Source organism: Desulfitobacterium sp. LBE (genome assembly GCF_007830365.1).
GTDB classification, from domain to species: domain Bacteria; phylum Bacillota; class Desulfitobacteriia; order Desulfitobacteriales; family Desulfitobacteriaceae; genus Desulfitobacterium; species Desulfitobacterium hafniense.
On record NZ_VLKD01000001.1, the window covers coordinates 3,800,116 to 3,857,786 of the forward strand.

Below are 57,671 nucleotides of genomic sequence, written 5' to 3' on the forward strand. Positions count from 1 at the left end.
GAAAGAGACCGTGTCTTAAGATTCAACGATAACGAATAAAGAACACCCAGTTGAAGGTAGGGCCCGAAGGCAAACGTGAAAATCCGTAAAGGAGAACCCACGATTCGCACATGTGCTAAGATGTCATTGACGTTTGAATGCACGACACAAGTTCGTGGCTTAGCTCCCCCGACGGAGAGATTTAATGTGGATAGCCAAACCCACGAATATCAGACTGCTCACCGTCGATGTTTTGTTTGCCTTCGTGCCGTGTCTTTAAAAGGAGAGTGTAATAGGTTGGGGCTTTGCCCCAAGAGTTTAACGCTTTAGATTCTCCTACAACGTTTCAAATTCAAGAGGGAACCGGGGGTAATCCAGTTCCCCGTTGTAGCAGAACCCAATCATGGCGCTCGGGTTGCTCTCCAGCATTGCCCTATCCTCCATGATTGGAAAGAGCCATAGTTAGTCTTTCCAAGATAAAACCAAAAGATTTTAAAGAGGCACACTTGACAGCCTCGTTCATATCAGTGCGAAAGCAGTGCTTTCGGGGTTTTCTTTGTGAGAAAGTTAAAGAAACTATGCACATAACGAGAAGAGAAGACAAAGTTGTGGTAAACTTATATAAGAATATTGAGAAAATTCAAAACATGATAGTGTAGATTTGCGGCAGATCAACTTGATCGAGAAAGGATGTTTAGTGATGATTGAACAAGTATACCCGGATATTTTTAAAATCCCCATCGTTCTTCCCAACAACCCTTTGAAAGCCACCAATGCCTATTATATTAAAGGGAAAGAACGAAATCTGCTCATTGACACAGGCTTTAACCGGAGCGAATGCAAGGAGTCCATGGATCAAGCACTGGCCGATCTGGGTATTGCTATGGAGAATACGGATATCTTCATAACTCATCTGCATGGGGATCATTCGGGTTTAGCCGGTTATCTGTCCCGTCCGGATAACACAATCTATACCGGCAAGTATTGCGCCGATACGCTGCTGGGCCAGGCAGGGGCAGGGCTCCATGGCTTCTTAAATGAGCTGATCGCTCAAAGCGGACTGACCAATATCACGATGTCCGACCATCCTGGGTATACCTATGCCAGCGACATCATCGAAGAGGCAACAAACGTACAGGATGGGGATACTCTTCAAGTTGGCGAATTCAGTTTCCAATGTCTTGAGACCTCAGGTCATGCGCCGGACCATTTTTGCCTTTATGATCAGGAACGAAAAATCCTTTTCTCCGGCGATCACATCCTGGGGAAAATTACTCCCAATAATACCATCTGGGCACCGCCGGCGACAATCACCAGGGATTATCTCGGCGACTATCTGGAAAGCCTGAATAAAATTGCCGCACTGGATATCAAGGTGATTTTTCCCGGGCATCGATTCGTGCTTGAGGATGGATATAAACGGATCGAAGAACTGAGAGATCATCACCAAAGGCGGCTGGAAGACGTTATGAAGATTCTTGGCCAAAAGAGCATGACGGGAGCCCAGATGGCCGGCCAAATGCAATGGGATCTGACTATTAGGTCGTGGGAGGATTTTCCGCCGGCCCAAAAATTATTTGCCACTGGAGAAGCCCTGGCGCACCTGACCCATCTGGTCTTGCAAAACATGGTGGTCAGGGAATTAAAAGACGGGGTGGTTTATTATACAAGGGCATAGGATTCACCGTCCAGTTAATCGCCAATGTGGGGCGAGCGGAAAAAGTGCTGATCTTTCAAGGCTGCTCTACTGATAAATCTACCCAAAAGCGAGTTCGCGTTTAGGCAAACGGACTCGCTTTTTGTGGTTTGCCCACGGACAGGTTGTCGAAGGTCAGCATAGCATAACTTAGGTTCCAGGGGATTAGGCCCTGATGTAGCGGGTATTCTTTCCTGCACCGACAGGCCGAATCAATCCTCTTATGACCAGTCTCTTTAATAAATTAACGGCAGCGGCCTGGGAGAGCGCCAGCTTCCCTTCGACCTCTTTTCTGGTGATGGATTCATTGGTCTTAAGCATCTCCACAACCATTAATTCGTTGCCGTACAATGGTGCCGCTTCTTTAACAACACCGTAATTGGAGTTTAGATTGGGAAGGGTGATTTTAAAGGCGTTACCGGTAATTTCAATCAAGGGGGCCGCTGGATAGCTTTTATAGCTTTCCATGATTTTCGGCATCCCGGTACCGTAGGCCTCAATTAAGGTTAAACGGTAAAAGATGTGTGCTAAATTCTCATTGCGTGTCACAGAAATGCCCAGCATGATATCATCATAAGAAATGCCTTTAAGCAGACCGCCAATGGATACAAATTCAATGCGATCCTCAAAGATGCTGATCAGTGTGCTGGCGCTGAAGGAGTAATCTCTATGAACGAGGGCGTTGAGAAGCGCCTCTCTGATCGCTTCTACGGGATAGTCCCGGCGGTCAATACGGTACAAGCCGTCAAATTCAGCCCGGGTCCGGTTGTAGTGGCTGATCGTTTCATAAACTTCGTTGAGTTGCTTAAGCAATGACCCGGAAAATTCGCGTCTGTCCTTGAAGACAGATTTGGTCGTTCCTTCAAATACAGCAAGTCGGATGGTATGGCGGCATTGATCAGACAGCAGCAATCCCAGATTGGTGTAGATACCATCAGCGTTCGTTATTTTCAATGTTTTCTGCTGACTGGTGCCAAAGGGGATTTTTCTAGAGTTGAAGGCGTTCTCCGCTTCCCTAAAGGTTAATTCTTGTTGCAGAGAACGTACATCCTCATAGTTTTCCCCATCTGTGTTTTTGATCATGTTTAGAATGGTTGCTTCAGTGGCGGGAACGGAAGAGGGGCCCTGACGAATGTAAACCCCTTCGGGACGAATACCCTTGTTGGCAAGATAATAAGGACTGGCGGTACCTTTTTGCACCGTGATTTTTATGATGTGCCGGTTATCTACCATTTGAACTTCATAATTTACAAATAGTGTTACATCGGGCTTAATTGTGTCCCGAATCGCGTTGGATACCCTGAGCAGCGTATTATCTACATCCCCTATTCCTACAGCCTGACCACTGTCATCGATACCTATATAGAGGGTTCCGCCACTGGTATTGGCAAAAGCTATCACAGTTTTCTTGATATCGTCAACATAGTCACGTTTGAACTCGGTAGTAGCGTCTTCGCTCCGTTTCATAGGATAACCTCCCATTACAGCATGCATTTTAATGTGTTATAATATATTTTAACACATTCTTATCAATTATAATACATTCTGAGCGAAAGATTCTGGGGAGATTAGAGAAAGCATCATAGAGGCCCAGTGCAGGCCGAAGATTAAAGAAAAGGCGCTTTTCCGCCGGCTGGGCGGGAAGTGCCTTTTTTTGAACGATTAATTTGCAAGTATGATCGGTATGATATATCATATCGATCATAGGGAGGTTGGATAGATGCATCATGGTAAGTTTTACGGCTCCACAGTGATGGGGGAACGGGGACAGGTGGTTATTCCTGCGGAAGCCAGAGAAGAGCTGGGGATTGAAGCGGGAGAGAAGCTGGTCGTCTTTGGCAATAAGCGCAAAGGGGTCGTCATTATTTTTAAATCGGAAGTCATGACCCGCTTCGCAGATATGATCTTCAGAAAGAGCAGGTTCTTTGAGGAGATGTTCACTGCCGATTCCCCGCAAGAAAGGGCGGGGCAGGCCGGGACGCCGCGGGAGAAGAAAGGTGATCCGGAGGAATAGGACCGGCCAAAGTGTAGTTATAGAAGTAAATGATCGGGGAGGTATCCATGCCGATAATTATTAGGTTTTTTAAAGATAAACGGTTCCGGGTCATCATTACCATGTTCCTGCGGTTTGTCTTCCAATTATGGTGGCTGAGCAAAAAAAGACGTTTTTATGGAGAAGAAGCTTATCAGAAGCAGCTTAAGGCCGTCTACCAAAAACAAGCCAGGATCTTTGCTGAGACAGCCATGGGGATGGGCGGCTTGCTCATTAAGCTGGGACAATTCTTCAGTTCCCGGGTGGATATCCTGCCTGAGGAATATACCCGGGAGCTTGCCCTGCTCCAGGATGCGGTGAAGCCGGTGCCGACGGCGGATATTATCAGGAGGATCGAGGCGGAATATGGCCGCCCGCTGGGGGAGATTTACCTGAATTTTTCTCCGGAGCCCATCGCTTCAGCCTCTTTAGGACAGGTTCATACGGCTGAGATCAAAGGCCATGACCAGGTGGCGGTTAAGATTTTACGCCCCGGTATTGAAGAGATCATCATCAGCGATTTTGATGCCCTGCGCTTTGTGGTCACCTTTGCCAAGCGCTATCCCCGCATCCGGGCTGCGGTGGACTTAGAGCAGATCTATGCTGAATTCACAGAAACCACCCTGGATGAATTGGATTATCTTAAAGAAGGCCGTCATGCCGATCAGTTTCGGGAGAACTTTGCCGGAGAACCGGGAATTGCCGTGCCAAAAGTGTATTGGGAGTATACCACCCGGCGTGTCCTGACCATGGAGTATATCACAGGCTATAAGATCAACGATTTTGCCGCTTTGGACAAGGCGGGGCTGGACCGGGTCAAGCTGGCCGACACCCTGATCATGGCCTATGTGCAGCAATTTCTCAGCGACGCCTTTTTCCATGCCGATCCCCATCCGGGGAATCTCCTGGTCAAGGAAGACGGCGCCCTGGTATTCCTGGACTTTGGCATGGTGGGACGGATCGATGAAGGGATGCGGGAAGAGCTGATCTCCTTTGTCATGGCCCTGTTTAAAAAAGATACGGAACAGATGGTGGAGGTGTTTGCTAACCTGGGTTTCCTGCGCCCCCATGCGGAGAAGGGCACCTTGGCCAAGGGATTGAAGCTTATACTAGCCAATATCTTTGCGGAGAAAGACCTGAAAAGGGTGAATTCTGAAGAATTTCTATGGGAGTTGAGGGAATTCATGTACTCCCAGCCCTTTCAGATTCCGGCCCGGACCTTGTTCCTGGGCAAGGCGCTGCTGTCGATTGTGGGAATCTGCGGGGGATTGAATCCCCGGTTGGATCTGATTAAGACCCTGCGCCCTTATGCGGAGGAGCTGCTGGCCGGAAAAGAGCAAGCAGACGGAGCACAAGGCTTTGCCCAAAAGTTTATCCTTGACCAGGCCAAGAAAACCTTCACTGATGTGGTTGGTCTGCCGGAAAGAATCAACCACTTGATCACAGGCCTGGAAGGCGGCAGCATCAGACTCCATCCCTCGCGGAGCTTTGAGCAGAATCTGCTGCAGAGCCAGAGGGAGCAAGGCAATCGTATTGTGCAAGCCATAGTGAGCAGTGGTTTCTTAATCGCCGGCACCATTTTACTTGAAGGACCTTATCTTAAGATTGGCATAGGGTTGATTGCTTTCTCAGCGCTTTCCTTCCTCTCCCTCCTCAAAAGCAATGCAGGGAGGGCGGGAGCCGAAAGAGGGGGCAGGGGAAACCGGGCCATGCGCAATGCGTCAGCCACGGGATTTAAGAAACCCCGTTTTCATCCCTAAGCATCCTTAAGATGTCCCTCATCGTTTTGGACTGGGAAAAATGACTGGGCCTGATCATAATTAGAGTAAAATCTATCGAGGGTAAGGCTGCCCCTATATTTCTCAAAGCCTGTTTTACGGCATATTCAGGAATTTATCGTGGCTGCCACAGCTAAAGGATATCGTGGTAAGGTAGTAGACATCGCCGAGTGGAGCTCGGTTCACCGAACATCCATTGGATATTTCCTCGCTGATGGGGTTTAGGATGAATCCTATATCCAGAAAGTTGTTCAACAAGAATCTCTCCAATTTGTCGTATCTCATTCCAAAAAGACGGAGCAACCTCTATTCGTGATTCATGATGACACTGTTTGTCATAAGACTAAACCTTCGTCACAGGCACAATGTCCCATCGAGCAAGCAGATTTTCATTTTTCGCACTTATAGGGTAAGAGTGTTTGGGGCCATCAAGTCCAAGCAACCCTTGTTCAATGTGGTGACCACTCGCTCATTCATGAGATTCATCGATACGATAAAACTAAGGGCAGCAAGCGTCATCAATTTTGCGAAAGCCTTTTCGCGCCACTCTATTGTGGTGACAATGGACGTCCTAACTTTCCGGTCAATATTTTTATGGGCCTTGATTTAATCAAGGAAATCCGGGAGTACACCGATGAGGTCTTACTGGATGAATATGCGTTTAATTACCAAATTTTCTATGCATTAGGGCTATGTACCTTAGGTGAACGCTATTTCGCACCGAGAACGTTGTATGAGTTCCGTGCTAGACTTTATCAGTATTCACTTGAATATCCTGAAGAAGCCGATCTTATCTATGCTCAGTTTGAAAAGCTTACCGATCACTTTATTGCCGTTGCCGGACTCAACACCGAGGAAGCACGCATGGATTCGACTCAGATCATGTCTAATATTAAGTTGGCTGGACGGCTCTCGCTCGCCTACGATGTCTTAGTCAATGCAGTAAAGATCCTTCCAGAACAGCTTATGACCGATACCTTCAAGGTTTTTCTGAAAGTAGATTACAAGACTCATTTTCTGTATTTCAGTGATTTGCTCAAAAAGAAAAAGGTGAGAATTGGAACTCGATTGTAAAAGCATGGTTATTTGCCCTGAAGTAAACGTGTAGTCCTTGATAACCGTCACGGTCAAGATTATAAATCTTGCATTTATCTGCGCCAAAAGGACAAGCTTGAATGAAGGATTGCACGAAGTCGTTAAGGTCTATTTGGTTCATGTTTAGAATAAACCTCACCCCTAAGATATCATTAAGCTTTTTGAATAAGGGCATCGGAAGAGTATCCTTATTCCAATTCCTTTCAATTGAGAAATCCTCTTTATAGCGAAACGTGAAGTCGATTGAAGGAGCATATTGGTTGACAAGTTCATCTATATTCTGGACATATTCAATTGTTGATATTAGGAATTCATCCTTTATAAAGAAGAAAATCCTCTAGAACAAGGTCTACCTTATCCTTTGTTTTACTCATATTACAAGCCCAGTATAATTGATATAGCAAAGAATTAGAGAATCTTTATGGCTCCTAAGCATCGACCCCCTTGAGAAATATGGTATGATATTAGGAGGAAGGTTTGGGAACGTGATGGACACAAATGTGTTATTCATTTTCTAAGTTGCTATCTAAGAGGGGAGATTGCCTAATGGGTGTCCAGGTTTTTCGTAATTACGAATACAAGGTTTTTGAAAGTGGACAATTAAAGGCTTTAGCAGTGGAACTAATGCTTTTCCTAACGAAAGATATAACGAATAGTAATTTTATGGTAGTTTCTAAGGCTGGCGATATGGAATATAGGGATAACATCGATATTCATCAACTAGGCGAAGTAAATGAAATAGGCAAGAAGATCGAGGGACTTAGTTTCTTTATAGGGAAAGAGTGGATAAGGCTGTTTGAGTCCAATGGAAATTTAAGCGTAATGTATAACCTCTCCTGTGGGCCTGAAGAAGCTACTAAGATATTTTCAATAACAGAAGAGATTTTGGAATTGAAAGCGATTCAAAAGTCCGAGCCAGGGAGCCAGACTATACAAGAAAATACGGAAAGCCCCTCTACAAACTTGACCAGTGAACAGATTTTATTAGCTTGGGGAAAGGCTATTAAGGTGGTTAAAAAGAATTTGGAACCTGCATCTTTCGATACATGGATAGCCCCTGTTGTCCCCGGAGCAGAAGGTAATTTTCTAGTCTTATTTTGCCCTAATGTATTCGGCGTAGATTGGCTTAAGAGTCGTTATAAATCCTTACTTTTAGAGATAGTACAATCCATTGAGCCAGCGATCGAGGACATTATTTTCCGTGTAGCAGCTGAAGAAGGCAATGATAAGCAACGGCAAATAATTCTACGCGTTGATGAAGATTTATTTGACCTAATGAACAAGATTTATGAAAAAGACACAGAAGGAACTATTGGTTGGACTTTTGAAAAGTATTTTACTCAAATGATTCAGTCCATCTGCCAAGATCGTTTGCTAGATTCTACAGACCGTTTGGTTCAATTATAGTTATTCTTGCCGGGATACTATTTCTGTATTTAAATGCGATTTAGGGAATTCAGATTTAGATCTAAATGCTGAAGATTTTGCCGATCCTTCTGAAGAACTGACAGACAAAAGTTTTGAGTATTGAGAATTTAATCTTATTTACTTAGCAAGAGCGGTTGATTTGGGTTTGAAAATAGCGGAAGGTTTTTTCAAGGAAAAGGGATATTTTGAACTGGATTAAGGAACACATTCGAGATTAAGACTTGGCTATGCCAAGTCACATTTTGTTTACAGTAACAACAACTACAGAATTAATATTCTTATATATTCTTGTCAGAGCTGGAGGCCTTGCTCCCGTAAGGCTGGGGTGCCCTCGAGGCTACTGGGGGAGTAGCCGTCGGAGAGCGGTCAAACCGCCTGCAAACTTTTAAATGTGAGGGATAGATTCATAGGTAAGCATGGCAACAATGTAAATAGCACAGAAAACTGAAATTCTTCTTTCTGAATTGTCTCTGCGAAATGCTATAATGGAATAAAAACAGCATAAAAAAGAGTAGGAGTAGATCGATGCTAACAGGAGAAATTCGTAATAAAGTGGATAAAATCTGGACCGATATCTGGGCAGGAGGAATCACAAATCCCCTAACCGTTATCGAACAGCTTACATATTTGATGTTCATTCGATCCCTTGATGAAAAGGAATTGGAAAACGAAAACTTTGAGGCCCTAAGTGGGGAAGCGATGCCTAAAATTTTCCCACAGACAGAAGAAGGTCAAGCCATGCGGTGGAGTAAGTTCAAAACGAAGGATGCCCGCATGATCTATGATATCGTCGGCACGAAGGTCTTTCCGTTTATCAAGGGAATGAACGGAGAGAATGAGACCGCCTTTTCGCGTTATATGCAAGATGCCATGTTCCTCATCCCAACTCCCCAGGTCTTGCAAAAGATCATTACGGGATTAGATGAGTTGTATGAGCACGATATTCAAAACCTGGATATGCAAGGCGACCTGTATGAGTATATGCTGGGTAAGCTTGCTCAAGCGGGACAAAATGGACAATTCAGAACTCCGAAGCATATCCGAGACATGATGGTGCGACTCCTTGCCCCCACCCCGGAGGATAAAATCTGCGACCCGGCTTGTGGTACGGCGGGTTTTCTGGTGTCCGCTGCAGAATATATTCGCGAGAAATATGAGTCCGAGATGACCAGTGAGCAATGGGAGCATTTTGAAGGGAAGATGTTCACAGGCTTCGATACCGACAGGACTATGCTTCGTCTTTCAGCTATGAACCTCATGCTCCATTCGATTACCCAACCCCACATTGACTATGTGGATAGTGTTTCGAAGCAGAACGGTATTTCTTCAGCCTATGATATGATCCTCGCTAATCCACCGTTTACCGGTACGGTGGATGCGGAGAGTATTAATGATAACTTGAAGGCTGTCTGCGATACGAAGAAGACGGAGCTTTTGTTTGTGGCCCTCTTCTTAAGAATGCTGCGCAAGGGTGGGCGCTGCGCGTGTATCGTGCCCGATGGCGTTCTATTTGGCTCGACTAAGGCCCATAAAACCCTCCGCAAAGAGTTGGTCGAAAACCATCAACTTCAGGCGGTTATCTCTATGCCCAGTGGAGTCTTTAAACCCTACGCCGGGGTGAGTACAGCTGTACTGATTTTTACGAAGACCGGTGCGGGTGGGACGGATAGGGTCTGGTTTTATGATATGAAAACGGACGGCTTCTCTTTAGATGATAAGCGTTCACCCATTGAGGCAAATGATATCCCGGATCTAATCGCTCGATTCCATAACCTGGATGGGGAAGCGGATCGTAAGCCCACTGAGCAGAGTTTTTTTGTGGAGAAGTCGGCGATTGAGGGGAACGACTATGATTTGTCGATTAACCGGTATAAGGAAGTCGTGTATGAAAAAGAGGTTTATGATTCACCGAAGGAGATTATGGAACGCTTGGATCAGTTGAGCCTTGATATTGCCTCTAAGATGGAGGAGTTGAGGGGGCTTATCGGGTGAGTAAGTGGGATTTTTCGACGTTAAAAGATATTACAACTTGTATGTGTGATGGTAATTGGATTGAGTCGAAGGATCAATCTGTAGAAGGAATTAGATTAGTCCAGACTGGTAATATTGGGGAAGGAATTTATTTAGATAAACCCAATCACGCAAAGTTTATTAGTGATGAGACATTTTCTCGTTTAAAGTGTACTGAGGTTTTTAGAGGAGATGTTTTAGTTTCTCGTTTGCCTACCCCTGTTGGGAGAGCATGCTTGCTTCCTCATTCTAATACCAGAATGGTTACTGCTGTGGATTGTACTATAATAAGATTTAACAAGGGTAAATTTTTACCTGAATATTTTATATACTTTTCAATGTCAACTAATTATTTATCCCAGGTTAATAAGCATTTAGCTGGTTCGACAAGGGTAAGAATTAGTAGGAAAAACTTAGAATCTATTATAGTCCCCCTCCCACCCCTCGAAACCCAAAAGCTAATTGCCCAAACCTTAGATACTGCTGCTGAACTCCTTGCCATGCGCAAACAGCAGCTTGCAGAATTAGATAACCTTATCAAGTCCACCTTTTATGACATGTTCGGGGATGTTGCGACTAATGAAAAGAAGTGGGAGGTAGAAAAGTTAGGAAATATTTCAGGCGTCCAAGGTGGTTTGCAAGTCACAAGCAAACGAGTTGAAAATTCGATAGAATTACCTTACTTGCGGGTAGCAAATGTCTATAGAGACTTACTGGATCTACGAGAAATAAAAATGATTAAAGTAACGGAGGCGGAAGCAGAAAAGGTTTGCTTGGTAAAAGGGGATATACTAATCGTTGAAGGGCATGGGAATCCAACCGAAATTGGCCGTTCAGCTGTTTGGGATGCTTCGATTCAGCCATGTTTACATCAAAATCATCTTATCAGAGTAAGAGTGGATACTAACTTTGCGTTGCCCATTTTTATTAGTCACTATATTAATTCTCCAAGTGGAAAACAGCAAATGTTTAAAGTTGGGAAGACAACTTCTGGGTTAAATACAATAAGTACTAAAAACGTAAAAGAAACTTTCGTAGTACTCCCACCCCTCCCCCTCCAAACCCAATTCGCCGAAATCGTCACCCAAATCGAAGCCCAGAAAGCCCTTGTGAAAAAAGCCATCGATGAAACCCAAACCCTCTTTGACAGCTTGATGAGCGAGTATTTTGATTAAGTACTGAGGTGATTTCATGACTGCAAATTTTGATTTCCTCCGAGGACAAACGGAATATGCCTTATTTTCCACTGCCTGTATCGAAGCAGAGCGCGTCTTGGCGACCTCTCCGGCGATGGCAGCAGTCGGGAGCCGCAAGGCCTTCGAGTTGGCGGTAAAATGGGTGTACTCAGCGGATAACACGATTTTTATGCCTTATAAGGATAATTTGCAGGCTTTAATTCATGAGCCCTCTTTCAAATTCGCAGTGGATAGCCAAACCTGGAACAAGCTCCCCTATATCATCAAGTTGGGTAACCTGGCGGTCCACACGGAAAAAGCCATCGATCGTAGTGAAGCGGTCTTATCCCTTTCGGCCCTTTTTGAATTCATTCAATGGGTCGATTATTGCTACGGTCAAAATTATGAGGAACGCTCTTTTGATGAAGCCAAGATCCCGGCGGAGAAGGTCATTTTGGATGAGGCCAAGATCAAGGAAAAAGATAGCCTGATCGAGCAAAAAGAGGCTGAGATTCTGGCCCTCCGTGCTCAGGTCGAGGCGATGAGTGAACGGTTTACTGCGGAGAAAACACAGCATAAGGAAGAACGCCAATTCATCCCGGGGGATATCTCAGAATTTCTCACCCGCAAAAAATATATCGATGTGGATCTTAAGCTTTTGGGTTGGGTCTTAGGCGATGATGTACGAGAAGAAGTTCCGGTCGAGGGTATGCCGAATCCGGAAGGGAAGGGCTATGTGGATTATGTCCTCTATGGGAAAGACGGGCTGCCCCTTGCCCTGATCGAAGCGAAACGCACTTCAAAAGATCCCAAGATCGGCACCCACCAGGCGAAGCTTTATGCGGACTGTCTCGAGAGAATGACCGGCAGACGTCCAATCCTATTTACCACCAACGGCTTTGAAACCTATCTTTGGGATGATTTGACTTCTCCCCAGCGCAAAGTGAGTGGAATATTCTCCAAGGCGGACCTGCAAAAACTAATCAACCGTCGGAGTCAACGCAAAGCGTTAAACGAGATCCCCATTGATGATAAAATTACAGATCGCTACTACCAAAAAGAAGCGATTCGTGCCGTGTGTGACTCGGTAGAGACCGGGCATCGGAAATCTCTGCTCGTCATGGCGACCGGGACCGGGAAAACGAGAACCGCCTCGAGCTTAACCGATGTCCTATCTCGCGGCGGCTATATCACAAACACTTTGTTTTTAGCAGACAGAACCGCCTTGGTCAAACAGGCAAAAGACGACTTTAAAAACTATCTTCCGGATATGTCCTTGTGTAATCTCCTCAGCAACAAGGATGATAAAAATGCCCGCATCGTCTTTTCGACCTATCCCACGATGCTCAACGCGATTGACACCGCAAAAAACGCCGAGGGGCAGCGTCTCTTTTCCCCAGCCCATTTTGATCTGATTATCATTGATGACGCTGTTATACTTGGACTAAATTAGTAAACCTTTTAAACGCAAGGGTTTCACTGATTTAGTCCAATTTTTTTATGCCCAAAATTAGCGAAACAACAGTATTTATGAGGAGGTTTTGATACGAATGTGTAAAATAATCGCAGTGGCGAACCAAAAGGGTGGTGTAGCCAAAACCACAAGTGTAAGAAATATGGCTTTCTCACTTGGGGAACTTGGTAAACGTGTTTTGGCAGTTGATTTTGATCCGCAGTCGAATCTAACTGCATCTTTCTCGGAAGAGAATATGATCTTAAAAACTACGATTGCAGATGTAATGACAAAGGCAATGGATGAAGAGAGCATTCCGAATAAAGAAGAATATATCTATTCTCATGGGAAGATTGATTTCATGCCAAGTAGCATCCATTTGTCCGTAGTTGAAGCCAATCTAAGAATGGAAATGGGAAGTGAGAAGTTGCTGACAAATATCTTAGAACCGCTTAGAGATCAGTATGATTTTATTCTTATTGATACGAATCCGTCCCTAGGTCCTTTAACAATCAATGCTCTTTCTGCTGCCGATAGTGTCATCATTCCGATTAATCCAGAGTTTTATGCAACTATGGGATTAACCGATTTAACCAAAACAATTCTAAAGATCAGAAAGAGAATCAATCCTGGTATTCAGTTTGAAGGGATTTTGATGACCATGTGTGATATGCAGACAAACCTTCATAAGGAGGTCTGCTCAGAAGTTGCAGAAGCTTATGGTAATGGAATGAAAATATTCAAAGTTCAAATTCCAAGATCCATCAGAGTTGGAGAAGCAAACCGCTATGGCATGAGTGTCATTGATTTTGATAAGAAGTCTAAGGCAGGATTAGCTTACGATGAGATGGCAAAGGAGTTGATAGCTTATGGTAACTAGACCAACAGCCAAGAAAGTGAAGTCACTTGATGAACTGCTTCAAGCGGATGATATTTATTCAGCACCTGTTCAGACTGAGGAAAAGGGAATTAGGCTGATTGCTTTCGATGAAATTCGACCATTCAGAAATCATCCTTTCCACTTGTACAGAGATGAGCGGCTGGAAGACTTAGTTGAGAGTATCAGAGCTAACGGAATCTTAATTCCTATGATTATTCGGTCTGTTGAGGATGATCCAGATGGTTATAAGTATGAAATGCTTGCAGGCCACAATCGTTTAAATGGTGCAAAACTTGCGGGACTTATTGAAGGTCCGTGTATTGTGAAAGATGGATTGTCAGATGAAGAAGCACTGATGTACGTTGTTGAAACCAATGTTATTCAGAGATCTTTTACAGATATGCTGACCTCGGAAAAAGCTGCTGTACTTGCCATGAGTCATTCAAAAATGTTCTCTCAGGGCAAAAGAAATGACATCATTGAAGAACTTTTAAAACTCGAAAACCCTGAATATATCGGGCATGATGAAACTTGTGCCCCAGTGGGGCACAAGTTAAAAACCAGAGATAAAGTTGGGATTGAATATGGTTTGTCGAAGAACACTGTGGCCCGACTTTTACGAGTAGAAAAGTTGAATTGTAGTTTAAAAGAACGAGTGGATTCAAATGAAATTTCTCTTAGATGTGCAGTTGATTTGTCTTATCTCATTGAAGCCGAACAAGAAGAAGTAAGCAATGTGATATCTGAGAATGACTTCAAAGTAGACATGAAGAAAACTGAAATGTTGAGAAGCTATTCTGCTAACAGCAAGCTGAATGAAAAGGCTATTTATCAGATTCTTTCAGGAGAAATCAATAAGAAACCTAAAGCCAGTACATCACCCTCAATTAAAATAAAGCATAAGGTATATGCCAAGTTCTTCTCACCTGAAACAAAGGCAAGCGAAATTGAGAAGATAGTCGAAGAAGCACTGGAACTTTATTTTCAAACCCATCATGGTAGAGAGGAGGATAATACCGCTTGAGAAAAGATGAACGGTTAAAAACGATTTATGAGACGATTGCTCCCCATGTGACTCGTAGCGAGGGTGCATGGAGAGAATATCTTGAATTTGCCTCAAAACTCTTTAAATATAGCTTTGATAATGCACTCCTTGTTTATGCTCAGAATCCTAATGTTACGATGCTTGCACCAACAGCAGTATGGAATAAAGTTGGCAGATACGTCAATAAAGGGGCTACCGGAATTGCTGTCTGCGAATATGAAAATGCAAAATTGACCGTCAAGCATTTGTTTGATGTCACTCAAACAAATGGCAGGGATGTGGTTGCGACTAATTGGGATTTAGATGAAGATATGAAGAGTCGATTGGAGCGTAGAGTAGCTTATAATCATGGACTTGATACTTTTACTTTAGCAGATGCAATTCGTCAAATATCTCAAGAAGCTGTAACTGAGAACCTCGATAGTTATATGCAGAATCTTCAAGTGGACATTGAAGATCATTTATTTGAGAGTTTGCCTCAAGACGGTTTGGAGTTGCAAATTCAAGAGCTCATCAGTGACAGCGTTTCTTGCTTCGTGGGAAAACGATGTGGCTTACCTGATGAAGAAATGATTGTACTAAAAGGTATGGCAACTATTGCACATTTCAATACCATTCCCTTAATTGCAAAGCTCGGATACACTGTAACGGATATTTCTAAAAGCATTTTGATTGAGATTGAAAGAAACATAAAAATCATTGATAAAGAGAGGAGAACACAAAATGAGCAAGATAGACATGAACTATCAAGAGATAGACGGGTTGAAGGTTCCCTGTATCCAGATATCGAACAACAGCGAGGACGACAGACCACTGGGCAAGTACGGCAGGATGGCAATGGAATTCCTGAAAGAGCAAAATCCACAGCGATTTATGATTTTGAAAATGGATGGCACTCTGATGGAGATCATGCACAAAGTACAGGAGGAAGCAGTAGAGAAAATCGAGCACATAACACAGGAGATGTTGAAGATGGAACCTATGCCAGAGACAGAGGATATTATGGAGAAGACAAAACACCTAAACAGCCTGAAGTCAGTGGCGGAGGAAATCGTTCTGAACGAGGTAGTCTACAAGGTGAGGTAGAAAAAGATAAAACCCAAGTAATAGCAAATAATGATGAGTCATTAAATAATGGCTCATTTTTTATGCCCGAAAATGAGACTGATAAGAATGGTATCAAGGTTCTAATTGTTGAACAAGGAAAAATCCCATACGTCAAAACAATTCCAAAAGGATATGAAGAGCTTCAGCGCCAACTTGATGGGACATTCACAACATTGGAAGTTGATTATGGAATCGATGCAATTTGTGCTGACGATGTTGATTTTGAAAGTACTCCCATCAACCGAATATCAAATGGACAGCCAATCTTTGGAACCTTTCTGCTTTCAAGAGTCAATTATGAAACCGGTGAATACCAATCGCTAAAAGATGAAGATATCGAAAAATACTCCAACCAATTTAACGCACCACTGATTGATATTACGGAGTTAATCAGCGAATTAGAAGTAGCTGACACGGGAGCAATTGAAAAAGTTAATGATCTGGATTATGAGAAACTTGGCTTTTATAAGTTAAGAAGAGTCATCGAAGATCAACCTGAGAAGCATGTTGAAAAGTCTAAGGGACAGATGACGCTCTTTGATATGAAGTCAAATAGTAGAGAGGAAGAATTGATTGAACAAGTTCTTCTTCTAGGCAGTGGTGTTCAAAACGGTATAAACCGAATTTATGAATTCGCAATGACAGATCCAACGGGCTCTGCTTTTTCCTCGTTCTTAAAGGATGAATATGGTACTGGGGGGTGTAGTGTCAATAAAAGTGGTATTGGATTTGAGAATCATGATAGCAAGGGCATCGAATTTGATTGGACTGATGAAAATGGTGAGAAGCAAAAAACTCAGATTACTTGGCTCAAAGTTGCCATTGGTATCAGACTGCTTATTGACGAAGGAAGATACCACGTGCCACTGAAAGAGAAGATACCACAAAATTCTGAGTATCAGTCTCATAAAAATGAGCTTGAAGCAGTTAACAAAGAAATAGAGGACATTCAAGTAAAATGGGAATCAGGGGCTATCTTTTCAGAAGAACAAACTGAACATTGGGATGACCTTGAGGATTTAAAAAGAGAATTAGAAAGTGACATTGCTGATTTTGAGGAAAATCAAAGCCCAGATACTCTTGAAGAATCAGAGGCTAGCCAAGTACAAAAAGTAGCGAACACAAATCATGAAGAAGTGAAAGCTCTTAAAGCAAGTCCTAATAGATTAAGCTTTCGATATTCTGAGGATTATAATCTCTATCCTAATGGTGCGAAGACAAAATATAAGAACAATGTGGAAGCCATTAAACTATTGAAGAAGATAGAAAGTGAAAAGCGGTTGGCTACCAGTGAGGAGCAAATTATTCTTGCTAGATATGTTGGATGGGGTGGGCTGGCAAATGCCTTCTCAGATACAGCCTCTGGTTGGGAAAATGAATATATGGAGCTTAAAGTACTCCTTGAAGACAAGGAATATGAAGATGCAAGGAATTCAACCATTACTGCGTATTACACAGAACCAGAGTTAATCAAAGGTATTTACCTAGCTCTTGATCGCTTTGGTTTTGTTGGTGGAAGAGATCGAAAGATACTTGATCCTGCAATGGGTACAGGTAACTTCTTTTCTGTCTTTCCTAAAGTAATGGATGGAACTCAGCTTCACGGTGTAGAGCTTGACAGTGTCACAGGAAGAATCGCAAAGCAGCTCTATCAGGATGCGAATGTTTTAGTTCAGGGATTTGAAACTACAACTTATGAGGATAATTCTTTTGATGTTGTCATTGGGAATATTCCATTTAACAATGTGAAGCTTTATGACAAACGCTATGCAGAGAATGATTTTCTTATCCACGACTATTTTATAGCAAAGTCTTTGGATCTTTTAAAGCCTGGTGGACTAATGGCCTTCATAAGTAGTAAAGGAACAATGGATAAAAGAGATACCTCCGTCAGGGAGTATATTGCTGGGAGGGCTGATTTAATTGGGGCAATTCGTTTACCTAGTACTGCGTTTAAAGCACTGGCAGGAACAGAAGTAACGGCAGATATCTTGTTTTTTCAAAAGTTGAATTATCCCAGAATTGTTGATAAATACTCACTTCCAGATTGGGTTTTTACGAATACAAGAAAGTCAGACTACATTAATCTCAATCAGTATTTTATAGAAAATCCAGAGATGATGCTTGGTGAAATGCAGTGCAGTCGGAACATGTATGGGAATGAAGATGGAACAGCTTGTATAGCACCTATTGGTCAAGATTTATATAAAGAACTTAATAGTGCCATTCAAAAGCTTAATGCTAGATTTGCAGCCGAACCGGATAAAGCCATTGAAGTAGCGGAAGAAGAAACAAGTATTGAGCGAACGTCAATTGATGCTCCTCTCGGAACAAAGAATTATATCTATGTCGTTAAAGATGACAGAATTTATTATTGTGAACACAATAAGCTCTTGCTTCAGGATTACACCGGTAAGAGGGCAGAAAGAATAAAAGGGCTCTGTGAAGTTAGAACTGCTCTTCTGAAAGTTATTGATGTTCAGACTAGAGAGTATGTGCCGGAAGAACTTCAAAAGGCACAAAAGAAACTGAACTCTGTGTATGATAGATTCGTTGATCGCTGTGGCTTTATTAATGAGAAGCCTAATATTGCAGTTTTCACGGATGATGATCAGTTCCCACTTCTCAGGTCAATTGAAGATCAAAGTGTTGATAAGAAATCATGGGTCAAGGCTCCGATTTTTCATAAGGCAACGATTAAATCATACCGGATGCCAGAGCATGCAGAGACAGCGAAGGAAGCATTAGAAATCAGCCTCAATGTAAAGATGAAAATAGATCTGCCATATATGGTAAAGCTCACAGAAAAATCTGCGGATGAGCTCATCGAAGAACTGGACGACCGGATTTACTTGAATCCACAAAAGTTTTATGGCAATTACCATGAAGGCTGGGAACTGAATGAAGAGTATTTGAGTGGGCAGGTAAGGGATAAACTGCTTTATGCCAAAATAAAGGCAGAAGAGTACCCTGAATTATTTGCACGGAATGCTGATGCTCTTGAAGCAGTTCAGCCACCAAGGTTATTGCCAGGGGACATTGATTTTCGTATTGGTTCACCTTGGATTCCCGTAGAACATTTCAGGCAATTTATGCACGATACTTTTGGCACACCCTATTACCTTAGAGATGTCATTAATCTAGACTATATGGAGTTTACAACGCAATGGAGAGTTCAGAATAAGACTAGAGATTCTAGTTCTGTTAAGGTCAATAAAACCTATGGTACAAACAGAGTGAATGCTTATCAAATATTTGAGGACTGCCTGAATCTTCAAAGTACAACAGTAAGAGATCCTGTTCCTTATGTGGATGCCAATGGTAAAGACCAAGTGAAATACGTAATCAATGCAAATGAAACGATGATAGCAAGGGCAAAGCAGAATCAAATCAAAGAAACATTTGCCGGTTGGTTGTTCAGTGATAAAGAACGTGCGGAACAACTACTCAATATCTACAATGAGAGATTTAATACTATTAGACCACGTGAATATGATGGTTCCCATTTGATTTTCCCTGGAATGAGTGACGAGGTTAAGTTAAGAGCACATCAAAGAAATTTTGCTGCAAGAGTCATCTATGCAGGCTCTGGTTTAGCAGGTCATGTTGTAGGAGCAGGAAAAACAGCAGCACTGGTTGCATCAGGGATGTACCTAAAAAACATTGGAGCCGTAAAAAAGCCGATATATGTGGTGCCCAATCATTTGACAGAGCAGTGGGCTAAGGAATTCTACCGATTCTTTCCCCAATGTAATATTCTTGTTACAACGAAAAGAGACTTTGAAAAATCAAACCGAAACAAGTTTGTATCACGTATAGCAATGGGGGAATATGATGCGATCATCATAGGTCATAGCCAGTTTGAACGCATACCTATTTCAAAGGAAAGACAAGAAAAACAACTGAATGAAGAGATTAACCAATTGTCCTATATCATCAAGAAACTTCGTGAGGAAAAGGGAGATAATTGGTCAATCAAACAGATGGTCATCTTTCAAAACAACCTTAAAAGCAGGCTCACAAAGCTGGCTGCTGAGGATAAGAAGGATGACCTTTTAACATTTGAGCAGCTTGGCGTGGATTACATGTTTGTAGATGAAGCCCATGTTTATAAGAATTGTTTCAGTTATTCAAAAATGAGGAATGTCGCAGGAATTGGGAAGTCGTCAAGTCAAAGAGCAACAGATATGTTACTTAAGTGCCAATATTTGCAGGAGATGAACAACGGGAAAGGGGTTGTATTCGCAACAGGAACGCCGATTTCAAACAGCATGAGTGAAATGTATGTGATGCAAAGATTTTTACAGCCACAGATGCTTCAAAAGATGGGACTGAACTATTTTGACAGCTGGGCAGCGACTTTTGGAGAAGTGGTTTCTTCATTAGAGATTACTCCAGAAGGCTCTGGATATCGCATGAGAAACCGATTTGCAAAGTTTCATAACCTTCCTGAACTGATGAATATGTTTAAACTTGTAGCAGATATTCAGACCTCTGATATGTTGAATTTGCCTACTCCTGAAATTGAAGGCGGAAAAGCAGAGATTGTTGCAACGGAAGCTACAGAATTTCAAAAAATGCTGATGGATTCATTTGTAGAGAGAGCTGAAAAAATTAGAAATGGTGAGGTAGAAGCAACTATCGACAATATGTTGAAGCTCACCAATGAAGCAAAACTCATGTCGATTGATCCAAGACTGATTATTGAAGATGCTCCGAATGATCCAGAAAGTAAATTAAACATTGCAATCAATAATGTATTTGATATTTGGCAAAAGGGAAATGAGAAACGAACAACGCAGATTATTTTCTGTGATTCAGGAACGCCGAAGCCTGGGCAATTTAATGTCTATGATGAAATAAAGAATTGCTTGACCATGAAAGGTGTTGATGAATCTCATATAGCTTTTGTCCACGATGCCAAAACTGATGAGCAGAGAGAAGCTTTATTTGAAAAGGTGAGGATGGGTGAAGTCAGAATCCTTCTTGGTAGCACTTCAAAGCTTGGTACGGGTACAAATGTACAGGATAAACTAATTGCAGTCCATCACTTGGATTGTCCCTGGAGACCAAGCGATATTGAGCAACGAGATGGTAGAATCCTACGACAGGGTAATGACAATCCGGTAATCAATATTTATAGATATGTCACAAAAGGGACATTTGATGCGTATTTGTGGCAGATTCAGGAGCAAAAGCTTAAATATATCAGTCAAGTAATGACATGCAAAAGTATCTCTCGATCATGTGAGGATATGGATGAAACAGTCTTATCTGCAGCTGAGGTAAAAGCCATAGCGACTTCTAATCCTCTACTAGCTGAAAAGATGGAAGTGGATAATGAGGTAGCTAGGTTGAAGCTCCTTAAGTCAAACTGGAATAATGAACGACTGATTTTGAAACGCAACATTGAAACCCATTACCCAAAATTAATTGAGCACTGCAAACAGAAAATTGGAGCTTTGGAAAAAGACATACAGATGAAAAATGTAACGTCAGGACATGACTTTTCCATGAAAATTGACGGAAAGACTTTTGATGAACGTGCAAAAGCTGGCGAGAGACTTTTTATAGTTAGCAAAATCCAGGACGTATCTGTTAATGGTGATCCGTATGAGATTGGAGAATATAGAGGATTCAAGCTCCACCTCATGAGGACTGCATTTGATCAAATGGAAATTAGAATCAAAGGTTCTTCCTCATATCATATTGAGCTTGGAGATTCTGAAATCGGCTGTATTACAAGGATTGAAAACTGTGTTGAGAAAATTGACCATTTGCTCCTACAAACCAATCAAAAACTTGAGGATACAAACATTCAGATGGAAGAAGCCAAGAAAGAGGTTGTGAGACCTTTTGACTATGAAGAGAGGTTAGCTGATTTTTCAGCACGACAATCTGAAATCAATACAAAGCTTGAATTTAAAGAGCTAAGACAGCAAGAGGAAGTAATCCTTGATGAAAATTCACAATCGGGTGAATCGTCCTATGAGCAGAATGAGAGGAGAGCTGAACTTTCAATAGCTGAGCGAGACTATTAATCCATAAAATCAAAATGAGTATAAAGATTTTAAAAGAAAGGGAGTGATGCGATGTCTATGGTAGCTGTTAAACAGCCATATGTACTATTTTTAGTTAATGATGCAAGTCCGCAAAATCCTCGTACCGAACAGGATAACTTCGGAAAAATGATCTGCTTTCATAGAAGATATAATATCGGGGATGAACACAACTATGATGAGCCGGATGAATTTTTGATGGAACTCCTTGAAGAAAAAATTGGAGATACAAATGCTGCGGAAGATAAGTTTACTGAGCTGACATTAGAAGTGGATGATTCCCTTTATAAAAGCCACTATGGTCAATATAGAAAAGCCATCCATGAAAATGTTTTAGATTATCTATCAAGCAGTTATGTTATTGAACCAATCTTTATGTATGACCATAGTGGGATTACAGTCAATACAAATGGCTTCTCGTGTCCTTGGGATAGTGGACAAGTAGGGTGGATATTTGCAAGCCATGACACAATCAAAAAGGAATTCGGTCAAATTAATGATGAAACAATCGAAAAAGCCAGAGCTCTTCTCAAAAGTGAAGTCAAAGAATATGACTACTATTTAACAGACCAGTGCTATGGTTTCAGGCTCTACAAAAGCAATGAAGAAATAGCTAGTTGCTGGGGATTTGCTGGTGAGATTAGAGATGTACAAAATGAGATTAAAGAGTATCTGCCAGAAGGCTGTAAGGAGATCGTTGAGTCTTTGGAGTATCGATATGATGATGCTGAAATTGGTGACATACTCGAAGAGACCAAAGCACAGGACGAGGAAATGGAGGTATAGCTTATGGCAGTAAATAAAGCATATCGACATTTTTCCGATGAAGAAATCAAGCGAGCAAACTCAGTGAGTTTGATTGATCTTGCAAGGCAATATGGCTTTGAACTTGAAAACGGAGGCAATAAGGCACTTCATGCTAAAAAGTCTGGAGGACTCTACATATTTAAAGATAGCAATCGTTTCTATCACTGGACCGCCGATGAAAAAGGCGGTCCAATTGATTTTGTCATGAAATATGGAAACCTGACTTACCAAGAAGCAGTAGCTCAGCTAATAGGTGAACGCTATGAAGCCTATGTTAGAGAAACCGTCCATTACGAAAAAGAAGAGAAAGGTCCAATTATGCTGCCGGAAAAGGCTGAAAACTTCAAACGAGCCTATTGGTATTTGGTATCGGTTCGAGGTATTGAGCCGGAAATTGTTTCTGTACTGGTGAATGAAAAAAAGATTTATCAGGAAGCCAAGTATGGTAACTGCGTATTCGTTGGTTATGACGAAGATCAAACTCCTAAGTATTGCTCAATGCGAGGAACCTATGCAAACAAGGCATTCAAAAAGGATATGACAAATTCCGATAAGACCTTTCCATTTATCATTGATGGAAAGAGCGACCTGGTATTTGTCTGCGAAAGCCCAATTGATGCCATGAGTCATGCGACTTTTGCAAAGCTATATAGTCATGATTGGAGACAAGATCATAGGATTTCACTTGGTTGCACATGGGATGGAGCACTCGAAAAATACTTGCAGTGGCACCCTGAAATAAAACGCATCGTATTTGCTCTCGATAATGATTACTTGGCTAAAGATAAGGACAACTGCTACAGGAACTGGGGACAGATGGCTGCTGTTAAATGGTGCGACAAGTATAGCGAGAAAGGCTATGAAGTTGCCATTCACAGACCTCATTTGAATGATTTTAGTGAGGACTTGGTGGAGACCCGAAAGGGAAAGTCACCAGAGGATCTTGTACGGATGAGAGAAGAAGCATTGAAGACTGAATTTGAAAAAGATGCAGTAGAGGAATCAAACTTTGAATCAGACATAGAGGAGATCGAAGCATGAACTTTATTTTCATCAGTATAGACCTTCCCGAAGGGGAAGAACCGAACCAAAGAGAGTAGGCGTAGCCACTCTCTTTTTAGGTAAGGCAGGAATAGTGGGGTTCTCTCCCCACGTCAACACAGCTTACTGGCAGAGCCAGCAACGGGTTCTTGTCAGATTTTACTTCACCCTTTTGGGTGAATGGAGAAAGGAGGAATTTTGTGAGAGAAAATGCTAATAGGGATGGTCCTAAAACTCAGAAACGATCAGTAGTCTTTCCAATTGAAACCTTGGAGCAGATAGAAAAGCTCGCAGCTAAGAAGAACGTTTTTGCATCAGATATCATTAGGGAATTCGTTGATAAAGGACTTGCAATTAATAGCTATGAGGAAAACATCGATACCATTACAGCGATAATTCATCAAGAAATTGAATCATCAATCAAAGCTTTGGCAAACAGACTTGCAGGCATGATCAATCGAATTACGATTATTTCAGCAGCAGGTTATTATGCAAATATCGGCATCATATCAGATTTGATTGATAAAGATCGCTATTCGTCTTTTGAAAAAATTGAAAGGCTTGCAAGGAAAAGAGCACTAAACTATGCCAACATGAAAAGCTCTGATGCTCTTTCAATCTTTATGAATGATGAAGAAATGAAAAAGGCAATCGATGAGGTCAAAGGAGGAGCAACATCGAATGTCGATTCTGATGTATAAACAACGATTTCGCCCACCTAATTATAATAAAACACCAAAGTGCAACTATGCTCATATCAGGTATATCGCAACTCGACCTGGAGCATCAAAGAACGAAGGTATGAGGCATGGCTTATTTGGAAAGCTTGTGCCTGGAAATTTGGTTGAGTTTGAGTCATGGCAAGAAGTCGCAAAAGAGGTAAGAGAGCTTTCATATAAAAAAGTAAATATTTTTAGAAGTGTCATATCTTTTGCACCACAAACTGCGGAAGAACTTGGGCTTAATGATCACAAATCATGGGAAGAGTACATTGAAAGGCATATTGGAGTGCTGGCTCAAAAGAACGGTATCAGTCAAAAGAATCTTGCTTGGGCTTGTGCTCATCACAATGAAGCCAGTCATCCTCATATCCACATCGTCTTCTGGGACAAAAACCAGAAAACCATGAAGAACTTTGTAAAGCCTCAAATAGCTGATAGTATCCGAATACAGTTGATTAAGGAAACCTTCTCAGAGCGAATTGAAGCTTACCTAGCTAAGAAAGATCAGCATAAAAATGATTTGAAGGTAATCACAGACGAGTTAGTGAAAGAATTTGATGATTATATGAAGACTATATACCCAAAGGAGTACAAACGACTGAAAGAAATGGTAGGTGATATTGATGCAGATGAGTTATCAGGCATCCCGATAAATCAACTCTTGGAGGGGATTAATATCTCAACGCTCTCGATTCGATTGTTTCAACTTAAAGAAAAAATGCCAAAGAAAGGGCGACTATATTATCAGCTATTGCCCGATGAAGTAAAGCAAGAAGTTGATAGACTCATTGTTGATTTAAAAAAGGATATCCCGCATATTCAAGCTCTCGTAGATGAATATGCAGAGATAAAGGCTAATCTAGCTATGCTCTATGATACTGATCCTGAGAACATCACTAAGCACCGAGAGCAAGCTGTCAGTGAGATGGACAAACTGATTGCCAATAAGCTGCTTAGTGTCGTAAAAGGTATTCTAAACAAGGAATATGAAAGCAATCGATATGAGTTCAATGAGGGTAGGCGAGCCTTTTACACAGAGCAGATGGTATGTGAAATTCTAATGATGCTGGAGCAAAATGTTTCGGATATCGATTCAGAATACGAAGACAGGAATAAGGCAATGGGAACAGAGCTTTCTAAGAGAGCCAGAAAAGAGCTTTATCTTAGAAATAAGGATAAGGGTATGGAGAAGTAAATTCCATATCTTTTTATTTTGTAAATCATATTTTCAATATGAAATTGAATTTTGAAGGAGGTTCGTTATGTTAACGAAAAAACAGTTTTACCATGAGTTTTTCAAGAGGTTAAAGAAAATGCAATTAACTGCCAAAGAACCCGAAATTGCGGATATTACCGCTGAGATTTTCAATGAAGCAGGAGGCTTGGTAGCGCTTATTACAGCGGATGATAGATTGGTTTATCAAGGTAATGACAATGAACAATTCAAACGCATTGGAGAAATAGTGGCAGAGCTTAAAGTACAGCTAAATCTTTCAACGGATTTATCTGTAAAAACGATCGGTTATTTACCAAGTGGTTTTATGAAGTTATATGAGGTTGGAGATGTAGTAATGGGCTGTAGGTTATCTCCGCTGATTGGCTATGAATATGTAACTTGGATAAAAGGGTCTGATAATGAGTTGATGCCAGTATATTTCTACGCTCGTCAGTTCTTAAGCTTCAAGGAGGCACAACAGGACTTTGCAGAAAGATGTGGCTTTATCGAACAAAGTAATAAAGCAGACAAGGCTACATTATTCACAAATGAAGAGCTTTCAATTCTATTATCATGCTGTATTGAGCGCGTCAAGTTAGATACAGCTTTGACTACGGAAGTAGAAAAGGCAATAGGAGATGTTATCTCAAAAATTGAAAGGACTTTGCCTATGCTAACAGATGATGAGATTGAATATGAAAATGAGAATGTGAGGTGCTTTAGATGAGGACATAATAAAGCAGTTTTATTCAATTCAAGAAAATATAAATCAAAAGGAGGTACATTAAATGAAATTCAGATTCAAAAAAATGACATCACTTTTATTGATTTTGACTTTGGTAGTGACATCTTTAACAGGGGCATCATATGCATCGGGTAAAGAATTCCCCGATGCAAAAGATCATTGGGCTAAAGAAACAATTGAAAAACTAACAAACAATGGTGTCATAAATGGATATCCCGATGGGACTGTAAAGCCAAACAATATTATTAATAGAAGTGAATTTGTAAGCCTTATGATGTATGGATTAAAGTATAAGGAGCAAAAGCATACTGGCAATGATACTTTCAACGACACGAATAATCATTGGGCAGAAGGCATGATCGAAGAACTAATAAAGAATAAGGTCATAAGCAAATCATATTATGGCAATAGTTTTAAACCGAGTATGCCAATCAAACGTATTGAAATGATAAGAATGATAGTAAATGCTCAGGGATTGGCAGATCATGTCCAAAACATGACCTACAACACTATTTTTAGTGATGACACTAAGATTTTAAAGGAAGATAAAGGCTATATTAATGTTGCTGAAAAGAACGGTTTGATCTCGGGTTTTCCAGATAAGACCATACGTCCTTATGAATACTCAACGAGAGCAGAAGCGTTTGAAATGCTTTTGAGATATTTAAAAGTCATAAAAGTTATCGAGGACGAAGACGATGAAATAAAATTACCTCAGAAGCCAGATAATAATCACGGAGATGAAGAGTCTTTCCCACCATCGAAAGTTGAATATACATTACCTGTTTATTGCCATACAGATAAAGAATTTGAAATAACTACGAATATGAAGAATGTTAAGAATCTGGAATGGATAATTCAAAAGAAGGGTGCGAATCAAAATGAAAAAGTCGAGTATGAGGGTATTCTTGACAAAACCGGAGGCAAAATTAGTATAAAATCGGAGGGTGAGTACACATTTACGGCGGTAGCGAAGAATAATGGAAATGAAAAATTTACTTTCAGCAAATCCATAAAAATTTATCCTGCTATTGAAATTTATTTAGGAAAAGATGTGATAACACATCTTGATAAGCAAATTGATATTAAGGCATCTGTTACGACAGGTAATGAAATAATCTGGAGTATCTATAAAGATGGGAACAAAGTTCAATGGGGTGACTATGTCGAAGGTGAACTCAGCAATATTGGCGGAATTATTAGTTTTAAAGAAATAGGAAAATTCACAGTTGAAGCATCATTGATCGATGCAACAAATCGAGAGTTTTCTTCTAAAAAAGATATTGAAGTATTGTCGGTGCCGGAGATATCATTTGAGCTACAAAAAAGCGCACACACTGATTCAAATGTAAATGTAACGGTTGCAAGCAAGAATTTGGGTGAGATGAATATTGCTTGGGAGCTTAAAAAAGATAACAACATAGTAGAACTAATAAATTTTATTGATGGAAGTCTAAACAACGACGGTGGAAATGTTCAGTTTAAGTCGAAAGGACATTACATTCTAAGTGCTACAGTTATAGATAAAACCGGCAGATTAATTAAAGCAGAAGAGAGCGTTGATGTCTATCCAGTGGCAATTATGAGTTTCGATTTACCTGAAGCAACGCATAATGACAAAATGATTGAAATTAAAGTTAGTTCAAATGAAATAGGAAATATGAAAGCTGTTTGGACTATCACTAAGAATGGAGAGCAGGAATCGCTTTCAGATTGCATTGAAGGGCAACTTTCAAATGAAGGAGGGACAATCAGATTCAAAGATAAGGGTGTCTATAATTTAAAAGCGATGCTAGTCGATCAAACAGGGAGAGAATTTTCTGTTGAAGACAGCATAGTTGTATATCCTGTGGCAAGCACAGGTTTTTATTTGCCAGAAATAGGGCATACACAGAGTTTTGTTGAAGTAAAAACAGATTTCAAAGAAACCTATGATCTTGAAGCAAAATGGCTTATTAAAAAGGATGGGAACTATGTTGAAGTAGAAAAATATGTAGATGGTAATCTTAATGAAAATGGTGGAAATATTTGCTTCAAGGAAAAGGGTAATTACGAGCTAATTGCAGGGGTAACAGACAAGACAGGCAGAAGTTTTGAATTTTCATCACAGATTGAAGTTTACCCAATCATAGGCGTCGACTTTGAAATGAGGGAATCAACTCACACTGATGAGCCTGTTTCAATAGCAACTAAGCTCAGCGAAGCAGATGGACTCCAAATTTCATGGATTGTCATGAAAGATGGGGAGAAGGTTGACAATCTAGACTATATTGAAGGGGCAATTGGCAACACAGGCGGTAACATTAAGTTTACTCAAAAGGGTAATTATACTTTGATTGCAAAAATTACTGACGAAATTGGAATGGATTTTACATGCAGCAAAAGTATTAAAGTTTATCCAGTACCTAAATTTTCTATCGCCATAGTTGAAGGTGCACATATTGATGAAGTAGTAAACGTCAAGACTACAAATGAAGATATGGAAGGACTTACAGTTCAATGGATTGCAAATGACGGAAATGCTTATATAAACTTAGAAGATTTCGTAAGTGGAGAGCTAACGAATACAGGGGGAGATATTTATTTCAAGACAGCTGGAACTTATGATGTTAAGGCAAAAGTAACAAATGAGACAGGCAGAGAATTTGTTTTTGGAGCAGATAATAGTATTGTAATTTATCCGATTCTAAGCCTGAATCTAGATCTTCCAACTACGGCTTATCCTGATGGAAATGTTGAAGTTAAAACATCAGGTGACAATAACGTATTGCCGATTAAGTGGAGCATAATGAAGAATGGAGAAAATCTTAGATTAGAGGATACATTTAGTGGAAAACTAGATGCAGATGGTGGAACAATTAAGTTTTTACAAGCAGGAGAGTACCGCATTACTGCTACGATGACAGATACATTGGGCAGAATTTTTAGTGTAAGTTCAAATATCAATGTTTACCAACTTCTTAACTGCGATTTTTCTGTTCCATCAAGTGCCCGCACCGGTGCATCTTTTGAAATACAAGTTTTGCCTAGTGCAATCCTTGAAAATAAGGATATAGTATGGACTCTTGAAAAAGATAGTGCGTCTGTATCTTTAGAAGAAAGCATTCTAGGTAGCATTGGAAATCTTGGAGGAAGCGTTTCAATAAAATCACCAGGAAACTACAAATTAATCGCTACAGTGACGGATGAACTTGGTAGGGTGTTTACTTCAGATCACAATATTGAAATTATTAATACTGCCCCTACAAAACCAATTGCAAATGCTTCTGTAACAAGGAACTATAAGGATGGAAAATTCCTAGTGGACATAAGTGCAAATAGCACAGATGCTGATGGCGATATAATCAGCTATGAGTACATTGGCAAAACAACAGACAATTATTATACAGTTGGCAACTATACGGTGAAAGTGAGGGCAAAGGATTCCTTTGGAGGCATTTCGGATTGGACAGAGGTTACTTTCTCTGTTAAGAATTCAGCACCCACAGTGCCAAGCGTTACTGCAAATATAACCAGAACAGCAAAAGATGGTAAATTCCTTGTCAACATTACAGTAAGTAGTACAGATGCGGATAGCGATGTTATAACTTATGAATATGAAGGTAAATCAGCAGATAATTATTATCCTGTTGGAAGTAATACAGTAAGAGTGAGGGCTAAAGACAACTATGGCGGTATTTCTGCATGGTCGTCCGTGACATTTGAGGTTAAAAGCTCTGAACCAACGGCACCAGTTATTACAAGAACTCCAAATGGAAACAGTGTAGCACCTGGAACTCCTGTGACAATTACAGCAGTTTCTACAGACGCTGATGGTGATGCTATAACTTATGTTTGGGATAATCGCCCATCTCAAACTTATGTTTACCCACTTGGTAAAAATGTTGTTAAAGTAAAGGCAGTAGACAGTACGGGTGTTGAATCTCCATGGTCAGCAATTGCATTCTTTGTTTCAGATTCAACAAATGGTGGTGGAATGACGTTATCAGGCCCAGATTCAGTTATTTTGGAAAATGGAATTGTAGGAGCAACGATAACTCGCTATACGTTCACTGTTCCTCCCGTAAGTGGGCACAGTGGCAGTGACTATGGCCGTGTAAGAGGATATAACATAAAAACAAATACTTGGGATCAACTTGACTATAGTACAACAACTAACGGTATTACGTTTGCTAGAAGCTTACCTGCAAGCACATATTCAAAGCTGGAATTCTACTATTACACTAACCACAATTGTATGTACGGAAAATCAAATATCACTTATTCAGTAGATTACTACTTTGAATAAGAATAAAAATTACAATGGCCGCCTTGAGATTGCATCAAGGCGGTTATTTTTATGGAGGTATTCTAGATGATTACTAAAATGGATTTCTATAGATGTTTTTTTGAACAGCTTGCAAGGCGTGGATTTGATGTAAAAAGATCCACGTCTTCTGATTATTTGGCAGACATTTATTATAAGAATCAATTGATTGCTTTCTATACTAAGGCAGATACTGTTGAACGCAATCCATTTGTCGAAGTAAAAGATAAGGTATTCAATTTGGTTGAAGAGACAGCTAGAAAAACGGCAGTGGAATCAGGAATTTGTACTGAATGTCCTTATACTGACAAAGAGGAGAGACTGAAAAATGGTTCTGTCAAATTGGCAGAGTACAATGGTGTGATGCTGTCCTGTAAACTGCACCATTTGTTTGGCTATGTGTTTTCGACCTACCGTATGGCTCCTGAAAGCGAGCAACCTCTTCAAAGACAGTTTTTTTATAACAAAGAAGCAGCAAGCCAAGACTTTGCGATTCGTTCTGGGCTAGTTGATGAAAGGGCTCTTTTCACAGAAACTGAACTAATGGTTTTGCATTCTAACTTAGTCAAGCTTACAATGCTGGATAACAATCTTTCAAATGATGACATGCTTTCAGTCGGAAGAATGATTGAGAAAATTGAGGACATCGTTCCAGAGCTGCAAGGCAGGGACTATGACTTCGATTTTGAGGATGAGTTCAAGCAGGACATGGAGATAGGGGGGTAACGCATGCGAAATAAACGAAATCAGGTAATATCTATTGCAAGATTTTTAGCTTATAAATCAGACTTAAAGTTCAAAATGGAAAATATGACTGAAGATGAATACTTGAACAATCCAATCGGACTTGATGTAGGGCAGTATATTGATGATATGCTTAAATATTGTCCTGAGCAAACAGTAGACTCTGTATTAAAGTATCAGAACGAAATGATTTCAAGACTTGGGATGGAATACTTAGTGGTTGTTGCATTTATGACTTATGTAGGAGGAGGTGAATCAAATGCAGGATAGTAGACCAAACGCTAATATATGGGGCAACATCATCACATGTGGAGAAATTGCAATTGGAGTCTATGAAATTGTAGGAGAACACAAAAAAGGAATCATGATGCCTAAAAAAATGGCAGAAGAAATGCTTCCTGAATCCGTCATAGAAATGGCTGAGAAAGATGGCACGAATCTTTGTTTTACAGATGAGCTTAGTGCCAGTATGGTTGCAGATGAACTAATTGAGCAAGGAATTGTCACTGATCCTATATTTATCGCAAAACAAGAGGCTTTGAAGCAGCTTGATGATGCTGAAATGGATACAGGGTTTGAATCGTTTAATGAGATCGATTTTGAACTTGAGATTGAGAGGTGAAATTCTTGAAACTTGTTTATATATGTTCTCCACTAAGAGGAGCAATTGAAGAGAATATTAAAAAGGCCCATAGGTATTGTGAATATGCGGCTGGATGCGATGTTATTCCATTAGCTCCGCATACAATTTTCACAGCTTATTTGGACGATACGATCAAAGAGCAGCGAGAGCAGGGACTCAAAATGGGTTTGGAACTACTTAAACGGTGTGATGAGATTTGGGTGTGTGGTGATGAGATTTCTCAAGGAATGATAGGAGAGATAGACCTTGCAACTAAGTTAAACATTCCAACGATTTATGCACTTGATCATCATGTAGAGGAGGGCTTGAAAATTCGACAAAATAGTGTGGCTTTGGGTATTGATGATTGTTTGCCTGGAAGCGATCATCAGAATTATGAAAACAAAATATTAGTATTGAATCCAGAAGCATTAATCAGTAACTGTCGAACTGCGGAGAACAGTCTTTGGATTGCCTATAACGGATTTGGTTGTACATATGGTGCAAGAGGACAGGCAGTATATGCAAAGAATCTCTTTGACGGACATGAATCTCGCTGGGAAAGAGCTGATTTTCTAGGTATTGTTAAGCCGGAAAGTTTGAGGAAATGGCTTGAAAATACACCAATTAAAAATGAGTTGGCTGAATCCCTAATAATGGAGCAAGACAAGTGTGAGGATATGGAGCGATGAAGAAAGAGTCTAAACTAATTATCTGTTCATTGATTTTTGTATTAGGTACATTTGGGAACTTGTTTTTTTCGACAGCACTGCACCTATTGCTTTCAAGGGAAATGACAGTATTGAAATTGCTGCCAATCAGCGAGTGCGTCAATAGTCTTTTTCATAGTAGGCAACATGGACTGTTATATCTTTGTTTGCAAGGATTTGTGCTGATTATTGCCATCATGTACTACTTCACAAATCTAAGACCCTATCAATCTGATTTGGTGGAAATAACGCCAGATATTAAGACGCCCGTTTCCGTTGGTCAATTTCAGCATGGCTCAGCACGATGGCTAAAAGACGAAGAAAAGGATAAAGCATTTGACAGCTTTATCCTTGATCCGAGTCATCCATTGATAAAGCAATTGCTTATGCCAGAAGAAAAGATTAAGTCTTAGAGATTTTATGCCCAGTAATCTAATTTAATGTATTGCAATAATGAAAGGAGTTGATGCTTATGAATGAAATAACAAGGCAAGGAGGTGTTGTAATCGGAGTAAAAAAAGAAGGAAACAATGAGCGAATCTATTATATCGGTGAAGATAGTCACTTGCTTTGTATCGGAGCAACACGCTCAGGAAAGTCCCGAAACTTAGTTATCCAGTCGATTTGTACCCTTGGACTTGCTGGAGAGTCCATTGTTGTCAGCGATCCTAAAGCTGAATTGTTTCACTTCACTTCGGAGTTTCTTAAAAAACTAGGTTATGAAGTATTGGTTTTAGACTTTAAAAATCCTGGGAAAAGTCAAAGATATAATATTTTACAACCCATCATCAATGCTGTGAATCAAGGTGATACTGACAAAGCTGAGATGCTGGCATGGGACTTAACGAATAATCTAGTCGGCAAGCCCGAAGGTGAAAAAATCTGGACCAATGGAGAATGCTCTATAATTGCAGCTTCTATACTCTGCGTGGTATGCGATAATAAACTTCGTCCAGAATATCAGAATCTAACCAATGTGTATTGGTTCATAGCGGAAATGGTAAAAACAATAGGCAATAAAATGCCTCTACTTGAATACGTTAAAAAGCTTCCTCCTGCTCACCCTGCTAGAGCGTTATTGTCAATATCTGACGTAGCACCAAGCAGAACCAGAGGGAGCTTTTATACATCTGCACTAACAACCTTAAGGCTGTTCACTGGAAAATCGATTTATGCTATTACGCATAAAAGCGACTTTCAGCTTCAAGATATTGGACAGAAAAAGCAAGCATTGTTCATTATCCTGCCTGATGAAAAGACCACTTTTTATCCGGTAGCGTCGCTGATTGTCTCACAACAATATGAATTGCTTTCTAATCTTGCAGATATGAGAGGAGGTCGATTAAAACAGAGAGTCAATTTTATGCTTGATGAATTCGGTAACTTCACTACAATCAGTGATTTTACAAACAAATTAACGGTGGGTGGCGGTCGTGGAATGCGGTTTAACCTGTTTATTCAATCTTTCTCACAACTTAAAGAGAAATATGATGAGAATACTTCGGATACCATAAAAGCCAACTGCCAGACATGGGTTTATTTACAGGCCGATGATATGGATACCTTGCGTGAGATATCAGAAAAGCTCGGTACGTACACCGTTTCAAGTTATCAATTATCTGCAAACCATGCAAAGTATTCCACACCATCTAGCTCACACAGCATCAGCTTAATCGAACGAAAGCTATTGAACGTTGATGAAGTGAGGAGAATTGGTAGACCTTATCAAATTGTGACTTCACGAACACATCCGGCAATCATGTATTCTCCAGATCTTTCACAGTGGTATTTCAATAAAATGCTAGGTCTTGGAGATAAGGAGCATAATCGAAAACTGAGAGAAGAAAGGGAAAATAAGAGACCTATTATTACGAACACAAATGGAGAACTAGCACTATGGAACATCTGGATTTACTATCAGAAGGATATTGTTCGAAAAATGCAACAGCAGGCTCAAAAGGGAAATGGCGGGTTTGCCAATAATGAAATTGACTTAGATTAATAAGGAGGAGGAATCCGTGAATATCAAAGGTTTAAAAAAGATTATCAAAAGGTTTAAGAGAACGGTAAGTGCTGGAATGATGGCATTTACCGTTTTTTTTATGAGCAATGTACCGGTTTATGCGGATGATGTTCAAAACAGCAAGATCGTAAAAGGTACAGAAAAGTTAATTGGTGATGTCACTACATGGCTGATGGTGCTGGCACCTGTTGTTTCAGGACTTCTAATAATCTATTTCTTCATTCGCAGGTCGGCTGCAGATGAAATGGATCAGAAGAAATGGAACAATCGAATTGTTGTGGCCATTGTGTCCTGTATTGGTGCAGTTCTAGGTTCAGCAACTTTGAACCTCATTGTTGGCTACTATAAATAAATGTACACGTTACTCTGACTATGCGAAAGCATGGTCTTTATTGTTAAACAACCAAATTTTAAGGAGGATTTATTCATGAAAAACTTAATCAAACAAGCGGAAAGCAAAGCTATCAATGTGAGCATTATGCTCAGAAACAAGGCATTTGAGGTATGTGAAAGAACTAAAGGAGTTATGACAAACAATGAAGGTCAAGGAACGCTTGACGTTGCTATTACGGTACTTATTTCAATTGTACTTGGCGCATTGATTCTCGGTGGTTTGTATCTTATCATCAGCGGTACAGTTCTTCCAACAATCACTCAAAAGATTAAAGAAATGTTTAACTATCAGGGCTAATAAGCATAAAAACAGATCTATGGCAGCGTGTAACTCATTGCCAAATTTATAATATCAGGAGGCTTTTAAATGAACATTAAAGCAGAAATTAAGAAAACATTTGAGGACAAAGGCAAATTAAAGGCAGTGGCAAATCTGGTTTTTGAAGATGGATTTGTCGTAAAAAATGTGCGCTTGGTGGAAGGGGTCAAAGGTCAATTTGTTTCTATGCCAAGCCACAAGAAAAATGATGGCAACTATATTGAAGTATGCCATCCAATCAGCTCAAAAGTGAGAGAGCAAATTGAAAAATGTGTGATGGAAGCCTATCAGAATGTGATGATGGCATCTGTTGCGAATGCTGACAAAGCAGAGTAAAGGCAATTAAATCCTTGGGAGAGCACTTAATGCTCTCCCCGAAAGGAGTGATTAAATTTTGGAAGTCATTTTAGTAGCATTGATTATTGCCTTACTCAATGGTTCGATTGCCTATATTGATACACTACTTACCGATATTGTTCCAATGACACTTTATGCAGAACAATATATGACAGTGGTATCTGGAGTTAATCTAGCTGAAACTTTGTTTGACATCATATTTGGATTTGGAGTTTCACTCATTATCTTAAAGTTTCTCAAGAAAGGCTTTGATACCTATATTTTGTGGACAGATGGTGATGCTGATGAAGAACCACTTTATTTACTGACCAATTTTTTTAGAGCACTAGCAGTGGCAATCAGCTTTCCAACAATTTATGGTTGGCTTGGTAGTATTGTTGAGGATATGACGAATGATCTTCTTACAGCTATTGGTCTTGCAACAAGCTACGACTGGCAGGCTTGGGTAAATGGCATATCAACACTTGGAATAGTAACAGCCATATTCGGCTTGATATTTATTATCTGCTATTTCATGCTTTACTTCCAATTCTTAATGAGAGGTTTAGAAATATTGATCCTTAGAATTGGTGTGCCGTTAGCCTGTGTAGGTTTACTTGATAACGATAAGGGGGTATTCAGAAGTTATATCACCAAGTTCTTTCAATCAACACTGGCTGTGGTTATTCAGATTTCACTTGCGAAGCTAGGAGTCGGGCTCATGCTCAATATGCACATCTTTTGGGGTGTAGCATGTATGATGCTGGCAATACGTACACCAAGATTTCTGCAAGACTTTATTATTACAACGGGTGGTGGAGGCACTGGTGTAATCAACAATGTGTACCATAGTGTAAGACTTGTCGGTATGGCAAAGAACTTGGCGAAATAGAGGTGGTTTTGATTTGGTCACAATGGATGACATTTCAGTTGCTATCATCAGTTTGATTAGAATTGGTGCAGTGGCAAGATTTATTTATTGTATGGTGCGATTATCAGCTGCTGAAGAAGAGGCTACCCAATATAAGAAAAGAGCCAAGAATACGGTGATTTTCTATATTATTGCCGAGAGTATTTGGCAGATAAAGGATTTGGTGCTGTACTACTATTCTTGAGGGAGGATTTCAATGGATGAAAAATTATATATCCCAATGGGTGTAAAAACAGAAACAGAAATATTTCCTGGTTTCGGAAGGCGAGAATTTCTACAGTCTATTGTTGGGTCAGTAGGCACAGGAGTTTTAGCCTTTCTTATTTGGGCATTTTCACGTAATGTAACACCTTCTGTAATCTGTATTCTTACCGGAATTGTAGGGTCTGTCATGATGACAACAAAAGATCAAAGCAATCTATCGGTAGTGGATCAGGTTAGGAATATGGTTGGCTTCATGAGAAGCCAAAAGTATTATCCCTATGCTTATGGGGATGAATGGAGGTTGGGAAAATAGTGTGTGATGAACAAACTGATAAAAAGAAAAAGATGACCTTCATAGATTTTTTTAGTGGCATTGGAGGCTTTCGTGCAGGGCTTGAAGCCAGTGGAATGCAATGCATTGGTCATTGTGAAATTGATAAATACGCAGATTTAAGCTATCGAGCTATTTTTGATGTAAAGGAGGATGAGTGGTTTGCCAATGATATCACAAAAGTTAGACCAGAGGAAATCCCAAGAGCAAACATTTGGACTGCCGGATTCCCTTGTCAGGATATTTCAGTTGCAGGCAGTCAAAGAGGACTTAACGGAAAAAGAAGTGGACTCTTTTTTGAAATTGCTAGGCTCATCGAGGGCAAAGATGCCGAAGATCAACCCGAATGGATTATCCTTGAAAATGTTAAAAATCTGCTTTCCGTTAATCGAGGATGGGACTTTACGACAATTCTCGATACGCTGGCCTCACTCGGCTACGATTGCCAGTACGGACTTCTTAATTCACGAAATTATGGAGTGCCACAAAACAGAGAACGAGTCTACATTGTCGCTTATCGACATTCTGGAGGAAGAGGTTCTGGAAAAATATTTCCTCTCACAGGAAGCGACGGAAAAACTCTTATCCAACTTATAGGCGGGATGCAAGGTCAAAGAGTCTATAGTCTAGATGGAACAAGTGTTACACTCTCTGCACAAAGCGGAGGCTGGGGTGGAAAGACAGGTCTTTATTTTATTGACCTTAACAAAAATAGCAGAATCACAGATACAGCTCGGTGTATTAAAGCAAGATATAATGCCGGAATTACCAATCGTGGAGCGGATAATTCCGGTATTTTTTATGCTTGTGCAAGGGCGGTTTTGACTCCAAACAGACTGGAAAAAAGGCAAAATGGTCCAAGACTAAAGCCGTGTGGGGAGCCAAGTTTTACGCTAACAGCCCAAGATAGGCATGGCGTTCTTATTTGTAGCTGTGAAAATTGCAGTAAAAGCATTCGTGTGAATGAAGCGACAAAACAGGGCTTTGCAGAGGCTACATGTGGAGATAGCATCAATTTAGCTTTTCCAAATAGCAAGACTAGACGAGGAAGAGTTGGCAAAAGCATTGCTCAGACATTAGAAACAGGATGTAATCAGGGAACACCATTAATCGGTTGTGGTCGTATTAGAAGATTGACGCCGAGAGAATGCTGGCGTTTGCAAGGTTTTTCAGATGTGATGTTTGATAAGGTAAGGTTAATCAATTCGGATAACCAACTCTACAAACAAGCCGGTAATTCGGTCACGGTTTCAGTGGTACTTGCACTTGGAATTAAGATTCTAAAAGTCATAGAAGAAAATGAGGAGGAATTGGAGCAGTGATACTATGGATTATCAAAGGGTTATTGTTTTCTGTGTTCTTAATTATTGCGGCAATCTGTGACATGAGAAAACGAGAAATCCCCGATGCAATTCCTTTTTTCATTCTTGTGGCAGGCTTTTTATCAGTAAATATGGTGGAAGCTTTGATAGGTATGTTCCTTACAGGTATTCCTTATTTACTTGCTGCGGTATTGATTAAGAAAGACACTGGGTTTTCAATAGGGGGAGGCGATATTAAATTGATGGGGGCTTGTGGCTTTGTACTTGGTGCTCCCTTTGGTGCTTTACAAAGCATCTTTTCGCTCCTGCTTGCACTTGCTACAGGCATGTGTATCAAGGCTTTTAGCTCAAATAGAAAATGGAATTCCATAACCCTCCCACTAGCACCGTTTTTCTGTGTGGGAGGGATTTTATCATACTCAGCACTTGTTCTGAGTTTAATCAATTAAAAATAGGAGGATTTTGTAAATGAAAATGAATTTGAATATGGGTATTTTTAAGAATCGAACAACTGTAGGGTTGATCTGCATTGTTCTGTCTTTAGTTATTTGTTTTGGTATCACACCGCTATTTAACAGTAGTCTTCGTTCTCAAACAGAAATTGTCAGAGTTACATCAGATATAAAAAAAGGTGATGCTATAGGGGCGGATAAGGTTGAAGTGGTTAAGGTAGGAGCTTATAACCTACCAGACAATGTGATGAAAAGCAAAGATACTGCTGTAGGAAAATATGTGAATGCTGATATGCAGAAAGGAGACATGATTCTCTCGACAAAACTCTCGGATAAACCACTTACTGAATTCGAATACCTTAATGATCTTGATGGCACTAAGGTTGCTATGTCCATCACCATCAAAAGTTTTGCAGCAGGACTTTCAGGGAAATTAGAGGCAGGGGATATCGTAACACTGATTTCATCTAATTACGATAATATGGGCACAACCAATATTCCGTCAGAACTTCAATATGTCAAAGTGCTTGCTGCCACAGCAGAAACTGGAACAGATAAAGAATACACTTCACAAAAGGAAACAGATACGGATAACCCTGAAAAAAAACTGCCGGCAACTTTGACTCTGCTCGTGAATACCGAACAGGCAAAAGTACTTGCAGATCTTGAGCAGAAGGGTAATATTCATGCTACTTTGGTTTATAGAGGAACTAAAGAGAATGCAGATAAATTTCTGAATGAACAAGATAAATTTTTTGTTAAGAAAGTGATGCCCCAAACAAATTCAGAGCAGGTTATCCAAAATCCTGTGAAAGAGGGGGTGAAGGCTAATGCAGAATAATGGTAAGCAAATATTGGCTGTATGGGGAAGTCCAAACAGTTGCAAAACGGTTACAGCCATTAAGCTAGCAAAAATGCTTTCCGATAGAAAGAAGAATGTCATGCTTATTCTTTGTGATGATATTTGCCCTGTGCTTCCAACTGTTTATAAATCAAAAGATCCAATTGAAGTTTCATTGGGTGAAGTCCTATCTGCACCCAATATCACACAGGAAGTAATTTTAAGAAACTGTTTAACACTTGAGAAAAATCCTTACCTGAGTGTGCTTGGATATAAAGCCGGTGAAAATCCCTTCTCTTATGCTGAATATAATAAAGAGCGGGCAATTGATCTTCTGGTCTTGCTACGTCACATCGTAGATTATGTGGTCATTGATTGTTCAAGTATTTTAACCGAAAACATCATCTCTACAGCAGCTCTTGAAGTAGCTGATGAAGTGATTCGTATGGGAAGCTGTGATTTGAAGAGTATTTCTTATTTCATGTCTATTCTACCACTAATCAGTGATTCAAAATTTGGTGCAGATAAGCATATCAAAGTACTGTCGAATGTCAGACAATTTCAGAGCAGTGATGAATATAGGAATGCATTCAGTGGCGTTTCTTATTCAATGCCATATGTTCGGTCCTTGGAGGAACAAAGCGAGACACTAACTCTATTTGAGGAGCTAACAGACAAAGGTGCAAAAGGTTATGAAGCCATTATAAAAGAAATTATTAAGGAGGCGTTCGGGGATGAGTAAAAATATAGGTTTGTTTTACAACATTGCAAAGCATAAAAAAGAATTCTCCGAAGTCCTAAAAGAAGTACAGGAGTATCTTACGAGCAAATATGCAACCATGATTGTCAATAATGAGGTTGAGCAGAAGCAGCAGATAACGGCTTATATTGCAAAATATCTGACCGATTACAGTTTGGGCGTTGAGGGTATGAACTCAGAGGAATTAATCGAAAGGTTATATTCTGAGATGGCCGAATTCTCATTCCTTACAAGCTATTTATTTGCTACAAATATTGAGGAAATAAACATCAATAGCTGGAGGGATGTAAAAATAACCTATTCTGACGGAAGGGTTATTCCTTCCTCAGAAAAGTTCAATAGTCCTGAACATGCAGTTGATGTTGTAAGACGACTTCTTCATAAGTCTGGAATGATTCTTGACCACTCTCAGCCTGGGGTGGTCGGGCATCTTTCAAATAAAATTAGGATTACTGTTTTAGGGAATCCGATCACAGATCATGACAAAGGAGTTGCTGCATCCATTCGTATCATCAATCCTCAAAAGTTGGCAAGAGAAGATTTCATCAGAAACAATACAGCAACAGAACAAATGTTAGAGTTTCTAAGCGATTGCCTAAGATATGGATTATCCATGTGCGTGACTGGAAGTACAGGCTCAGGAAAGACCACCTTGATGAGCTGGCTTTTGTCTACTATTCCTGAAGATAAGCGTGTTTTTACTATCGAAAATGGTTGTCGTGAATTTGATTTGGTCAAAGAGGACGAACATGGGAATATCATCAATAATGTTGTTCACACTGTTACAAGGTATTCGGATGACCCAAAGCAAAACATGGATCAAGAAAAGTTGTTGGAATACGCATTGACTTGCAATCCTGATGTAATTTGTGTGGGTGAAATGAAATCAGCAGAAGCATTTGCAGCTCAGGAAGCTGCTAGAACAGGGCACGCAGTAATTACCACGACACATGCGAATAGCTGTACAGCAACTTATCATCGTATGGTGACGTTATGTACCCAGAAGTATGATATAAACGATAAAACACTATACAATTTGGTGACAGAAGCCTTTCCGATTGTGCTATTTGTAAAAAAGCTTGAGGACAACACCAGAAAGGTAATGGAAATCACGGAGTGTGAAATTTGTGAGGATGGAACTCGCAAAATTCACACTCTTTTTCGTTATCACATCACTGAAAATGCAGTTGTTAATGGCAAAATGCAGATCAAAGGTGAGTATCAAAAGGTAGAAAATATTTCTCAAAGTCTTCAAAAGAGACTTCTTGAAAATGGTATGCCAGTAAGGCTACTTGAGAAATTCTTGGAAGGAGTTGATGTGCTATGACTTTGTTGATTGTCATTGCCTTTTTAGGTTTGATTACTGGGAGTTTTGTTATTCTAAAGCTTACACCCTTCGAACTTATTGAGGATATCATGAAGCCTTTTCTGAAAAGAAAAATACCAATTGCCAAGCAAATCGAAGCTGTTAAAAACCCAAAGTCTGCAAAAGGAGTAAGAAGAACGGTAAATGAAGCGAAGGAAGTATTAAGGCTCATGGGAAAGGAAGAGAAGTTCGGAGCGATTTGCGTGTTTTCGTTCTTTCTTATGGTGATTGGACTATTTGCCTCGGTCATCATGGAGAATATATTGATGATTCCGGTAGCAACACTTGGAATGGCATTGGTTCCATTTTGGTATCTCATTTTTACGTCACATTCATACAAAAAGCAGATGGATGCTGAAATTGAAACTGCTCTATCTATTATTACAACAAGCTATTTGAGAAATGAGAGTATCATTACAGCTGTTCAAGAGAATATCAGTTATCTCAATCCACCAATTTCAAATGTATTTCTGGGTTTTCTGACTCAATCAAAAATGATTAATGTAAATGTTAAACAAGCGCTTGCTGACATGAAACTTAAGCTGAATCATTATGTTTTTCATGAATGGGTGGATGCAATGATTGCTTGTCAGGAAGATAAGACTTTAAAAACAACCATGGCACCAATTATCTCAAAGCTATCTGATATGAGGATTGTTACGGCAGAACTGGACTATTTGATGTATGAGCCGTTAAAGGAATTCATTACAATGGCTCTTTTACTGGTAGCCAACATTCCACTGATTTATTTTCTAAACAAAGAATGGTACAAGGTTTTGACTGATACAGTCTTTGGAAAAGGAATATTGGCAATCTGTGCAGCTTCAATTCTAATTTCGTTTGCTGCGGTGATTAGGCTCACAAAACCAATAGATTATAAACGATAGACCAATAAACAATTTAAGAGAGGAGAATGACTATGAATCAGAATAAGACAATTAAACAAGAGGATTATCAAAGAGCTTCTCTATTGTTAGGGAAGCTCTTTGAAGTAGAAACCGATATTACTGATCAAATCAATACTTGCATGGGACATTATGGGGTTGAAGGATTCTTCCAAAATCTCGAATCCTTTGATTTTTCAGCGGAGGTATTTGAAAAACTGGATGCAGTCAGAATGGTGCTTTTCGGACTAGGAGAAGAGGTTGTTCCAAAAGGATTTATAGAGAAGATGACTGGTGCGAAAGGAGGACAGGGGCATGAAGAAAAACTATGATGAAGCTTATGCATCTAGTTTCATAAAAGGTATTAACAAGTTAACAGGAATTTCTGAGACCAAATTGAAAAAATATGCATCCGACAATAATCTGTTCAATGTCCTTGAGCATCCCAATATCATTGAACCGAGTAAGCCTCAACTTGAAAAAATCAATATGCTCAATGAATTCATTTCTACCTACAAGCTACTAAAAATGCAGGAAAAAGAGAATAAAATTGTCCTCAATTCTTCATCGGTAGCAGGTGAATATTTTGTTTCAATGCTATGTGGGATAAAGGACAGAGAGAAATTCATGGCAGCATTTCTTGACAGCGGTAATAACATCATCGAAACGAGAATCTTTTCCGAGGGAAGCATTGGTGAGGCGGTTGTTTATCCTAGAATGATTTTGAAAGCAGCCCTTGACTGTGATTGCAAGTCGATTATCCTTGCTCACAATCATCCTGGAGGCAGCTTGAGTCCATCAATTCAAGACCGTGAGATTACAGAGCGACTGGTTTCTATCTTTGCACCACTTCAAATAAGCGTAATCGATCATATTATTGTTGCAAATATCCAGTTTCATTCAATGGCTGAGCGGGGAAATCTGCCAAGTCCTTGTGCGAAGAATGTCAGCTACGATGCAGTTCCTTTAAATGAAAACAATCGGGTTAAAGAGAATGGGGGAGGATTTCAACATCTATCTGACAAAGAGGATTCTATTGATTTGGATGATATTGAGCTGTTTGGGCAGGCAAATGAGGAGGAAGATGAATGGGAGAGATAACATACTACATGATTTTGCTAGTTGCAGGCATTATTTTGGTTTCAGGGCTTTATATCTTTTTTGCTGATACACTAAAGCTACCAAGAATGGCGGTCACAAAAGCGGTTCTCAATGTATCGAGGCAGGATAAAAAACAAATCAAAATCATAGAAGTCATAATATTTGACTTATCTTCAAAACTAGCAAATTATATACGACTGGATGGTTACAAAAAAAGAAAACTCACATCAACCCTTAAATCGGCAGGCATTAAGCTGACTCCAGAAACGTACATTGCAAAGGCGTGGGTTAAAACAGGTCTGATTGCAGCATTGTTGATTCCTATTATGCCTATTATCCCGATATTGGCTCCGGTTATAATTCTTCTCGCCATAGCAGTATTTTTTAGGGAATTGAGATTGGCAGATGAAATTCTAAGACAAAAGAGAGAAGAGATTGAATATGAGCTACCTAGATTTGTATCAACGATTTCTCAAGCACTTAAGGCTTCTCGTGATGTGACAGCAATGCTTAAATCATATCAAAAAAGTGCAGGAGATAGTTTTAAACAAGAACTTGAGATAACAATTGCTGATATGAAGTCAGGTAATGAAGAAACGGCACTGACAAGGTTGGAAGCACGTATTGGCAGTTCAATGCTTTCTGATGTGGTTAGAGGGCTAATCTCTGTGAAACGAGGGGACAACGGTGCGATGTATTTTGAAATGTTGAATCACGATTTCAAACAATTGGAACTGCAAAAGTTAAAACTCATAGCAATGAAACAGCCAGGCAAAGTTAAGAAATACTCGTTTTTAATGCTAGGATGTTTTTTACTCATGTACCTTGGCATTCTCGGCTATGCAATTATCAATGCCCTTGGAAAGATGTTTTAGTGAAACCTATTTTAAAATGAAGGGAGGAATAATGAGTGTTAATGGCATTATTGAAAGATAAAAAAGGTGCAAGCTTTGTAGATGCTTGTGTAATGGTCCTTGCTATTGCAATGGTTTTGGCTCTTGTCTTAAAGATCATGCCTGTATTCATTGCAAAACAACAATTAGATACATTTGCAACTGAAATCTGTAGAACGGCTGAAATAGCTGGTGAAGTTGGGAGTGCAACCTCAATTAAAGCTGATAAGCTTCGTACTCAGACAGGGCTTAATCCCACAATTCAATGGTCTAAAACGGGTAATATACAACTCAATGAAGAATTTACTGTAATTATAACCACAAACGTCAACATAGGTTTGTTCGGAGAGTTTGGGTCATTTCCAATCACGTTGACTTCAAAAGCCACTGGAGCATCGGAGGTGTATCATAAATGACAAATTTGAGAAAAGTATTCTCCAACAAACAAGGAAATTCAACCCTACTTATCATTGCACTGGTTTTGACCATTATAATTCTCTCGTGTGCTACTTTTGAATATATGAGATTGATGGTTGTCGCTATTGGAGTTAGAGATTCTGTTCAATCAGCAATCATTGATGTAGCAACGGAAAACTGGGATGAAGTCTATAATGGACTTCGTGAAGGTTATTCTGGTGGCTATTCACTCACGGGTACAACATGGGAACAAGACTTAACCTCAGGGGATGTATATGACAGGCTTGAGGATAATCTTGGATTAGAACAAAAGGGTGGAAGCTATGCTAAATATGCTGGTGATGTGTTGGAGTATGAGGTGTCAGGTTTATCAATTAATGTAATCAATGCGCCACTTGCACCATCAAATCCAAGGAGTATCAATCAGTTCACGGTAGAAGGAGCGGTTGATGTAGCGGTTCCACTTTCATTTGGGTGGGAGCACTTACCCTCGATGAAAATTAGGATGGGACTCAAAGCGGTATATATACCAAAATTTTAATATTACAATACATGCAACAAAGTGCGTAAAAATGACTGGACTATACGCAACAACGGTGATATAATCTAGTCAAGAAGAAACAACAAAGTGCATAAATGTTTTTAACCTTAAAGACCAGCTAATTAAAGTCAAGGTGTAATGTAAAAAAAGTTAGTTTCAAGGTCCAAGAAAAAAGGGTATAGAAAACCAAGCCATTGAAAAATCCGAACAATGACCAAATCGAGGTATGAGGGAAACGAAACGCTCGGCGCTTGCCAGGCAAACTCTCTTTAATATGGGGTATACTTTGGGGCTTAAGAGACTTTGCCGTCTTCAAGCTTCTGGGTGTTGTTCCGTGTCAATGGGATGATGGCGAGCATATCCTCGGCCTAGGGCCTGCGGTATCCCTCGCATCACCCTTGACACGGGCAAACTTACAATCATGTAACAAAAAGATGTTTAAGCCGCAGGTGCTTGTCTGAGCTTATTATTTCTCCAGGATTGATGATCCTCAGGTTGCCTGATCTCAAAGGGTTTCTGGTCACGAAGAACAGCAAAGATGTAGTGTAGAAGTTTATGCATTACGGCTACGAGAGCTACCTTTTTCTTCTTGTTAACGCATTTTGCCGCGTAGAATTCTCGCAGAACCGGATTAATCTCATCACCCTTGCGCGTTGTACGAATGGAAGCCATAGCGATGGTAAACAGAATTCTTCTCCCTATTCGTGTGCCTCGTTTAGATATTTTATTTCTGTCACCTTGGAATTTTCCCGACTGATTGACCGATGGATCGATCCCAAAGAAAGCCGTAAAGGCCTTGGCAGACTTGAAAAGACCAAAGTCTCCAATCTCCGCAATCAGTGTAGCTGCTGTTAGAAAGCCAATACCGGGTATGCCATCAAGAAGCTCAATATTACGCTTGGCATCGGCAGGAAAGAGCTCAGAGTCTATCATCGCATGAATTTGCTTTACAATCCCGTCTAAACTGGCCTGCATGCTTTCGATCCCATCGATATGGACTTTGATCTTTGCATCCAGCAAAGAGAATTCATGAGGCATGGAGGAAGCAAGCTGCGCACAGTCTTTGAGTTGGTTCACCTTCTTTGCAGCCCAAGCTGTACCCTTACGACTGGTTTTCGAGATAAGCGAAGTCAGCGACTCCGTATCAGCCGCCTGAATGGCCCGCGGTGAAGGGAACTCCTTCAGAATGGCTAAAGCTGTTTTGCCAAAGGCCCCCGAGAACACATCGAGAAACCCCGGGAACAGAAGGTAGAGATCCGTAGATAGTCTGTTCTTCATCTCTGTGAGGGTATCCGACAGAGCATAATACTCCCGGGTCATCATGCGTAGAGCCAGAATTTGGGGCTCAGGAACCAGAGAAAACTTAACATCTTGGTATTTAGCCAGCCTAGCAATCGCTTCAGCATCTTTTTTATCATTTTTCACTTTTCTTAAGTCGAAATTCTTGATAGAATGAACACTCAAGGGGTTCAGCACAAAGCCCTTAAGGTCATTCGACCTCAAGAAGAAGAAGAGTGGTAAATGAAAGATACCCGTAGATTCTACGAAGTAGATGGGCTTTCGTTCTAACCGCTCTTCTTCTTTTTTTAGGATATCGAGCAGTTTATGAAAGCCAGCAGGATTATGATCAATTCGAAAAGGTTTGCGGATCAGTTCCCCGGAGGGAGCGAGCATTGCAACGATTGAGAATTCAGAAGAAACATCGATTCCAACAACAAAGTCATGAAGAAACTGAGACAAATTAACACAACCTTTCAACAGATGAATCAGAGCATCCACTAAAAAAGAATGTCAACAACCTTGCATTTGAAACGGGTAACACGAGAACGTGACCCAACCAGCTAAACATCGAATCATTCTTGTGGAGTGACACGCTTTTTTACGGATAAGCCTCAAAGAGGGATCCAGGAGGAACGCACATCTATCTCTCTGACCAAAAATGATTATACCAGAGGTTTAGCGATATTGGTTACGTAGAGTGTCAGCTCATTCATCTGAACAATAAGGATTAGGTTTTCAAAGAACGTTCGGGAAGGTTTTATAACCTTAACCCAATATCTATCTTACAAGGAGGATTTTATATATGAGTATTAATATGCAACAAAGCAAAAAGAAACTTGTAATTGCAACGACTTCATTTATTTTCATAGCTGCTATTGTCATTATGATTTTGGTATTCGGGGGCAATGGAAATAACAATGAAATTAATAAAGCTCAAAGTAATGGTACAGATGTTACAGTAAGTGAGGTTCAGAAAGAAGTAAAAGTTGAACCGACTATTACTGAATCAAGTGAATCAGAAGTTGAATCAAGCATAGTTGTGCAAAGTATCGATGATAACAAAAATGATGAAAATGAGAAAATTGATACAAATGACATTCAGCTAACAAAGATCCCTGAAAAACCACAGCCACCTGAGAAACCAGCTACTGCGGTTGATACTGATGAGCCACATGATAAACCCACTGACCCTACATTGACCGATCCTACGAAAAAGCCTTCTGAAACCGTTGAGCCTGTCGAACCTACTAAACCAACCGAAGAAAAACCTTCTGGCGGAGAAACAAACAGCAAAGGTGAAACTTATGTACCTGGTTTTGGATGGGTTAAAGATAGTGGCCCTAACGTAGGTGGAACAAGTGATTCTGACGGCGATTGGAACAAGCAAATTGGAGATATGAATTAAATAAAATTTTGATGATACTAAGGCGAGTCTTTATGATTTGCCTTTTTTTTATTTGAAAGGAGACAAAATGAAAAGAAGAGTTTATTCTTTGATACTTATAGTGGTGCTGTTACTTTCAACATCGATATCAGTATTTGCTGATGGTGATGGGAATATCGATAACGGCGGTGGGAGTATGGGTAATGGTACAAGTCAGAATTCATGGACTCCCGGTAATGATGGTGTAAGGGTTACTGTTATCGATTCGGAAACACAAAAACCAGTTGGAAGAATTGTTGACTATACAAACCAGAATCCTGCTTCGAGTATCATACATTTTGGGAAGGTTTCAAAAATCCAATATAGGAATGGGACTTCATTAGTTCCGGTTATGGGTGGCTACTATTTTAAGAAACCAATGAACCCTTTGCCCTTAATAATTAGTAGTGGGAGCACCTCTGCAAGTATTGAAGCAATTAAAAAATATTTTTGTTCAGAAGGTGCAGCTCAAATGATAGCCGATGATGCTAGTATATCGTTTGAAAAACTGACTAATGGAAGTTACAAATTGCTTCTTGAACCGATAGCGTATTTTAAATATCAAGGAATTCAAATGGGCATGACCGCTCATGAAGCAGCCATGTATGACCAAATCCAAAACGGTGATTTGAGAAGTAAAATGGTCAGTTTAACTCATAAGAATTTGCCACTTGCTATGTTCTTAGAAAGATCTGACTTAGGCTTTCCTGCATGGAATGGTTCAAGTACAAGCAAGCAAACAAATTCGACAATTATGAAATACCTTGGCTTAGGTATTGTGAGCTACAAGGAAGCGCCTCCAGTTGATCCGGTTGATACCTCAGTAGTATACAGAATCAATACACAAGTCATTACAGCGGTTACGCTCAATGCCTCCAACGAGATAAATCCAGATAGTCCTGCAACAGTTACCTTCAATGTTGGGGGAAGTATATACTCCATGAGCAACATCGTTGTACCACAAGGTAACAGTCAGCTTGTCTGGTGCAAATGGACAACCCCTACTTCTGAACAGTATGTAACTATTACTGTAAGTACAAATAAAGGCAGCCTAAGCGAGAATGTTATAAAAGCAAAGATTGTCGATCTTGGTAAAAATCCACCACCTAATCCTACTGCAAATGATCGAAATGATGCCTTTAAAGTGCCTAACTTACCTAATAAAACTCAAACAACCTATTCTACTTGGAGTGTATGGTGGGCACAGTGGCATCCCTATTGGGTTTGGATATCAGATTGGGATTGGTGCGATCATGGTGAATGGGGACATTGGGTAGATAATGGCTGGTGGGAAGATCATGGATGGTATGACTTTTTCACAAATGTTTACAGTGCATCTTTGAGTGCTTCAAGTTCGGTAATTCCAGACAATAAAGTGCCTACCGCTTCTGGGAAAACGATGAAAAGTGGATACGGAATCAATAACAAAGTACAGACTGTGTTAAATATATCTGCACCAAGTAGCCATGTAACGGCAGCACAGACAGCAGTGAGTTATTTTCCTGAATTTGAATACAACACCTATTGGAGGTTATTAGATTTAATCAGTAACGGTTACTCATCACAATTTGAATTCAAGCCGAATCTTTATAGCACCTATAAGCAAAAAAGCCACTTTTCACCAATCTGGTATCCTGATGGTCAATACCGTGTTTACACTTATGTTCAAGATGCATGGACGCCTGCGGGAATGTTATCAGCAAACCTAAATGATGCGATTACCATTTCGGGATCGCTGTATGATGATTGGCACATTGCGCCAAAACAGTAAGGGAGGAAAACCTATGGAAAATATTAATGATACAAATGATATAAGTGATGTGATTCAAGTGCTCATAGTGGAGCCACAAAAGAGACCTTATGTGAAGGAAATAAGAAATGATTTTAGAGCCATGCAGGATATTGTAGGTGGTCCGATAGAGTATGTTTATCTGTCAGATGAGGTTCATATTTATTGCAATGAAGAGGGCAAACTTTTGGGACTGACAGGCAATCGCAAGATGGGGAATGGAGATGTCCTCGCAGGAACATTTTTTATTTGTGCTGATGATGGTTATGGCGGAGACGTTTCTTTGACAGAAGAGCAGATTGCTGAGTATACGGCAAGATTTCAGGAACCAGAAACTTTCTCTTATAGAGAGATGGATAGCAAGATTTTTGCGAGGGTAATGCCTGCTTATAGCATGGAGGATTTCTTAGAAAAAATGGGAATTGCTAATGAGGATGAAGAAGATTTGGAGAGGTAAAGTTGCGAGTATATCTAAAAAGATGTGCTCGCTATTTTTTTTGAGAGGTGGTGAGCAGATTGGGGCATCGAGGCATTTTTAAGATAATGGAGAACAATTACACTACTGGCTATTATACACATTGGGGAGCAGGAACTGTTTTTAGTGGTTTCTACAGGTTGAAAAATGCTTATGATATTCAAGTCAATCAGTTCCCTGAAAAAAGTATCTCTGAAATCTTCGGGCATTTAAGCTACGAAGGTGAGTACTTAGAATCAGAAGAAGTGACAGATTTAATTTTTGAACAACTTTCAGAAGATGAAACAAAGAATGAGGATCTAAATTTTGAGACACATAGCATGCTTGAGATGAGAGTCATTTATGACCTTGACAGTAATCATGCATCTATTGAGTTCAATCACTTTTATCATCCTAGAATGGGAAGCTTCGGTATACCCATCAATGAAGCGATTCATAATGTTGATCTGACACTGGCGATTACAAAGGAACATGGAATTGAAGATTTCATTGAAGCATCAAAAATATTTGAAAAAGGTTCGGGTATATATGAGCTTTTGTTGGAATCATCAAGGGTAAAAGAAATTGCTCGTGAAGATGTTGAAAGTTATCGAAGTAAAGAAAATGAAGAATTGGAGGTGGAAGTTGAATGATTTGTCCAATCGTTATGATTTTGATATGTGCTGCCCTTGGGGGTGGCACATTTCTTTTTATTAAGATATCAGAAAATAAGCGTAGAGCTATTCAAGCTACTGGTGCTTGTCAAACAGCAAACGAGTTTGTCAATGTCAAGGATATAAAAGGGAAATTTCTTTATACCAGAGATGCATTGGTTTTATGTTATTTAAGAATAAATCCAATCAGTATTGATCTTTTCAGTAAGACAGAAAAAAGCATTATCATCAAACAATTAACAGCAAGTATGTCTAGTATTCAATATCCATTCAAATTTATTGCAGTATCCAGACCAGTAGATATAACGCCATTAATAGCAGAATTGTCGGAAACGCTCATTACCAGTGACCCTAAACAAAAGGAGTTGTTAAAGCAAGAGATTGTTGAAATGACTACTTTCGCATTATCGGGAGAGGTAGTTGAGCGCCAGTTCTATGTTGTGATATGGGACAAAGCATATGATGGGGCAGAGAAAGAGCTGTTGATCAAAGCTAAAGAGTTTTCCTGTAACTTCACAGATAATGGAGTGTGCTGTGATTTGCTTGAACAGCAAGATATAGTCAGACTATGCAATCTGGTTAATAATCCCGCCTATATTCATCTTGAGGATACAGACTTTGAAGCAAATATTCCAATACTGAAAGGTGGTTTTAAGAATTGATAAGAGAGAAAAAAGGCAAATCAGATTTTGTCCCTGTCAATGAAGCACTTCTTAATGTTATTACGCCAATGGGATTAGAAGTGAAGAGAAATAGTTTAGTTGTAGGTGAAAACACGGGAAAGATATATGGGATAGTTAGATATCCTCAAAAAGTTGACATTGGTTGGCTTTCCAAAATAACAAATATTCCGAGCACCATTGTATCAATTGGCATTAAGCCGGTGGACAATGGTGCTTTAATTTCTGCCATTAGTAAAAGCATCATTCAAAATCGTGGAGCTGCTGAGAGTGCCAAAGATCCGTTGACTCGTCAAAGAGCTGAAAAAGCTGCCGAAGATGGTGAACGTATCATGCTGCAGATTGATCAGAATGGTGAAACTGTTGCACTTATGAGTCTAACAATCATGCCACTAGCTCATGATGAAAAGCAGTTTGAAAAAGTGAGCCGGAGAGTGGAGAGCGTGGTTAATGTTATGAAGGGCAAGGTTAGAACCCTTGCTAATCTTCAAAAGGATGGACTACAGAACATATCACCGACGTATCCAACAAGCCCAGTTATTGAAAATATCGTACAAAGAATCATCCCGATGAGCACTTTTGTTGGTGGATTCCCATTTGCAAGCTCAGGATTCAATGATGGAAGTGGCTATTACTTTGCAAAAGACAATAATGGAGGGCTTGTTATTGTGGACTCATGGAAAAGGGGTAATGATAGAACCAATTCCAACATGGTAGTCATGGGAGTAGCAGGCGTTGGTAAGTCTACCGCAGTAAAGCACATCATCCTTTCAGAATACATGAAGGGTACTAAGATTATCATCATCGATCCGGAATCAGAATATAAGGATTTGTGTTTTAACCTTAATGGAGACTGGATTAATGCGGGTGGAGGCATGAACGGCAAAATTAATCCGCTTCAAATTCGACCTGCGCCAAGAGACAGTGAAGAAGAACCGGATGAAAAGGGTGGTAAATTATATGCCGATGTAGATGGCATGAGTGACATGGCACTCCATGTTAAAAACCTTGAAATCTTCTTTCAATTATATTTACCAAGCCTTAGCGATATGCAAAAAGCTGTCCTTAAACAAAGCATTATAGAATTGTATCAACGCTTCGGAATTGATTGGGATACAGATATTTCAAGATTTACGAACAATGAATTTCCAACGTTTAGTGAACTTTATAAGTTGATTGAAGAGAAGGCTAAAGTCAATACAGGCGATAGTGCTTATCGAGATTTGGCATTACTCTTATATGACGTAGCGAATGGCAGTGACAGCTTTTTATGGAATGGATACAGTACGATTGAAACGCACACACGTTGTATTTGCCTAGATACACACAGCTTGCAAAATACAAGTGATAACATCAAAAGAACTCAATATTTTAATCTTCTTGGCTGGTGTTGGGAACAGATGAGCAAGGACAGATCAGAGCGTGTGCTTCTCATTTGTGATGAAGCATATCTCATGATCGATCCACAAGTGCCTCAAAGCCTTGTTTTTCTTCGTAACGTTGAGAAAAGGGCAAGAAAGTATGAAGCTGGTTTGATTATTATCTCTCACAGTGTTGTGGATTTTCTATCTCCTGAAATCAAAATGTATGGGCAGGCTCTACTTGATATACCTTGTATAAAACTGATTATGGGATGTGATGGTCAGAATTTGAAGGAAACGAAGGAACTCTATAATTTAACTGAAGCAGAGGAAGAACTACTTGAAAGCAAGCGTAGAGGACATGCCTTGTTTGTTATTGGATCTAAGCGGCTTCATGTAAATTTCGAAATACCGGATTACAAGTTCAATTATATGGGGAAAGCCGGTGGAAGATAAAAACAGGGTGCAGGCAGTCATTTGCTTGCACCTTGTCTGATTTTAAGGAGGTGTAATTCTTGGCGATAGATCCATTAATTGCAAAAGCTTTAATGCATTTAGCCGTAAAAGTGGCTACAGATGAAGAATCAAGAAAGAAAATTCTACTACTTATTTTAACACCTGTACTGTCGGTACTGCTGATTATGTCAATGTTCTTCTATATCCTAACTCATCCTCTGGATTTTTTAGGTCAGTTTTTTGACAGTCAAACGCTTAGTTCGGTTGAGCAGCTTCAAAGTGATTTTGGGATGTATCAAGGTATTCTTCAGACAGATCCCGATTATGTGGATAGCTATGGCATCAGTTATGAAGGTATCACTATTAATAAAGAGAGTGAGACACCTGTTGTCTACTACAACCAATTGGACAGCAGATGGGCTGACAAACCATATGGAACTGACGATATTGGGAGCTATGCTTGTGGTCCAACTTCAATGGCAATGGTGATATCCAGTCTTACAAAAGCCGATATCGATCCTGTTCAAATGTCTAAGTGGGCATATGACAAGGGATATTGGTGTAAGGGAAGTGGTTCTTATCATTCGTTAATTCCTGGCGCGGCTAAGTCATTTGGATTAGATGTAGAAGGTTGCCAGTCAACAGAAACAAATCGTATTGTAGATGCTCTAACGGCAGGGAAACTCGTTGTAGCAATTATGGCAAAAGGACATTTCACAGCAAGCGGTCATTTTATAGTACTCAGGGGTGTGACAAAGGAAGGCAAAATTTTGGTAGCTGATCCTGCAAGCAGAAAGAGGAGTGACCAAGAATGGGATTTATCCATTATCCTAGATGAAGCTAGTAGAAATGCAGGGTCGGGAGGTCCGTTTTGGATAATCGGTAAGAAATAGCGGAGGTATAGAATGAGGAAAAAATTGATAATTGAGCTGTTTATTTATATTGTCATTGTCGTGATCGGCATTATTATGTTGGTAACAAAGCCGCTTGATAATAAAAGAATTGACCATGATTTAAAGATTGGGGGTGAGCATAATGCTATTGTATCTTTCCAGTAACGGAAAAAGTGACTTGCTTGATTTTCTTGAAGAAAAAAAGGCAGAATCAGCAAATCGAGAACTCATTATCAAGAAGCTTGTTGGGCGATTCACCCTAAAACAGTTTGTTGTAAAAGATATGAGAAATTATCTTGCTTGTAAGTTTTTCGTGATAGACATGTGTTGTGCTAATGATCTCCTTGAAGACTTTATCATCGCAATGAAGTCATTTCAGATGATGTTTAATGCAAGAATCATAGTAGTGCTCTCTGGTACTAAGAACGAATCTGATTATATTGACAGGCTCATTGAAATTGGGGTGACTGAAATTGTTACTTCTATAGCCGTAGAAACTTTGGAGGAGGAGATTCTAGAATGTTTGTCCAAAGACGGTATGGAGAGATACAAGCCTAAGAAAGAATTTCCAAAGTTTGAAGTTAAGCCTGTAAACCCAATCAAAATCAGTACAAATGAAATTCAAATACCAAAATATAAATGGAATGCTAAAAATGTGAGAATTGCTGTTATAGGTGCGAGCAAGAGAAGTGGTGTTACCGTAACAGCTTTCAATTTTGCCAATTGGTTGATAGCCAGAGGTGCTACAGCCTGTTATGTGGAAATGAACATGAATAGGCATCTTCACTATCTCATTGAAAGATACACACTCGAAAAGTCAGGGGAGCATTATCCGGTTGGTGATGTTGACTGCTTTTTAACCTCTGAGATAGACAATAACTATAACTTCATTATTTATGATTTGGGTACGGTGAATGAACTGCCAAGTCTCTTTAGAGATGCGGAATTACGATTAATTTGTGGGAGCTTGCTTCCTTATGAGGAACTAGACTATTCAAAATTACTGCATCAATGTGAGGGCTTGTCAGCTTTCAAAATGGCTCTAGCGGTTCCAGAGGAATTTCAGATAGACTGCCAGTCAACATTCGGAGAAGATTTGCTTATTGCCGATGCTTCTCATGATCTTTTTAATGACAACATAAATGGACATATCTATTTACCTATGGTGAAAAATCATATCGTTCCTGAACGGAAATTATAAGCATACAAATCATAACGTGTTAGTGATGCCTTTTAATGTCCATAGATTGATGTTGTTAAGTGTCCAACTATTGACCGCTTAACTGACCGAAATCGAGTGTGGCATACGGACGGATATTTAAGCTAAAACTGCCAATGAAATCCGTCCGTCAGTCTTATCGTCCCTGCTTGCTTCTAAATACCATAATATCTGCCCTGGCCTCCGCCAATTTTTCTAGAAAGACCATTTTGAACCAAGCTGTTCTGTTTCTAGTGGGCGGGTATTGGAAAAATTTATCACTTACCTTACATATGGCTTCAATCATTTCGGTTTGGTCGTAACTGTGATCCTTAGCTATTTGCTTTGCCATAGGCAATAAATCATAGAAACCAGTTTGGATGAAGTAGTCTTTCACAGTGAGGCGATCGTTGTTGTGTCCGTTTAATTTTAGGAGTTCTTTTTGCATCTTAGCCCCCCCATCAAATCTTCGCCTTGTAGGTGTTCTGGGTTCGCAGATTGAACCGGGTATCCTGCATGATGACATACCATGTATCGTCATATTCTAAACTACAGGGGATATTATGGTTGCCGATACAAACTTCTAAGCCCTCTCCGCAGTGTAAACCATAGCAGTTCTTTCCCCTGTGAGCCACCCAACGATCAATTTCACCGTCATATTTCAGGCTGCACCATTGACGCTTCAAGATAATTCCCCCTCAATCACGCGCTTGACCATGCGGTCATCAATGATCCGATGTCCATTTTGGGAGCCATACATAAGACAATGGGTGCAGACTTTGTTAATGAGTCTGGCCGCACCGCTGGAGAATCGATAAATATCGTCAATAGCTTGGTCGGAAAAGATATCCTGGGTAGCCCCGGCATAACTTAAGTGGCGTCTCATATAGGCTTCGGTATTCGCTCGATCATAGTGGGTGAGTTTACATTGCAAATCAATACGTTGACGTATAGCCGCATAAGCCTGAAGCTGGAGGCGATCCCAGAGTTCAGTTTGACCCACGAGAATGAGAGCCATGGGACTTTCTGCATCCATGTTCATGTTCAGCAAAAACCGTACTTCCTCCAACATCTCCTTGGCTAATAAATGGGCTTCATCAACAACAACGACTGGCTGCAGATGCTGAATTCCCCGCATAAGCTCAATTTCTCGATGGAGCTGGCGTTTAGCATCTCCACGATAAAATTTTGCTTCAAAACCAAGCTGTTCTAAAAGACCTTTGTAAAAATGTCTGGGTGTCAGTTTGGAGTCCGATATATAGAGAACTTTAAACTTTGCAGGGTTTAAAGTTTGGGCATAACGGCGAATGGTTGTGGTTTTTCCTGTCCCACAGTCACCAGTGACAACAGCAAACCAACTGCGCTGGGCTGCATATTCCAGTCGACCGAGGGTCTCTTCTAGGTAGACGGATTCATAGAGTTCATGAGTAGGAATATCTCGGGAAAAGGGCACGTGATTAAATCCATAGAAGGCTTCAAACATGACTTTCTCCCTCCTTTGGCACTCCACGGAAGGAAAGGGCTGGAGCAAGACGATTTTGACGCTGGCGTTTTTTCTCCTCAGCTGCTTCGAGCAATCTTGAAGATTCGGAACTTAGAGGCTGTAGACTTTCAGGTAGTCTAGGACGTTTGCCAGCATACTGCCCGATGACAAGTTCATGAGCTTTCCAAGGAGCATACCCTTCGTATTCAATAGTT

The 57,671-nt window shown here is 40.1% G+C and carries 54 protein-coding genes and 2 pseudogenes (1 of these 56 running past the window's edge); 50 read left to right on the plus strand and 6 right to left on the minus strand.

Annotated features, from left to right (window positions below):
- The first annotated feature begins 679 nt into the window (after positions 1-679).
- A complete protein-coding gene (locus DESLBE_RS18075) occupies positions 680-1,657 on the plus strand; it encodes an MBL fold metallo-hydrolase (protein ID WP_144677781.1) in 978 nt (325 codons plus the stop codon).
- Positions 1,658-1,840: 183 nt separating this feature from the next.
- Here the strand turns inward: DESLBE_RS18075 and DESLBE_RS18080 are convergent, their stop codons facing one another.
- Positions 1,841-3,142 (minus strand): RNA-binding domain-containing protein, encoded by a 1,302-nt coding sequence (locus DESLBE_RS18080; protein WP_144677782.1) that lies wholly within the window; start codon positions 3,140-3,142, stop codon positions 1,841-1,843.
- A gap of 253 nt (positions 3,143-3,395) precedes the next feature.
- Between DESLBE_RS18080 and DESLBE_RS18090 the strand changes: the two genes are divergently transcribed.
- The 41 genes and pseudogenes from DESLBE_RS18090 (at position 3,396) to DESLBE_RS18295 (ending at position 45,764) form a co-directional block, all read left to right on the plus strand.
- Positions 3,396-3,689, plus strand: coding sequence for an AbrB/MazE/SpoVT family DNA-binding domain-containing protein (locus tag DESLBE_RS18090; RefSeq protein ID WP_005815687.1), 294 nt, complete (start codon positions 3,396-3,398; stop codon positions 3,687-3,689).
- Between the two features lie 47 nt (positions 3,690-3,736).
- Complete coding sequence (locus DESLBE_RS18095; protein ID WP_144677784.1) at positions 3,737-5,467, plus strand: AarF/ABC1/UbiB kinase family protein; 1,731 nt, start codon at positions 3,737-3,739, stop codon at positions 5,465-5,467.
- 84 nt (positions 5,468-5,551) lie between these two features.
- Positions 5,552-5,998: pseudogene (locus tag DESLBE_RS18100) on the plus strand (IS701 family transposase); the annotation flags it as partial.
- Positions 5,999-6,079: 81 nt separating this feature from the next.
- A complete protein-coding gene (locus DESLBE_RS18105) occupies positions 6,080-6,559 on the plus strand; it encodes a hypothetical protein (RefSeq protein ID WP_144678675.1) in 480 nt (159 codons plus the stop codon).
- 567 nt (positions 6,560-7,126) lie between these two features.
- On the plus strand, positions 7,127-7,987 hold the full coding sequence (locus DESLBE_RS18115; protein WP_243131340.1) for a DnaA N-terminal domain-containing protein: 861 nt from the start codon (positions 7,127-7,129) through the stop codon (positions 7,985-7,987).
- Positions 7,988-8,533: 546 nt separating this feature from the next.
- Positions 8,534-10,000, plus strand: coding sequence for a class I SAM-dependent DNA methyltransferase (locus DESLBE_RS18120; RefSeq protein WP_144677785.1), 1,467 nt, complete (start codon positions 8,534-8,536; stop codon positions 9,998-10,000).
- Positions 9,997-11,193, plus strand: a complete 1,197-nt coding sequence (locus DESLBE_RS18125) for a restriction endonuclease subunit S (RefSeq protein WP_144677786.1) — start codon at positions 9,997-9,999, stop codon at positions 11,191-11,193. Before DESLBE_RS18120 ends, DESLBE_RS18125 begins: the two co-directional genes overlap by 4 nt.
- Before the next feature lie 16 nt (positions 11,194-11,209).
- Positions 11,210-12,625, plus strand: a pseudogene (locus tag DESLBE_RS18130) (DEAD/DEAH box helicase family protein); the annotation flags it as partial.
- A gap of 118 nt (positions 12,626-12,743) precedes the next feature.
- Positions 12,744-13,526, plus strand: coding sequence for an AAA family ATPase (locus DESLBE_RS18135; protein WP_144677787.1), 783 nt, complete (start codon positions 12,744-12,746; stop codon positions 13,524-13,526).
- Positions 13,516-14,550: a ParB N-terminal domain-containing protein gene (locus DESLBE_RS18140; protein ID WP_144677788.1), complete on the plus strand. Its 1,035-nt coding sequence runs from the start codon at positions 13,516-13,518 to the stop codon at positions 14,548-14,550. The genes DESLBE_RS18135 and DESLBE_RS18140 overlap by 11 nt, the downstream gene beginning before the upstream one ends.
- A gap of 759 nt (positions 14,551-15,309) precedes the next feature.
- Positions 15,310-15,657 carry a TnpV protein gene (locus DESLBE_RS18145; RefSeq protein WP_243131402.1) on the plus strand — a complete coding sequence of 116 codons (348 nt, stop codon included), beginning with the start codon at positions 15,310-15,312 and terminating at the stop codon, positions 15,655-15,657.
- 62 nt (positions 15,658-15,719) lie between these two features.
- Complete coding sequence (locus DESLBE_RS18150) at positions 15,720-21,719, plus strand: N-6 DNA methylase (protein WP_144677790.1); 6,000 nt, start codon at positions 15,720-15,722, stop codon at positions 21,717-21,719.
- A 51-nt stretch (positions 21,720-21,770) separates the two neighbouring features.
- Positions 21,771-22,523, plus strand: a complete 753-nt coding sequence (locus DESLBE_RS18155) for a hypothetical protein (RefSeq protein WP_144677791.1) — start codon at positions 21,771-21,773, stop codon at positions 22,521-22,523.
- 3 nt (positions 22,524-22,526) lie between these two features.
- On the plus strand, positions 22,527-23,585 hold the full coding sequence (locus DESLBE_RS18160; RefSeq protein WP_144677792.1) for a DUF3991 and TOPRIM domain-containing protein: 1,059 nt from the start codon (positions 22,527-22,529) through the stop codon (positions 23,583-23,585).
- Positions 23,586-23,785: 200 nt separating this feature from the next.
- Entirely contained in the window at positions 23,786-24,286 is a 501-nt protein-coding gene (locus DESLBE_RS18165; RefSeq protein ID WP_144677793.1) for a hypothetical protein, read from the plus strand.
- Complete coding sequence (gene mobP3 / locus DESLBE_RS18170; protein ID WP_144677794.1) at positions 24,267-25,502, plus strand: MobP3 family relaxase; 1,236 nt, start codon at positions 24,267-24,269, stop codon at positions 25,500-25,502. Before DESLBE_RS18165 ends, mobP3 begins: the two co-directional genes overlap by 20 nt.
- Positions 25,503-25,569: 67 nt before the next feature.
- Positions 25,570-26,250, plus strand: coding sequence for a hypothetical protein (locus tag DESLBE_RS18175; RefSeq protein ID WP_144677795.1), 681 nt, complete (start codon positions 25,570-25,572; stop codon positions 26,248-26,250).
- A gap of 61 nt (positions 26,251-26,311) precedes the next feature.
- Complete coding sequence (locus DESLBE_RS18180; protein WP_144677796.1) at positions 26,312-30,556, plus strand: S-layer homology domain-containing protein; 4,245 nt, start codon at positions 26,312-26,314, stop codon at positions 30,554-30,556.
- 66 nt (positions 30,557-30,622) lie between these two features.
- Entirely contained in the window at positions 30,623-31,300 is a 678-nt protein-coding gene (locus DESLBE_RS18185; protein WP_144677797.1) for a hypothetical protein, read from the plus strand.
- Between the two features lie 3 nt (positions 31,301-31,303).
- Positions 31,304-31,588 (plus strand): hypothetical protein, encoded by a 285-nt coding sequence (locus DESLBE_RS18190; RefSeq protein WP_144677798.1) that lies wholly within the window; start codon positions 31,304-31,306, stop codon positions 31,586-31,588.
- Positions 31,578-31,940, plus strand: coding sequence for a hypothetical protein (locus DESLBE_RS18195; protein WP_144677799.1), 363 nt, complete (start codon positions 31,578-31,580; stop codon positions 31,938-31,940). The genes DESLBE_RS18190 and DESLBE_RS18195 overlap by 11 nt, the downstream gene beginning before the upstream one ends.
- Before the next feature lie 5 nt (positions 31,941-31,945).
- Positions 31,946-32,632: a DUF4406 domain-containing protein gene (locus DESLBE_RS18200; RefSeq protein ID WP_144677800.1), complete on the plus strand. Its 687-nt coding sequence runs from the start codon at positions 31,946-31,948 to the stop codon at positions 32,630-32,632.
- Complete coding sequence (locus tag DESLBE_RS18205) at positions 32,629-33,063, plus strand: TRAG family protein (protein ID WP_144677801.1); 435 nt, start codon at positions 32,629-32,631, stop codon at positions 33,061-33,063. The genes DESLBE_RS18200 and DESLBE_RS18205 overlap by 4 nt, the downstream gene beginning before the upstream one ends.
- Before the next feature lie 59 nt (positions 33,064-33,122).
- The gene (locus DESLBE_RS18210; RefSeq protein WP_144677802.1) at positions 33,123-34,652 is read left to right on the plus strand and encodes a VirD4-like conjugal transfer protein, CD1115 family; all 1,530 of its coding nucleotides are present in this window, start codon (positions 33,123-33,125) and stop codon (positions 34,650-34,652) included.
- A 79-nt stretch (positions 34,653-34,731) separates the two neighbouring features.
- Positions 34,732-35,025, plus strand: a complete 294-nt coding sequence (locus DESLBE_RS18215; RefSeq protein ID WP_243131403.1) for an Mbov_0395 family pilin-like conjugal transfer protein — start codon at positions 34,732-34,734, stop codon at positions 35,023-35,025.
- 75 nt (positions 35,026-35,100) lie between these two features.
- A complete protein-coding gene (locus tag DESLBE_RS18220; protein WP_172625449.1) occupies positions 35,101-35,364 on the plus strand; it encodes a DUF6133 family protein in 264 nt (87 codons plus the stop codon).
- Between the two features lie 69 nt (positions 35,365-35,433).
- Positions 35,434-35,721, plus strand: a complete 288-nt coding sequence (locus DESLBE_RS18225) for a SpoVG family protein (RefSeq protein WP_144677803.1) — start codon at positions 35,434-35,436, stop codon at positions 35,719-35,721.
- 58 nt (positions 35,722-35,779) lie between these two features.
- Positions 35,780-36,613 carry a conjugal transfer protein TrbL family protein gene (locus DESLBE_RS18230; protein WP_144677804.1) on the plus strand — a complete coding sequence of 278 codons (834 nt, stop codon included), beginning with the start codon at positions 35,780-35,782 and terminating at the stop codon, positions 36,611-36,613.
- A gap of 13 nt (positions 36,614-36,626) precedes the next feature.
- Positions 36,627-36,836 (plus strand): mercury transporter, encoded by a 210-nt coding sequence (locus DESLBE_RS18235; protein WP_144677805.1) that lies wholly within the window; start codon positions 36,627-36,629, stop codon positions 36,834-36,836.
- 12 nt (positions 36,837-36,848) lie between these two features.
- Positions 36,849-37,169, plus strand: coding sequence for a hypothetical protein (locus DESLBE_RS18240; protein ID WP_144677806.1), 321 nt, complete (start codon positions 36,849-36,851; stop codon positions 37,167-37,169).
- Positions 37,169-38,509, plus strand: coding sequence for a DNA (cytosine-5-)-methyltransferase (gene dcm / locus DESLBE_RS18245; RefSeq protein WP_348981658.1), 1,341 nt, complete (start codon positions 37,169-37,171; stop codon positions 38,507-38,509). The genes DESLBE_RS18240 and dcm overlap by 1 nt, the downstream gene beginning before the upstream one ends.
- Entirely contained in the window at positions 38,506-38,958 is a 453-nt protein-coding gene (locus DESLBE_RS18250; RefSeq protein WP_144677807.1) for an A24 family peptidase, read from the plus strand. The genes dcm and DESLBE_RS18250 overlap by 4 nt, the downstream gene beginning before the upstream one ends.
- Positions 38,959-38,977: 19 nt before the next feature.
- Positions 38,978-39,802, plus strand: a complete 825-nt coding sequence (locus DESLBE_RS18255) for a Flp pilus assembly protein CpaB (RefSeq protein ID WP_243131341.1) — start codon at positions 38,978-38,980, stop codon at positions 39,800-39,802.
- The gene (locus DESLBE_RS18260; protein ID WP_144677808.1) at positions 39,792-40,544 is read left to right on the plus strand and encodes an AAA family ATPase; all 753 of its coding nucleotides are present in this window, start codon (positions 39,792-39,794) and stop codon (positions 40,542-40,544) included. The genes DESLBE_RS18255 and DESLBE_RS18260 overlap by 11 nt, the downstream gene beginning before the upstream one ends.
- Complete coding sequence (locus DESLBE_RS18265; RefSeq protein ID WP_144677809.1) at positions 40,537-41,889, plus strand: CpaF/VirB11 family protein; 1,353 nt, start codon at positions 40,537-40,539, stop codon at positions 41,887-41,889. Before DESLBE_RS18260 ends, DESLBE_RS18265 begins: the two co-directional genes overlap by 8 nt.
- Positions 41,886-42,815 (plus strand): hypothetical protein, encoded by a 930-nt coding sequence (locus DESLBE_RS18270; protein ID WP_144677810.1) that lies wholly within the window; start codon positions 41,886-41,888, stop codon positions 42,813-42,815. Before DESLBE_RS18265 ends, DESLBE_RS18270 begins: the two co-directional genes overlap by 4 nt.
- A 32-nt stretch (positions 42,816-42,847) precedes the next feature.
- On the plus strand, positions 42,848-43,144 hold the full coding sequence (locus tag DESLBE_RS18275) for a hypothetical protein (RefSeq protein ID WP_144677811.1): 297 nt from the start codon (positions 42,848-42,850) through the stop codon (positions 43,142-43,144).
- Positions 43,128-43,913 carry a JAB domain-containing protein gene (locus DESLBE_RS18280; protein WP_144677812.1) on the plus strand — a complete coding sequence of 262 codons (786 nt, stop codon included), beginning with the start codon at positions 43,128-43,130 and terminating at the stop codon, positions 43,911-43,913. The genes DESLBE_RS18275 and DESLBE_RS18280 overlap by 17 nt, the downstream gene beginning before the upstream one ends.
- Positions 43,901-44,788 (plus strand): secretion protein F, encoded by an 888-nt coding sequence (locus DESLBE_RS18285; RefSeq protein ID WP_243131342.1) that lies wholly within the window; start codon positions 43,901-43,903, stop codon positions 44,786-44,788. Before DESLBE_RS18280 ends, DESLBE_RS18285 begins: the two co-directional genes overlap by 13 nt.
- 41 nt (positions 44,789-44,829) lie before the next feature.
- Positions 44,830-45,222 (plus strand): DUF4320 family protein, encoded by a 393-nt coding sequence (locus tag DESLBE_RS18290; RefSeq protein ID WP_144678683.1) that lies wholly within the window; start codon positions 44,830-44,832, stop codon positions 45,220-45,222.
- Positions 45,219-45,764, plus strand: a complete 546-nt coding sequence (locus DESLBE_RS18295; protein WP_144677813.1) for a hypothetical protein — start codon at positions 45,219-45,221, stop codon at positions 45,762-45,764. The genes DESLBE_RS18290 and DESLBE_RS18295 overlap by 4 nt, the downstream gene beginning before the upstream one ends.
- Before the next feature lie 438 nt (positions 45,765-46,202).
- On the opposite strand, the gene DESLBE_RS18300 is transcribed toward DESLBE_RS18295, so the two are convergent.
- On the minus strand, positions 46,203-47,504 hold the full coding sequence (locus DESLBE_RS18300; protein WP_144677814.1) for an IS110 family transposase: 1,302 nt from the start codon (positions 47,502-47,504) through the stop codon (positions 46,203-46,205).
- Between the two features lie 343 nt (positions 47,505-47,847).
- Between DESLBE_RS18300 and DESLBE_RS18305 the strand changes: the two genes are divergently transcribed.
- The 8 genes from DESLBE_RS18305 (at position 47,848) to DESLBE_RS18340 (ending at position 55,976) form a co-directional block, all read left to right on the plus strand.
- Complete coding sequence (locus tag DESLBE_RS18305) at positions 47,848-48,450, plus strand: DUF6550 family protein (protein ID WP_144677815.1); 603 nt, start codon at positions 47,848-47,850, stop codon at positions 48,448-48,450.
- A 67-nt stretch (positions 48,451-48,517) separates the two neighbouring features.
- Positions 48,518-50,239, plus strand: coding sequence for a hypothetical protein (locus tag DESLBE_RS18310; protein WP_144677816.1), 1,722 nt, complete (start codon positions 48,518-48,520; stop codon positions 50,237-50,239).
- Positions 50,240-50,252: 13 nt separating this feature from the next.
- Positions 50,253-50,714: a DUF3846 domain-containing protein gene (locus DESLBE_RS18315; RefSeq protein ID WP_144677817.1), complete on the plus strand. Its 462-nt coding sequence runs from the start codon at positions 50,253-50,255 to the stop codon at positions 50,712-50,714.
- A gap of 59 nt (positions 50,715-50,773) precedes the next feature.
- Positions 50,774-51,364 (plus strand): hypothetical protein, encoded by a 591-nt coding sequence (locus DESLBE_RS18320; protein ID WP_144677818.1) that lies wholly within the window; start codon positions 50,774-50,776, stop codon positions 51,362-51,364.
- A complete protein-coding gene (locus DESLBE_RS18325) occupies positions 51,361-52,047 on the plus strand; it encodes a hypothetical protein (protein ID WP_144677819.1) in 687 nt (228 codons plus the stop codon). Before DESLBE_RS18320 ends, DESLBE_RS18325 begins: the two co-directional genes overlap by 4 nt.
- Positions 52,044-53,882 (plus strand): DUF87 domain-containing protein, encoded by a 1,839-nt coding sequence (locus tag DESLBE_RS18330; RefSeq protein ID WP_144677820.1) that lies wholly within the window; start codon positions 52,044-52,046, stop codon positions 53,880-53,882. Before DESLBE_RS18325 ends, DESLBE_RS18330 begins: the two co-directional genes overlap by 4 nt.
- A 59-nt stretch (positions 53,883-53,941) precedes the next feature.
- Entirely contained in the window at positions 53,942-54,775 is an 834-nt protein-coding gene (locus tag DESLBE_RS18335; RefSeq protein WP_243131343.1) for a C39 family peptidase, read from the plus strand.
- A gap of 142 nt (positions 54,776-54,917) precedes the next feature.
- Positions 54,918-55,976, plus strand: a complete 1,059-nt coding sequence (locus tag DESLBE_RS18340; protein WP_144677821.1) for a hypothetical protein — start codon at positions 54,918-54,920, stop codon at positions 55,974-55,976.
- Between the two features lie 154 nt (positions 55,977-56,130).
- Here DESLBE_RS18340 and DESLBE_RS18345 read toward each other — a convergent pair whose 3' ends face one another.
- The 4 genes in view from DESLBE_RS18345 to DESLBE_RS18360 are tightly spaced (at most 13 nt apart) and all read right to left on the minus strand, a layout consistent with a single transcriptional unit that may run on beyond the window.
- Positions 56,131-56,421, minus strand: a complete 291-nt coding sequence (locus DESLBE_RS18345; protein ID WP_144677822.1) for a hypothetical protein — start codon at positions 56,419-56,421, stop codon at positions 56,131-56,133.
- A gap of 13 nt (positions 56,422-56,434) precedes the next feature.
- The gene (locus tag DESLBE_RS18350) at positions 56,435-56,659 is read right to left on the minus strand and encodes a DUF5348 domain-containing protein (protein WP_144677823.1); all 225 of its coding nucleotides are present in this window, start codon (positions 56,657-56,659) and stop codon (positions 56,435-56,437) included.
- Positions 56,656-57,456, minus strand: a complete 801-nt coding sequence (locus DESLBE_RS18355; RefSeq protein WP_144677824.1) for an AAA family ATPase — start codon at positions 57,454-57,456, stop codon at positions 56,656-56,658. The genes DESLBE_RS18350 and DESLBE_RS18355 overlap by 4 nt, the downstream gene beginning before the upstream one ends.
- Positions 57,449-57,671, minus strand: partial view of a DDE-type integrase/transposase/recombinase gene (locus DESLBE_RS18360; protein ID WP_144677825.1) — the 3' portion only. 1,130 nt of this gene lie beyond the right edge of the window; 223 of the gene's 1,353 nt are visible here — the last part of the coding sequence; its start codon lies off the right edge, out of view; its stop codon occupies positions 57,449-57,451. The genes DESLBE_RS18355 and DESLBE_RS18360 overlap by 8 nt, the downstream gene beginning before the upstream one ends.

Excerpts from the sequence above, each read along its gene's own strand:
- DESLBE_RS18275 (WP_144677811.1), top strand. The coding sequence starts at position 42,848 with ATGAATCAGAATAAGACAATTAAACAAGAGGATTATCAAAGAGCTTCT.
- DESLBE_RS18175 (WP_144677795.1), top strand. The coding sequence starts at position 25,570 with ATGTTAACGAAAAAACAGTTTTACCATGAGTTTTTCAAGAGGTTAAAG.
- DESLBE_RS18290 (WP_144678683.1), top strand. The coding sequence starts at position 44,830 with ATGGCATTATTGAAAGATAAAAAAGGTGCAAGCTTTGTAGATGCTTGT.
- DESLBE_RS18185 (WP_144677797.1), top strand. The coding sequence starts at position 30,623 with ATGATTACTAAAATGGATTTCTATAGATGTTTTTTTGAACAGCTTGCA.
- DESLBE_RS18115 (WP_243131340.1), top strand. The coding sequence starts at position 7,127 with ATGGGTGTCCAGGTTTTTCGTAATTACGAATACAAGGTTTTTGAAAGT.
- DESLBE_RS18295 (WP_144677813.1), top strand. The coding sequence starts at position 45,219 with ATGACAAATTTGAGAAAAGTATTCTCCAACAAACAAGGAAATTCAACC.
- DESLBE_RS18120 (WP_144677785.1), top strand. The coding sequence starts at position 8,534 with ATGCTAACAGGAGAAATTCGTAATAAAGTGGATAAAATCTGGACCGAT.
- DESLBE_RS18080 (WP_144677782.1), bottom strand. The coding sequence starts at position 3,142 with ATGAAACGGAGCGAAGACGCTACTACCGAGTTCAAACGTGACTATGTT.
- DESLBE_RS18280 (WP_144677812.1), top strand. The coding sequence starts at position 43,128 with ATGAAGAAAAACTATGATGAAGCTTATGCATCTAGTTTCATAAAAGGT.
- DESLBE_RS18205 (WP_144677801.1), top strand. The coding sequence starts at position 32,629 with ATGAAGAAAGAGTCTAAACTAATTATCTGTTCATTGATTTTTGTATTA.
- DESLBE_RS18105 (WP_144678675.1), top strand. The coding sequence starts at position 6,080 with ATGGGCCTTGATTTAATCAAGGAAATCCGGGAGTACACCGATGAGGTC.
- DESLBE_RS18355 (WP_144677824.1), bottom strand. The coding sequence starts at position 57,456 with ATGTTTGAAGCCTTCTATGGATTTAATCACGTGCCCTTTTCCCGAGAT.
- DESLBE_RS18260 (WP_144677808.1), top strand. The coding sequence starts at position 39,792 with ATGCAGAATAATGGTAAGCAAATATTGGCTGTATGGGGAAGTCCAAAC.
- DESLBE_RS18240 (WP_144677806.1), top strand. The coding sequence starts at position 36,849 with ATGGATGAAAAATTATATATCCCAATGGGTGTAAAAACAGAAACAGAA.
- DESLBE_RS18270 (WP_144677810.1), top strand. The coding sequence starts at position 41,886 with ATGACTTTGTTGATTGTCATTGCCTTTTTAGGTTTGATTACTGGGAGT.
- DESLBE_RS18285 (WP_243131342.1), top strand. The coding sequence starts at position 43,901 with ATGGGAGAGATAACATACTACATGATTTTGCTAGTTGCAGGCATTATT.
- DESLBE_RS18155 (WP_144677791.1), top strand. The coding sequence starts at position 21,771 with ATGTCTATGGTAGCTGTTAAACAGCCATATGTACTATTTTTAGTTAAT.
- DESLBE_RS18075 (WP_144677781.1), top strand. The coding sequence starts at position 680 with ATGATTGAACAAGTATACCCGGATATTTTTAAAATCCCCATCGTTCTT.
- DESLBE_RS18140 (WP_144677788.1), top strand. The coding sequence starts at position 13,516 with ATGGTAACTAGACCAACAGCCAAGAAAGTGAAGTCACTTGATGAACTG.
- DESLBE_RS18315 (WP_144677817.1), top strand. The coding sequence starts at position 50,253 with ATGGAAAATATTAATGATACAAATGATATAAGTGATGTGATTCAAGTG.
- DESLBE_RS18340 (WP_144677821.1), top strand. The coding sequence starts at position 54,918 with ATGCTATTGTATCTTTCCAGTAACGGAAAAAGTGACTTGCTTGATTTT.
- DESLBE_RS18305 (WP_144677815.1), top strand. The coding sequence starts at position 47,848 with ATGAGTATTAATATGCAACAAAGCAAAAAGAAACTTGTAATTGCAACG.
- DESLBE_RS18160 (WP_144677792.1), top strand. The coding sequence starts at position 22,527 with ATGGCAGTAAATAAAGCATATCGACATTTTTCCGATGAAGAAATCAAG.
- DESLBE_RS18135 (WP_144677787.1), top strand. The coding sequence starts at position 12,744 with ATGTGTAAAATAATCGCAGTGGCGAACCAAAAGGGTGGTGTAGCCAAA.
- mobP3 (WP_144677794.1), top strand. The coding sequence starts at position 24,267 with ATGTCGATTCTGATGTATAAACAACGATTTCGCCCACCTAATTATAAT.
- DESLBE_RS18215 (WP_243131403.1), top strand. The coding sequence starts at position 34,732 with ATGGCATTTACCGTTTTTTTTATGAGCAATGTACCGGTTTATGCGGAT.
- DESLBE_RS18090 (WP_005815687.1), top strand. The coding sequence starts at position 3,396 with ATGCATCATGGTAAGTTTTACGGCTCCACAGTGATGGGGGAACGGGGA.
- DESLBE_RS18095 (WP_144677784.1), top strand. The coding sequence starts at position 3,737 with ATGCCGATAATTATTAGGTTTTTTAAAGATAAACGGTTCCGGGTCATC.
- DESLBE_RS18310 (WP_144677816.1), top strand. The coding sequence starts at position 48,518 with ATGAAAAGAAGAGTTTATTCTTTGATACTTATAGTGGTGCTGTTACTT.
- DESLBE_RS18190 (WP_144677798.1), top strand. The coding sequence starts at position 31,304 with ATGCGAAATAAACGAAATCAGGTAATATCTATTGCAAGATTTTTAGCT.
- DESLBE_RS18180 (WP_144677796.1), top strand. The coding sequence starts at position 26,312 with ATGAAATTCAGATTCAAAAAAATGACATCACTTTTATTGATTTTGACT.
- DESLBE_RS18150 (WP_144677790.1), top strand. The coding sequence starts at position 15,720 with ATGCCCGAAAATGAGACTGATAAGAATGGTATCAAGGTTCTAATTGTT.
- DESLBE_RS18225 (WP_144677803.1), top strand. The coding sequence starts at position 35,434 with ATGAACATTAAAGCAGAAATTAAGAAAACATTTGAGGACAAAGGCAAA.
- DESLBE_RS18255 (WP_243131341.1), top strand. The coding sequence starts at position 38,978 with ATGAAAATGAATTTGAATATGGGTATTTTTAAGAATCGAACAACTGTA.
- DESLBE_RS18345 (WP_144677822.1), bottom strand. The coding sequence starts at position 56,421 with ATGCAAAAAGAACTCCTAAAATTAAACGGACACAACAACGATCGCCTC.
- DESLBE_RS18265 (WP_144677809.1), top strand. The coding sequence starts at position 40,537 with ATGAGTAAAAATATAGGTTTGTTTTACAACATTGCAAAGCATAAAAAA.
- DESLBE_RS18195 (WP_144677799.1), top strand. The coding sequence starts at position 31,578 with ATGCAGGATAGTAGACCAAACGCTAATATATGGGGCAACATCATCACA.
- DESLBE_RS18145 (WP_243131402.1), top strand. The coding sequence starts at position 15,310 with ATGAACTATCAAGAGATAGACGGGTTGAAGGTTCCCTGTATCCAGATA.
- DESLBE_RS18325 (WP_144677819.1), top strand. The coding sequence starts at position 51,361 with ATGATTTGTCCAATCGTTATGATTTTGATATGTGCTGCCCTTGGGGGT.
- DESLBE_RS18220 (WP_172625449.1), top strand. The coding sequence starts at position 35,101 with ATGAAAAACTTAATCAAACAAGCGGAAAGCAAAGCTATCAATGTGAGC.
- DESLBE_RS18210 (WP_144677802.1), top strand. The coding sequence starts at position 33,123 with ATGAATGAAATAACAAGGCAAGGAGGTGTTGTAATCGGAGTAAAAAAA.